Annotated in this window: 69 protein-coding genes, 1 tRNA gene and 1 pseudogene (2 of these 71 cut by a window edge); 58 read left to right on the forward strand and 13 right to left on the reverse strand. The window is 47.0% G+C overall.

The features are described from left to right. From Q0R37_RS00250 to Q0R37_RS00260, 3 genes are all read left to right on the forward strand, one after another. Nucleotides 1–607: the 3' portion of an ABC transporter ATP-binding protein gene (locus Q0R37_RS00250; RefSeq protein WP_294749897.1), read on the forward strand. The gene continues 98 nt to the left of window position 1, outside the view; the window shows 607 of its 705 coding nt (coding positions 99–705); its start codon lies beyond the left edge, outside the window; it ends in the stop codon at nt 605–607. Between the two features lie 4 nt (nt 608–611). Next, complete coding sequence (locus Q0R37_RS00255; protein ID WP_294749899.1) at nt 612–3,341, forward strand: FtsX-like permease family protein; 2,730 nt, start codon at nt 612–614, stop codon at nt 3,339–3,341. Nucleotides 3,342–3,536: 195 nt separating this feature from the next. Further along, the gene (locus Q0R37_RS00260) at nt 3,537–3,995 is read left to right on the forward strand and encodes a leucine-rich repeat domain-containing protein (RefSeq protein ID WP_294749901.1); all 459 of its coding nucleotides are present in this window, start codon (nt 3,537–3,539) and stop codon (nt 3,993–3,995) included. An 88-nt stretch (nt 3,996–4,083) separates the two neighbouring features. On the opposite strand, the gene nadE is transcribed toward Q0R37_RS00260, so the two are convergent. Continuing rightward, a complete protein-coding gene (nadE, locus tag Q0R37_RS00265; RefSeq protein ID WP_294749903.1) occupies nt 4,084–4,833 on the reverse strand; it encodes an NAD(+) synthase in 750 nt (249 codons plus the stop codon). A gap of 58 nt (nt 4,834–4,891) precedes the next feature. After that, complete coding sequence (thrH, locus tag Q0R37_RS00270) at nt 4,892–5,497, reverse strand: bifunctional phosphoserine phosphatase/homoserine phosphotransferase ThrH (protein WP_294749904.1); 606 nt, start codon at nt 5,495–5,497, stop codon at nt 4,892–4,894. 188 nt (nt 5,498–5,685) lie between these two features. Between thrH and Q0R37_RS00275 the strand changes: the two genes are divergently transcribed. After that, the gene (locus Q0R37_RS00275; protein WP_294749906.1) at nt 5,686–6,276 is read left to right on the forward strand and encodes a hypothetical protein; all 591 of its coding nucleotides are present in this window, start codon (nt 5,686–5,688) and stop codon (nt 6,274–6,276) included. Between the two features lie 59 nt (nt 6,277–6,335). Here the strand turns inward: Q0R37_RS00275 and Q0R37_RS00280 are convergent, their stop codons facing one another. Further along, nucleotides 6,336–7,790 carry a penicillin-binding transpeptidase domain-containing protein gene (locus Q0R37_RS00280; RefSeq protein ID WP_294749908.1) on the reverse strand — a complete coding sequence of 485 codons (1,455 nt, stop codon included), beginning with the start codon at nt 7,788–7,790 and terminating at the stop codon, nt 6,336–6,338. Nucleotides 7,791–8,005: 215 nt separating this feature from the next. On the opposite strand from Q0R37_RS00280, the gene Q0R37_RS00285 reads away from it, so the two are divergent. After that, nucleotides 8,006–8,320 (forward strand): TfoX/Sxy family protein, encoded by a 315-nt coding sequence (locus Q0R37_RS00285; protein ID WP_294749909.1) that lies wholly within the window; start codon nt 8,006–8,008, stop codon nt 8,318–8,320. 54 nt (nt 8,321–8,374) lie between these two features. On the opposite strand, the gene Q0R37_RS00290 is transcribed toward Q0R37_RS00285, so the two are convergent. After that, nucleotides 8,375–9,820: a penicillin-binding transpeptidase domain-containing protein gene (locus Q0R37_RS00290; protein ID WP_294749911.1), complete on the reverse strand. Its 1,446-nt coding sequence runs from the start codon at nt 9,818–9,820 to the stop codon at nt 8,375–8,377. Between the two features lie 202 nt (nt 9,821–10,022). On the opposite strand from Q0R37_RS00290, the gene Q0R37_RS00295 reads away from it, so the two are divergent. From Q0R37_RS00295 to Q0R37_RS00305, 3 genes are all read left to right on the forward strand, one after another. Next, nucleotides 10,023–10,496, forward strand: a complete 474-nt coding sequence (locus Q0R37_RS00295; protein ID WP_294749913.1) for a small multi-drug export protein — start codon at nt 10,023–10,025, stop codon at nt 10,494–10,496. Nucleotides 10,497–10,537: 41 nt separating this feature from the next. Next, nucleotides 10,538–11,278: a DUF6678 family protein gene (locus Q0R37_RS00300; protein WP_294749915.1), complete on the forward strand. Its 741-nt coding sequence runs from the start codon at nt 10,538–10,540 to the stop codon at nt 11,276–11,278. 230 nt (nt 11,279–11,508) lie between these two features. Continuing rightward, nucleotides 11,509–12,117 (forward strand): hypothetical protein, encoded by a 609-nt coding sequence (locus tag Q0R37_RS00305; protein WP_294749917.1) that lies wholly within the window; start codon nt 11,509–11,511, stop codon nt 12,115–12,117. 98 nt (nt 12,118–12,215) lie between these two features. Here the strand turns inward: Q0R37_RS00305 and Q0R37_RS00310 are convergent, their stop codons facing one another. Next, complete coding sequence (locus tag Q0R37_RS00310; protein ID WP_294749918.1) at nt 12,216–15,014, reverse strand: glycoside hydrolase family 11 protein; 2,799 nt, start codon at nt 15,012–15,014, stop codon at nt 12,216–12,218. 439 nt (nt 15,015–15,453) lie between these two features. Between Q0R37_RS00310 and Q0R37_RS00315 the strand changes: the two genes are divergently transcribed. From Q0R37_RS00315 to Q0R37_RS00335, 5 genes are all read left to right on the forward strand, one after another. Next, nucleotides 15,454–16,752: a CapA family protein gene (locus Q0R37_RS00315; protein WP_294749921.1), complete on the forward strand. Its 1,299-nt coding sequence runs from the start codon at nt 15,454–15,456 to the stop codon at nt 16,750–16,752. A gap of 108 nt (nt 16,753–16,860) precedes the next feature. Next, entirely contained in the window at nt 16,861–18,171 is a 1,311-nt protein-coding gene (locus Q0R37_RS00320; protein WP_294749923.1) for a hypothetical protein, read from the forward strand. A gap of 121 nt (nt 18,172–18,292) precedes the next feature. Further along, the gene (locus Q0R37_RS00325; protein WP_294749924.1) at nt 18,293–19,372 is read left to right on the forward strand and encodes a hypothetical protein; all 1,080 of its coding nucleotides are present in this window, start codon (nt 18,293–18,295) and stop codon (nt 19,370–19,372) included. A gap of 407 nt (nt 19,373–19,779) precedes the next feature. Then, nucleotides 19,780–21,690, forward strand: a complete 1,911-nt coding sequence (locus Q0R37_RS00330) for an alpha/beta hydrolase-fold protein (RefSeq protein WP_294749926.1) — start codon at nt 19,780–19,782, stop codon at nt 21,688–21,690. Between the two features lie 181 nt (nt 21,691–21,871). Continuing rightward, a complete protein-coding gene (locus tag Q0R37_RS00335; RefSeq protein ID WP_294749928.1) occupies nt 21,872–22,525 on the forward strand; it encodes a hypothetical protein in 654 nt (217 codons plus the stop codon). An 88-nt stretch (nt 22,526–22,613) separates the two neighbouring features. Here Q0R37_RS00335 and Q0R37_RS00340 read toward each other — a convergent pair whose 3' ends face one another. Both Q0R37_RS00340 and Q0R37_RS00345 read right to left on the reverse strand, forming a co-directional pair. Further along, nucleotides 22,614–24,530, reverse strand: coding sequence for a serpin family protein (locus Q0R37_RS00340; RefSeq protein ID WP_294749930.1), 1,917 nt, complete (start codon nt 24,528–24,530; stop codon nt 22,614–22,616). Nucleotides 24,531–24,807: 277 nt separating this feature from the next. After that, complete coding sequence (locus tag Q0R37_RS00345; RefSeq protein ID WP_294749932.1) at nt 24,808–28,125, reverse strand: beta-L-arabinofuranosidase domain-containing protein; 3,318 nt, start codon at nt 28,123–28,125, stop codon at nt 24,808–24,810. A gap of 249 nt (nt 28,126–28,374) precedes the next feature. On the opposite strand from Q0R37_RS00345, the gene Q0R37_RS00350 reads away from it, so the two are divergent. From Q0R37_RS00350 to Q0R37_RS00360, 3 genes and pseudogenes are all read left to right on the forward strand, one after another. After that, nucleotides 28,375–28,638, forward strand: a complete 264-nt coding sequence (locus tag Q0R37_RS00350) for a spore coat associated protein CotJA (protein WP_294749934.1) — start codon at nt 28,375–28,377, stop codon at nt 28,636–28,638. After that, on the forward strand, nt 28,635–28,883 hold the full coding sequence (locus Q0R37_RS00355; RefSeq protein WP_294749936.1) for a spore coat protein CotJB: 249 nt from the start codon (nt 28,635–28,637) through the stop codon (nt 28,881–28,883). The genes Q0R37_RS00350 and Q0R37_RS00355 overlap by 4 nt, the downstream gene beginning before the upstream one ends. 3 nt (nt 28,884–28,886) lie before the next feature. After that, nucleotides 28,887–29,090, forward strand: a pseudogene (locus tag Q0R37_RS00360) (manganese catalase family protein); the annotation flags it as partial. 18 nt (nt 29,091–29,108) lie between these two features. Here the strand turns inward: Q0R37_RS00360 and Q0R37_RS00365 are convergent. The 5 genes from Q0R37_RS00365 to Q0R37_RS00385 are packed head-to-tail and all read right to left on the reverse strand — an operon-like array spanning nt 29,109 to nt 32,522. Continuing rightward, nucleotides 29,109–30,617: a recombinase family protein gene (locus Q0R37_RS00365; RefSeq protein WP_294749939.1), complete on the reverse strand. Its 1,509-nt coding sequence runs from the start codon at nt 30,615–30,617 to the stop codon at nt 29,109–29,111. Between the two features lie 51 nt (nt 30,618–30,668). Beyond that, complete coding sequence (locus Q0R37_RS00370) at nt 30,669–30,827, reverse strand: hypothetical protein (protein ID WP_294749941.1); 159 nt, start codon at nt 30,825–30,827, stop codon at nt 30,669–30,671. Nucleotides 30,828–30,838: 11 nt separating this feature from the next. Then, nucleotides 30,839–31,738, reverse strand: a complete 900-nt coding sequence (locus tag Q0R37_RS00375) for an exonuclease domain-containing protein (RefSeq protein ID WP_294749943.1) — start codon at nt 31,736–31,738, stop codon at nt 30,839–30,841. 23 nt (nt 31,739–31,761) lie between these two features. Next, nucleotides 31,762–32,175 carry an ImmA/IrrE family metallo-endopeptidase gene (locus tag Q0R37_RS00380; protein ID WP_294749945.1) on the reverse strand — a complete coding sequence of 138 codons (414 nt, stop codon included), beginning with the start codon at nt 32,173–32,175 and terminating at the stop codon, nt 31,762–31,764. Further along, nucleotides 32,172–32,522, reverse strand: coding sequence for a helix-turn-helix transcriptional regulator (locus Q0R37_RS00385; protein WP_294749946.1), 351 nt, complete (start codon nt 32,520–32,522; stop codon nt 32,172–32,174). The genes Q0R37_RS00380 and Q0R37_RS00385 overlap by 4 nt, the downstream gene beginning before the upstream one ends. A gap of 223 nt (nt 32,523–32,745) precedes the next feature. Between Q0R37_RS00385 and Q0R37_RS00390 the strand changes: the two genes are divergently transcribed. Together Q0R37_RS00390 and Q0R37_RS00395 are read left to right on the forward strand one after the other, a co-directional pair. After that, the gene (locus Q0R37_RS00390) at nt 32,746–32,961 is read left to right on the forward strand and encodes a helix-turn-helix domain-containing protein (protein ID WP_294749948.1); all 216 of its coding nucleotides are present in this window, start codon (nt 32,746–32,748) and stop codon (nt 32,959–32,961) included. A gap of 72 nt (nt 32,962–33,033) precedes the next feature. Next, nucleotides 33,034–33,228, forward strand: coding sequence for a hypothetical protein (locus tag Q0R37_RS00395; RefSeq protein ID WP_294749950.1), 195 nt, complete (start codon nt 33,034–33,036; stop codon nt 33,226–33,228). On the opposite strand, the gene Q0R37_RS00400 is transcribed toward Q0R37_RS00395, so the two are convergent. Beyond that, complete coding sequence (locus Q0R37_RS00400; protein WP_294749952.1) at nt 33,221–33,547, reverse strand: hypothetical protein; 327 nt, start codon at nt 33,545–33,547, stop codon at nt 33,221–33,223. The genes Q0R37_RS00395 and Q0R37_RS00400 overlap by 8 nt on opposite strands. A 94-nt stretch (nt 33,548–33,641) precedes the next feature. On the opposite strand from Q0R37_RS00400, the gene Q0R37_RS00405 reads away from it, so the two are divergent. From Q0R37_RS00405 to Q0R37_RS00600, 40 genes are all read left to right on the forward strand, one after another. Further along, nucleotides 33,642–33,878, forward strand: a complete 237-nt coding sequence (locus tag Q0R37_RS00405; RefSeq protein WP_294749954.1) for a hypothetical protein — start codon at nt 33,642–33,644, stop codon at nt 33,876–33,878. A 37-nt stretch (nt 33,879–33,915) separates the two neighbouring features. Further along, nucleotides 33,916–34,542 (forward strand): hypothetical protein, encoded by a 627-nt coding sequence (locus Q0R37_RS00410; RefSeq protein ID WP_294749956.1) that lies wholly within the window; start codon nt 33,916–33,918, stop codon nt 34,540–34,542. Continuing rightward, nucleotides 34,539–34,784: a hypothetical protein gene (locus Q0R37_RS00415; RefSeq protein ID WP_294749958.1), complete on the forward strand. Its 246-nt coding sequence runs from the start codon at nt 34,539–34,541 to the stop codon at nt 34,782–34,784. The genes Q0R37_RS00410 and Q0R37_RS00415 overlap by 4 nt, the downstream gene beginning before the upstream one ends. After that, nucleotides 34,781–35,056, forward strand: coding sequence for a hypothetical protein (locus Q0R37_RS00420; RefSeq protein WP_294749960.1), 276 nt, complete (start codon nt 34,781–34,783; stop codon nt 35,054–35,056). The genes Q0R37_RS00415 and Q0R37_RS00420 overlap by 4 nt, the downstream gene beginning before the upstream one ends. A 12-nt stretch (nt 35,057–35,068) precedes the next feature. Beyond that, the gene (locus Q0R37_RS00425; protein WP_294749962.1) at nt 35,069–35,323 is read left to right on the forward strand and encodes a hypothetical protein; all 255 of its coding nucleotides are present in this window, start codon (nt 35,069–35,071) and stop codon (nt 35,321–35,323) included. Continuing rightward, entirely contained in the window at nt 35,313–35,606 is a 294-nt protein-coding gene (locus Q0R37_RS00430; RefSeq protein ID WP_294749964.1) for a hypothetical protein, read from the forward strand. Before Q0R37_RS00425 ends, Q0R37_RS00430 begins: the two co-directional genes overlap by 11 nt. A gap of 26 nt (nt 35,607–35,632) precedes the next feature. Further along, nucleotides 35,633–36,010 carry a hypothetical protein gene (locus tag Q0R37_RS00435; RefSeq protein ID WP_294749966.1) on the forward strand — a complete coding sequence of 126 codons (378 nt, stop codon included), beginning with the start codon at nt 35,633–35,635 and terminating at the stop codon, nt 36,008–36,010. Between the two features lie 11 nt (nt 36,011–36,021). Further along, nucleotides 36,022–37,632: a PcfJ domain-containing protein gene (locus Q0R37_RS00440; RefSeq protein ID WP_294749968.1), complete on the forward strand. Its 1,611-nt coding sequence runs from the start codon at nt 36,022–36,024 to the stop codon at nt 37,630–37,632. 12 nt (nt 37,633–37,644) lie between these two features. Then, entirely contained in the window at nt 37,645–38,853 is a 1,209-nt protein-coding gene (locus Q0R37_RS00445; RefSeq protein ID WP_294749970.1) for a hypothetical protein, read from the forward strand. Then, on the forward strand, nt 38,840–39,025 hold the full coding sequence (locus Q0R37_RS00450) for a hypothetical protein (RefSeq protein WP_294749972.1): 186 nt from the start codon (nt 38,840–38,842) through the stop codon (nt 39,023–39,025). Before Q0R37_RS00445 ends, Q0R37_RS00450 begins: the two co-directional genes overlap by 14 nt. Continuing rightward, nucleotides 39,022–39,216, forward strand: a complete 195-nt coding sequence (locus tag Q0R37_RS00455) for a hypothetical protein (protein WP_294749974.1) — start codon at nt 39,022–39,024, stop codon at nt 39,214–39,216. Before Q0R37_RS00450 ends, Q0R37_RS00455 begins: the two co-directional genes overlap by 4 nt. Before the next feature lie 2 nt (nt 39,217–39,218). Further along, nucleotides 39,219–39,503: a hypothetical protein gene (locus Q0R37_RS00460; protein ID WP_294749976.1), complete on the forward strand. Its 285-nt coding sequence runs from the start codon at nt 39,219–39,221 to the stop codon at nt 39,501–39,503. Next, entirely contained in the window at nt 39,493–39,891 is a 399-nt protein-coding gene (locus tag Q0R37_RS00465; protein ID WP_294749978.1) for a hypothetical protein, read from the forward strand. Before Q0R37_RS00460 ends, Q0R37_RS00465 begins: the two co-directional genes overlap by 11 nt. After that, a complete protein-coding gene (locus Q0R37_RS00470) occupies nt 39,881–40,183 on the forward strand; it encodes a DUF3850 domain-containing protein (RefSeq protein WP_294749980.1) in 303 nt (100 codons plus the stop codon). The genes Q0R37_RS00465 and Q0R37_RS00470 overlap by 11 nt, the downstream gene beginning before the upstream one ends. Further along, nucleotides 40,170–40,361, forward strand: coding sequence for a hypothetical protein (locus Q0R37_RS00475; protein ID WP_294749982.1), 192 nt, complete (start codon nt 40,170–40,172; stop codon nt 40,359–40,361). The genes Q0R37_RS00470 and Q0R37_RS00475 overlap by 14 nt, the downstream gene beginning before the upstream one ends. Continuing rightward, a complete protein-coding gene (locus Q0R37_RS00480; RefSeq protein WP_294749984.1) occupies nt 40,348–40,530 on the forward strand; it encodes a hypothetical protein in 183 nt (60 codons plus the stop codon). The genes Q0R37_RS00475 and Q0R37_RS00480 overlap by 14 nt, the downstream gene beginning before the upstream one ends. A gap of 24 nt (nt 40,531–40,554) precedes the next feature. After that, nucleotides 40,555–40,737, forward strand: a complete 183-nt coding sequence (locus Q0R37_RS00485; RefSeq protein WP_294749987.1) for a hypothetical protein — start codon at nt 40,555–40,557, stop codon at nt 40,735–40,737. Next, nucleotides 40,738–40,971, forward strand: a complete 234-nt coding sequence (locus tag Q0R37_RS00490; RefSeq protein ID WP_294749989.1) for a hypothetical protein — start codon at nt 40,738–40,740, stop codon at nt 40,969–40,971. Further along, nucleotides 40,971–41,120 carry a hypothetical protein gene (locus tag Q0R37_RS00495; protein ID WP_294749991.1) on the forward strand — a complete coding sequence of 50 codons (150 nt, stop codon included), beginning with the start codon at nt 40,971–40,973 and terminating at the stop codon, nt 41,118–41,120. Before Q0R37_RS00490 ends, Q0R37_RS00495 begins: the two co-directional genes overlap by 1 nt. Before the next feature lie 4 nt (nt 41,121–41,124). Beyond that, a complete protein-coding gene (locus tag Q0R37_RS00500; RefSeq protein ID WP_294749993.1) occupies nt 41,125–41,328 on the forward strand; it encodes a hypothetical protein in 204 nt (67 codons plus the stop codon). Between the two features lie 156 nt (nt 41,329–41,484). Beyond that, complete coding sequence (locus tag Q0R37_RS00505) at nt 41,485–42,249, forward strand: hypothetical protein (protein WP_294749995.1); 765 nt, start codon at nt 41,485–41,487, stop codon at nt 42,247–42,249. After that, the gene (locus tag Q0R37_RS00510; protein ID WP_294749997.1) at nt 42,165–42,551 is read left to right on the forward strand and encodes a VRR-NUC domain-containing protein; all 387 of its coding nucleotides are present in this window, start codon (nt 42,165–42,167) and stop codon (nt 42,549–42,551) included. The genes Q0R37_RS00505 and Q0R37_RS00510 overlap by 85 nt, the downstream gene beginning before the upstream one ends. Beyond that, a complete protein-coding gene (locus Q0R37_RS00515) occupies nt 42,548–43,081 on the forward strand; it encodes a hypothetical protein (protein ID WP_294749999.1) in 534 nt (177 codons plus the stop codon). Before Q0R37_RS00510 ends, Q0R37_RS00515 begins: the two co-directional genes overlap by 4 nt. Then, on the forward strand, nt 43,078–43,437 hold the full coding sequence (locus Q0R37_RS00520; RefSeq protein WP_294750001.1) for a hypothetical protein: 360 nt from the start codon (nt 43,078–43,080) through the stop codon (nt 43,435–43,437). Before Q0R37_RS00515 ends, Q0R37_RS00520 begins: the two co-directional genes overlap by 4 nt. A 204-nt stretch (nt 43,438–43,641) precedes the next feature. Continuing rightward, nucleotides 43,642–43,717: transfer RNA gene (locus tag Q0R37_RS00525), tRNA-Met, on the forward strand. A gap of 304 nt (nt 43,718–44,021) precedes the next feature. Further along, nucleotides 44,022–44,501, forward strand: coding sequence for an HNH endonuclease (locus Q0R37_RS00530; RefSeq protein WP_294750004.1), 480 nt, complete (start codon nt 44,022–44,024; stop codon nt 44,499–44,501). A gap of 56 nt (nt 44,502–44,557) precedes the next feature. Continuing rightward, nucleotides 44,558–45,037, forward strand: coding sequence for a phage terminase small subunit P27 family (locus tag Q0R37_RS00535; protein WP_294750006.1), 480 nt, complete (start codon nt 44,558–44,560; stop codon nt 45,035–45,037). Next, nucleotides 45,037–46,764: a terminase TerL endonuclease subunit gene (locus tag Q0R37_RS00540; protein ID WP_294750007.1), complete on the forward strand. Its 1,728-nt coding sequence runs from the start codon at nt 45,037–45,039 to the stop codon at nt 46,762–46,764. Before Q0R37_RS00535 ends, Q0R37_RS00540 begins: the two co-directional genes overlap by 1 nt. 4 nt (nt 46,765–46,768) lie before the next feature. Then, nucleotides 46,769–48,097 (forward strand): phage portal protein, encoded by a 1,329-nt coding sequence (locus Q0R37_RS00545; RefSeq protein ID WP_294750008.1) that lies wholly within the window; start codon nt 46,769–46,771, stop codon nt 48,095–48,097. Next, a complete protein-coding gene (locus Q0R37_RS00550) occupies nt 48,094–48,885 on the forward strand; it encodes a head maturation protease, ClpP-related (RefSeq protein ID WP_294750010.1) in 792 nt (263 codons plus the stop codon). Before Q0R37_RS00545 ends, Q0R37_RS00550 begins: the two co-directional genes overlap by 4 nt. Before the next feature lie 27 nt (nt 48,886–48,912). Further along, on the forward strand, nt 48,913–50,073 hold the full coding sequence (locus Q0R37_RS00555; protein WP_294750013.1) for a phage major capsid protein: 1,161 nt from the start codon (nt 48,913–48,915) through the stop codon (nt 50,071–50,073). 41 nt (nt 50,074–50,114) lie between these two features. Beyond that, nucleotides 50,115–50,342, forward strand: coding sequence for a Rho termination factor N-terminal domain-containing protein (locus Q0R37_RS00560; protein WP_294750015.1), 228 nt, complete (start codon nt 50,115–50,117; stop codon nt 50,340–50,342). 28 nt (nt 50,343–50,370) lie between these two features. Continuing rightward, a complete protein-coding gene (locus Q0R37_RS00565; protein WP_294750017.1) occupies nt 50,371–50,655 on the forward strand; it encodes a head-tail connector protein in 285 nt (94 codons plus the stop codon). Beyond that, on the forward strand, nt 50,645–51,001 hold the full coding sequence (locus Q0R37_RS00570) for a phage head closure protein (protein ID WP_294750018.1): 357 nt from the start codon (nt 50,645–50,647) through the stop codon (nt 50,999–51,001). Before Q0R37_RS00565 ends, Q0R37_RS00570 begins: the two co-directional genes overlap by 11 nt. Continuing rightward, nucleotides 50,943–51,398, forward strand: a complete 456-nt coding sequence (locus Q0R37_RS00575) for a hypothetical protein (protein WP_294750019.1) — start codon at nt 50,943–50,945, stop codon at nt 51,396–51,398. The genes Q0R37_RS00570 and Q0R37_RS00575 overlap by 59 nt, the downstream gene beginning before the upstream one ends. Next, nucleotides 51,398–51,739: a hypothetical protein gene (locus tag Q0R37_RS00580; RefSeq protein ID WP_294750020.1), complete on the forward strand. Its 342-nt coding sequence runs from the start codon at nt 51,398–51,400 to the stop codon at nt 51,737–51,739. The genes Q0R37_RS00575 and Q0R37_RS00580 overlap by 1 nt, the downstream gene beginning before the upstream one ends. Then, nucleotides 51,732–52,553 carry an Ig-like domain-containing protein gene (locus tag Q0R37_RS00585; RefSeq protein WP_294750022.1) on the forward strand — a complete coding sequence of 274 codons (822 nt, stop codon included), beginning with the start codon at nt 51,732–51,734 and terminating at the stop codon, nt 52,551–52,553. Before Q0R37_RS00580 ends, Q0R37_RS00585 begins: the two co-directional genes overlap by 8 nt. After that, nucleotides 52,553–52,756 carry a hypothetical protein gene (locus Q0R37_RS00590; protein WP_294750024.1) on the forward strand — a complete coding sequence of 68 codons (204 nt, stop codon included), beginning with the start codon at nt 52,553–52,555 and terminating at the stop codon, nt 52,754–52,756. Before Q0R37_RS00585 ends, Q0R37_RS00590 begins: the two co-directional genes overlap by 1 nt. Before the next feature lie 47 nt (nt 52,757–52,803). Then, entirely contained in the window at nt 52,804–53,340 is a 537-nt protein-coding gene (locus Q0R37_RS00595; RefSeq protein ID WP_294750026.1) for a hypothetical protein, read from the forward strand. Next, nucleotides 53,330–54,404, forward strand: partial view of a phage tail tape measure protein gene (locus Q0R37_RS00600; RefSeq protein WP_294750028.1) — the 5' portion only. Its footprint extends 2,159 nt past the window's final position; the window shows 1,075 of its 3,234 coding nt (coding positions 1–1,075); its start codon is at nt 53,330–53,332; the stop codon falls past the right edge of the window. The genes Q0R37_RS00595 and Q0R37_RS00600 overlap by 11 nt, the downstream gene beginning before the upstream one ends.

Below are 54,404 nucleotides of genomic sequence, written 5' to 3' on the forward strand. Positions count from 1 at the left end.
GGGCGAATTCTGCATCATCGTCGGTGCATCGGGTGCGGGAAAGACTACCATACTCAATATACTCGGAGGTATGGATACACTTTCAAGCGGAAGCGTATTCCTCGACGGTACGGAGATCTCTTCCCTGAGCAAGAGAAAGCTGACCGCGTACAGACGCTATGATGTGGGATTTGTTTTCCAGTTCTACAATCTTGTGCAGAACCTTACGGCTCTTGAAAATGTTGAGCTTGCTTCTCAGATATGCCGCGACCCCCTTGACGCGAAAAAGGTTCTCGATCAGGTGGGACTTTCGGAGCGTATGAAGAATTTCCCGGCACAGCTCTCTGGCGGTGAGCAGCAGCGTGTGGCTATTGCCCGCGCTCTTGCAAAAAATCCCAAGCTGCTCCTCTGTGACGAGCCTACAGGCGCTCTTGACTACGCTACGGGAAAGGCAGTCCTTAAGCTATTGCAGGACACCTGCCGCGAAAAAGGCATGACGGTAGTGGTCATCACTCACAATCAGGCGCTTACTCCCATGGCTGACCGTATTATAACGGTGAAAAACGGTACTGTTTCAGGCATCCGTCTGAATGAAAAGCCTGCGGATATTTCAGAAATAGAGTGGTGATGCTATGAGATCTGCAATAAAAAAGACTGCGCTTCGTGAGATACGCGGCTCATTCGGACGTTTTTTCGCTATTTTGGCGATAATTGCCCTCGGAGTAGGCTTCTTTTCGGGCGTAAGGATAACTACTCCCGCAATGGTGGATACAATTGACAGATTCCTTGACGAGAATCAGTTTTACGATTACAGGCTCATGTCCGCAATAGGCTGGACCGACGAGGACATCGAGGACTTTGCGGGACAAAGCGGTGTCCGCTGCGCTGAGGGAGCTTATTCCGCGGATTTCCTTGCGTCTGGCGTAAACGAATATGTGGTGAGAGCTCACTCCATCACGGAAAATGTCAACAAGCTCAAGCTCGTCTCGGGAAGAATGCCCGAGAAAAACAGCGAATGTCTTGTTGAAAACGGCAAATACGGGATAGGGCTCCAGCTTACCATAGCGGGAACAAATCCCGATTCAATAAGACAGAGGTTCAAGCATGAGACATTTACGGTTGTCGGCTTGGTCGAGTCGCCTTTGTACATCAACTTTGAAAGAGGTAATTCCTCTCTCGGAAACGGCGAGATAAGGACCTTTGCTTATTTCCCGAAGGACTCCTTCAACTTTGAGGTGTATACCGAGGCTTACCTGCGCTTCGATCAGGATCATACCATTTATTCTGACGAGTATGAGGACTATATGGACGGCAGGGAGGAGCAGTGGAAGGAAATCGCACAGTCCCGTGCTGATATAAGATTCGATAAGCTTTACAGCGAAGCCGAGGAAAAGCTCCGCGACGGCAGAAAAGAGCTGGACGACAAGAAGGCTGAGGGTCAGCAGAAGCTTGATGAGGCGAAGAAAAGCCTCGATGAGGGCAAGGCACAGCTTGACGAGCAGCTTGCTCAGCTTCAGCAGATAAAGGATATCATGCCCGATCAGTATGCTTCGGGTATGGAGCAGTACAACGCGGCTTATGCCGATTACGAAAACGGACTTGCGGAGTACGAGAGCTCCGCTGCCGATTACGAAAAGCAGATAAAGGACGCGGAGGATGAGCTGCAAAAGGGAGAAAATGACCTTGCAAAGCAGAAAAAGCCCGATATATACGTCCTTGACAGAAATACCAATATCGGCTACGCCTGCTTTGAGAGCGATTCCGAGATAGTTGCTCAGGTGGCAAGAGTATTCCCTGTATTCTTTATACTGGTCGCAGCTCTTGTCTGCATGACTACCATGAGCCGAATGGTGGAGGAACAGCGTACTCAGATAGGCGGACTTAAAGCTCTGGGCTATTCGGAAGGCTCTGTTATGGGAAAATATATGTTTTACTCGGGAACGGCTGCGATACTTGGCTGTGTGCTCGGCTACGGCGCGGGTACTTACCTTTTCCCGAAGATAATCTGGAAAACATATACCCTTATGTACCTTGATCTCCCGATGAAGTATCTTTTTGACCGCAAGCTCGCCATCATAGCTCTTGCAGTATCGCTTCTGTGCTCGGTGGGAGTAACATGGTTCAGCTGCCGCATTGAGCTTTCGGAAACTGCGGCTGCACTTATGAGACCAAAGGCACCAAAGCCCGGCAAGCGTGTATTCCTTGAATACATCGGCTTTATATGGAACAGGCTGAAATTCCTTAAAAAAGTATCTATAAGGAATATTTTCAGATACAAAAAGCGTTTGTTTATGATGATACTCGGTATCGGCGGCTGTATGGCACTGCTCCTGACGGGCTTCGGCATAAAGGATTCAATTGCGGGCTTTGCGGATACGCAGTATAGCGAGATACAGGTGGCTGACGCTTCCGCAGTTCTCAGAAAGACCGAGGACGGCATACCCGATGAGCTGAAACAGGTCCTCGATGATAATACCGAGGACTATACCTTCCTGTATACAGGCTCGTGGGACCTGCTTTACGGTAAAAAGGTCAAGAGCGTGACACTGAACGCTGCCGAGGATTTCAGCGGTATGGAAAACTATTTCAGTCTCCATGATATCAGCGGTAAGCCCCTCGAAGCTCCCGCAAAGGGCGAGGCTGTCGTCAGCCACAGTATAGCGGAGCGCTATGGCATAAAAAAAGGCAGCATAATGAGGCTCAGAAACGAAAATATGAAGGAGCTCAGCGTAAAGGTCACGGGAGTCTTTGAAAACCATGTATACAACGTGGTTTTCATGGGAAGAGACACTGTATGTGAACAGCTGGGGGAAGACGTTCCGCTTAACAGCGCGTTTCTCAACTTCAGAAAGGATTCCGACGTCCATGAAGCGCAGGCGGCTATATCAAAGGACAATCACGTTCTTCAGATGCTGGTGTTTGACGATCTCAAGGTAAGGCTCGGCAAAATGATGGGCAGCCTTGACTATATCGTTCTCATCGTTATCATCTGTGCGGCAGGCCTTGCGTTCATCGTGCTCTATAACCTTACGAATATCAATATCACGGAGCGTCAGCGGGAGATCGCGACCATAAAGGTCTTGGGCTTTTTCAGGCGCGAGACCTCGGCATATGTTCTCCGTGAGAACCTTGCGCTGACTGCTATGGGCATCATTGCGGGAGTTGGTCTCGGAATACTGCTCCACAGGTTTGTAATGGCGCAGATAAGGGTGGATCTTGTGGATTTCAGCGTGTCTATAGCGCCTGAGAGCTACCTTTACAGTATTCTGCTGACCTTCCTTTTCACCGTTGCCGTAAACCTGTTCATGCAGATAAAACTTGAGAGGATCAACATGGCTGAATCGCTTAAATCCGTTGAATAACTTAAATGATAACCGAAATTTGCTCTCCCTTCAATCGGGGGAGGGCATTTTTGTGCAATTCACCAAATATAGGGGAATAGTCCTTGCGGAGCATTGACATTTTGTGTTTTTTGTGATATAATAAAAATGAACCTAAAAAAGATAAAAGAGGTTCAAGGGGAAATGTATCGAGGTAATCGATAAGGAGAATAATGAATGAATTACAAGATCAGAAGAGGCGTACTCAAAAAGTACAAAGACGAGAGAAACGTCACCGAGATCTTTGTTCCAGATGATGTAGGCATCATCGGCGAAGGAGCTTTTAACGGCTGTACTAATCTTGTGAGGATCCTTTTACCCGATACCGTTCAGCTTATTGCTGACACGGCATTCAGCGGCTGTGATAACCTGAAATGCATTGCTCTTCCCGAAAGCACTATAAGGTTGGGCTGGTATGCGTTCAAGGGCTGTCATAACCTCAGTGATCTGACTATCCCTTCAACTCTCAAAGAGATAGGAAAACACGCCTTTGCAGGCTGTGACCGTCTTGTGTCGGTCAATGTACTGCATGAAGGCAGGATCTACAAGTTTGTACTCAACTCGGAACTCGATGACGAAAGATGGCAGGAGATAAGACATTCTCTTCGCCGCCTTGACAAAGCAATTGCGGTTTGATAATCCCACACCCCCGTCCGTAATAATGGGCGGGGTGTTTCTTTGTCCCGACGTACAAAAAGCCCGTGCTGCTGCACGGGCTTTGATATTACTTGTTCTGTTCGTATTTGGGCATGAGCTGGAGCTTGTGGAGATTTGCCCTGTGAAGGCGGTCTATCTTCTCCTTTATATCGGGTACGGAGCTGAGGTCGTCCTCGCCGCGGATGTACTTATCCAGCATGGCATATGTAAAGCCGAGATTTTCTTCGTCGGTCTTGCCGCAGAGGCCGTCTATCGGTACTTTATGCACAAGCTCGTTGGGAAGTCCGAGTACCTCGCCTACCTGTAATACCTCGGTTACCGTAAGGTCCGAAAGGGGAGAGAAGTCTCCTGCGGCGTCGCCGTACTTTGTGGAGTAGCCTACCCAGTCCTCGGAAAGGTTGCAGGTATTTACTACTCTGCCGTTGTGGCAGGCCGCTATGGCGTAGAGAGTGGTCATCCTGATACGCGCGGGAGTGTTGACTATTGCCTGATCGGAAGGCTCAACGTGCTTTTTCAGTTCGTTCATGAAAGCCGTTACCGTATCGCCTATGTTGACGGTATAGCTCCTGATACCGAGAGTGTCAACAAGCAGGTGACTGTAGGATATATCAGCCTGTTCGCCCTGAGGCATGAGAACGCCGATAACTCTGTCCCTGCCGAGAGCCTTTGCACATACTGCTGCGGCTACGGAGCTGTCCTTTCCTCCCGATATGCCTATTACGGCATTCGTTGTAGGTGAAGCAGTTTTCTCGAACAGGTCGCGTACCCACTCAACTACTTCATTTGTCACTTTCTCTGCATTGAAACTGTAGCTCATAAAAATACCTCCGCTCTTTATGTTGCGGCAGCGCGGCAATCAGCCGCTGTCAGCCGTTTTATTCTGCCATTGCCTTCTTTATTGCTGCAAGAAGCTCGTCATATGTCTCATATGCGGGAAGCTCGGGGTGATCCTTCTTTATCTGCTCTGTGCTGCGGAAAAGGAAGCCCGCCTTGCTTGCTTCTATCATTCCGAGGTCGTTGTAGCTGTCGCCGCTGGCGATAGTATCATAGCCTATGGACTGGAGAGCCTTTACCGTTGTGAGCTTGGACTTCTCGCAGCGCATCCTGAAGCCTGTTATCTCGCCGTTTTCAGCTACTTCGAGGCTGTTGCAGAAGATAGTCGGCCAGCCCAGCTTCTTCATGAGAGGTGCTGCAAACTGTGTGAACGTATCGCTGATGATTATTACCTGACCAAGCTCGCGGAGAGCGTCAAGGAACTCCTTTGCGCCTTCCATTGGTTCGATCTTTGCTATGGTATCCTGTATCTCTTTGAGTCCGAGACCGTGCTCCTTGAGAACGCCGAGACGCCAGTTCATGAGCTTATCGTAATCGGGCTCGTCACGGGTGGTCTTTTTAAGCTCGGGAATGCCGCTTGCTTCCGAAAAGGCGATCCATATCTCGGGCACAAGAACTCCCTCAAGATCAAGACAAGTTATATACATAATGAATTCCTCCGTTAAAAAATATCTTACTCAACTATTATACAACTTTTTATGATGTTTGTAAAGAAAAAAATAAGAGCAGCGGTGAAAGTATCTGTGTTGACAGCTGATATATTTTATTGTATAATAATTTATGCATGGATACGAAGCCTGTGCTTCGGCAAAATGTCTTGAAAGAGGAAATATAAATGGATAAATACAAGAATAAGTTCCCGATCATTGCTGGATTGATATTTGTGATAACCGCTGTTGCAGCTGTTGCTTATTCATGGCTTAAGGGAATATACAGATATGATCTCAGGCTTTCTTTTTCGGAATATGTAGGGCTGCATTACTCAATGTCGGTACTGTATTTTATTTCGGCGGTAATGATGCTCGTACTGCTGAGCATTTACGCATTTAAACTGAAATTGCCGCTCCTGAAGAAGATCGTTTATACAGTGGTTTTCCTGTGCATTTTCGGAACAGCTTTTTTTCCGTGCAACGGAAAACACAGCATTACCACGACCATACTTCACAATTACTTTGCTATAGGTCTTATGCTGGCGGCAACCGTTTCCTTTGTGCTGTCAGCAATACTCACCAAAAGCAAGGTCCAGCGGATCATCGCTGTTTTGTCTCTGATATATGCGGCTGTATTCGTTGTGATGTTCTTTATCGGTTTCAGACCGCTGTTTCAGACTTTTTTCATCTGGGAAAACCTGTTTATCATCCTTTTGCTTCTCGGACTTCATATGGAGCAATACGGTGAAAAGGCAGAGGTTTCGGATCGGGTATAAATAGCACAGCCCCGAAGCTTTTGAAGGCTTCGGGGCTGAATTTATTTTAATGGACCATATCAGTATGAAAGCACGGTATTGATTATGCCCTGATATAGATAGCCTGTCTGACTTGCGAAGTCAAATCCGAAATCCGCAGGATTTTGCAGCTGCATAACTATTATGTATGAGCCGTCCGAGCCGTAATCGCTGTAGTCCGTGTACTTTACTTTTTCGCCCGAGCGGTCTGCGACATTCCTGAGACAGCCCGTAATATAAAGGAAATCTCCTCTGCCTGTTTCGGCAGTTCCCGTTTTGGCGAAAAATTCATAGTTCTCGGGGACGTATATTCCGAGATTATATGCGACAGCTCTCATACATTCAAGCAGATTCTGTCGGTTCTCCTCGGGGATGCTTGCGATGACCTCATATGGAGCTGTTCCCTTGGCACATTCCTTTGACGGGTCTGCGGTATCGACTATCTGCTGTACCACGAAGGGCTTGACCATATCGCCGAATACGGCTTCTCTGCCCAGTGCGGCAAGATATATGGGACAGGTCTTGACATATGCCTGACCGAATGCGCTTCGGCGCAGGTCGTCAAGGCAGTTTATCTCGATATTGTTCTCGATAGACCCGAAATCACAGCTTATTGGGGCACAGAAATGGAACAGGCTGTTAAGATCGCTGAGTACCGTTTCGGCTCCCAGCGTATCGAAAGCCTTTGCGAAGAATATGTTGCTGGAGTTGACAAAGGCTGAATACAGCGTTCTCTCGGGCACAGGATAGCCGCCGATATCGTGATCCCAGTTCACGATAGTTGCTCCGCTGTCTATCCATTCTCCGTCGTCGTAGAGGCAGGTTATGCCGTTCTTGTCGGCTATGACCTCGGACATTATCTTGAAGCACGAACCCGGTGAGGCATTGGTGAATGCCTTGTTTTCGAGAGCTCCCGACCACAGGGCGTCTCTGTATTCCGCGTCGGAATAGTAAAGCTCGGGGTCATAGGTGGGGTATGATACCTCAGCAAGTATGGAGCCGTCGGTCCTGAGCACCACTATCGAGCCCGACATACCCATATTAGCCATATATGAGCTAAGAGCGGTCTGTACATCGGAATCTATGGTCAGTCTTACGGAGCTTCCCACATCGTGGTCGGCGTTTATATGCGTAGGATTTGCCTTTTTCAGCAGCTCACTCAGTGAGCTGTCGAAGCCGCCTGAGGCTTCGCTTATGATATTGCTGAAGGAGTAGGCGCAGTTTTCACCGTAAAGGCGCTCGTCGTACTCTCCTTTGGCATAGGTGCCGTATGTAACGAGATTTAAATTAGTATCGTAAATGTTTCCCCTGTATACCAGAGCGGTAGTCGTGGTAGTTGTTGTCGTCTCTGATGCAGCAGCAGTGGTCACGGACTTTGACAGGTCTGTGTTGTGATGGACTTCAAATTGTCCGACCTCTGCCGAACAGGACGGAAACGACATTGCTGCGGCAGCTGCTCCGAGCAGCAGCAGAAGCTTTGTTCCCCTGAAAATCATTTTTTTTACCGTCCTCAGAAATATTTGCATTTTCGCACCCTGAAGGATGCGGGAAAGTCATACCTTAATTATACAATTTTTTACATGAAACGTCAATATGTTTCAAAGAATAAAATCGAAAAAATCTGCGAATTTCTGTGGAAAAGTGTACATTACTTGACAAAATATACTGTAAGGATTATAATTGGAATATAAACGTGTAAAGGAGCAGTATCATGGCTTCAGGCAGAGGATATCTTGATTTCGTGCTGGAACAGCTCTCAGAGTTGGAAAATATATCGTACAGGGCAATGATGGGGGAGTACATCATCTATTGTCAGGGAAAAGTCATTGGCGGCATCTACGATGACAGATTCCTTGTTAAGCCGACTGCTTCCGCAAAAAGGCTGATGCCCGATGCGGCTTATGAGCTTCCCTACGAGGGCGCTAAGGAAATGCTTCTCGTTGAGGATATCGACAATAAGGAATTCCTCAGGGAGCTTGTTGAGAGTATGGCAGAGGAGCTGCCCGCGCCGAGAAAAAAGAAGTGAGTATAACAGGTTACGCCCCGAAACGATGCTTCGGGGCGTATAGTCTTTATTATGTTATTTGCCGATAACTCTGTCAAGTATCTGACGGTAAACTCCTGCGGACTGTGATGCGAACTCAAAGCCGTGGTCTGCGGGGTTCTGTATCTCCATTACTACCACATATGAGCCTGTCTCGCCGTAATTGTCGTAGCTGTCCCAGCTCTGTGCGCCATTGTCGTTGTAGTTCTTCACACAGCCCGTAATGTAAAGGAAGTCGCCGAGCCAGCCCTCTGCCGTACCCGTTTTTGCGTAGAAGCTGTAGCCGTCGGGGACGTAAACGCCTATATCAGCGCCAACAGAGCCCATGACGCTCAGGAGATTGTCCCTGCACTCGGGCGGTATGGACGCTATAACATCATTGGCCTTTGAGCCGCTGCCTGTTTTTTTGTTGGGGTCGGAGCTGTCAACTATATCCTTCATTACAAAGGGAGTCACCATATCTCCGAATACTGCCTCTCTGCCGAGAGCTGCAAGGAAAATAGGGCAGGTGAGCACCTTTGCCTGACCGAATGCGCTCCTGCGGAGATCGTCTATGTCCTCTATCTCGATATTGTTGCTGAGGTCGCCGAAATCGCAGTGTATATCGTCGGAATCTTCGGCTCCGAAGTGGAATATGGTCCTGAGGTCGCTGAGAACATTTTCCTCGCCTATCTGCTCAAAGGCTTTTGCAAAGAATATGTTGCTGGAATTGATGAATGCGGAGTTCAGCGAACGGTTGGGGATAGGGTAGCTGTTCTTGTTGGTCTTGTGGTCCCAGTTGACAATGGGGTGATCGTTGCCGAAGTCCCATGTACCGTCGTCGTAGAGAGAGTATATTCCGTATCTGTCAGCAAGGACTTCTGACATTATTTTGAAGCATGAGCCGGGTTCATAGTTGCTGAAAGCCTTGTTTCCCACATCTCCCCATGCAAGATCATCGTTATATTTCTGATCCTCGACAGCGTTGGGATCATATGACGGGTAGCTTACTTGTGCCATTATGGAGCCGTCTGTCCTGAGGACCACGACTGCTCCTCTGAGGTTTATGCTCTCCATATAGCTGTAGATGTCGTTCTGAACATCGCCGTCAATGGTGAGCTTTATGGACTGACAGCTGTCCTCGCCGGAAGGAGCTGTCAGTATCTTATCGAAGGCTGTGTCGTAGCCGTCGGACATTGAAGTGATTATATTTGCAAAGGATACGGCATAATCGCCTGCAAAGCTCCTGCGCTTGCCGTCTTCTGCATCGGTAACAAGGAGATGTCCCTTTGAATCGAAGATGTTTCCCTTTGCTCCCGTGTTTTGCGGAAGAGTTGTTGCGGCAGCTGTTTTTGTTTCGGCTTCTGTAGTTACGGAAGCTGCTGTGGTTGAGACGGATGTTTCGCCTGTGTCAGCCTTGCCGACAGGTGATGAGCCGCATGAAGTTAGAGCGGCAAGGAGAGCTATTGAAGCTGCAAGAGCAGTTGTTCTGTTTGTTTTCATATTATCGTTCCTTAAAGTATATATTTTGTAAAAGACAATTTACGGATATTATAACATATAATATCAGAAAAAGCAACAGGGGCAGCGGTTAACTTCTGAAGAAAAACTTTGAACGACCTTTAGCGAAAAAAGTACTTGACTATTTTGAAAATATATGAGATAATATGGTGTATGTAATTTTTAAATGAAAGCGAGTTTTATTATGTTAAAGTATATTCTTACATTCCTTATTTCCATGGTACCCCTTGTGGAGCTGAGACTCGGCATCCCCTTCGGCGTTCGCATGGGCGTGAAGTGGTATTACGCTGTTATCATCTGTATGATAGGCAATATGATACCCGTTCCGATCATTTTCTTCTTTGCAAGAAAGGTGCTGGAATGGGGAAAGGATAAAAAATATATAGGCAAATTCTTTACATGGTGTCTTGAAAAGGGTCATCACGGCGGTGAAAAGCTCAAGGCAAAGGCAGGAAAGGGTATGTTCTGGGCGCTTCTTCTTTTCGTCGGAATCCCGCTTCCGGGTACAGGCGCGTGGACGGGAACCCTTGCGGCAAGTCTGCTCGATCTTGACTTCAAGAAGAGTATCCTTGCGGTAACGCTGGGAGTGCTCCTTGCGGCTGTTATCATTACGGCGGCAACTCTTCTCGGATTCGCAGCATTCAGCGCCGTAAAATAAGAGTACATATCAGACAGCCATTAAGGAGAGCAGATTTCCTTGTGGCTGTTTTTTATATTGTTATACGAATTTTACAGACTGATCGAAAGGGTGATGATATACTGTATGATACTTTGTGCGAGGTCCTTGATCTGCGAAGCGGCAGAGCTGTTCCGTCAGATACGGCGGACGGGGAACGCAGTCAAAATATTTTTGAAGCCGAATGGAAAGGAAACCTGCGTTTTTTGGCAGTTATGTCGGAGTTCAGACGCGGCTCGGGATGTTATTATGTTCTGAAAGACGGACAGGCTGTATCTCCGATATACCATTTTTCAAAGGCCGATGAAGCTCTGTTCGGAAGAATGCAGCGGCTTATCGACGATATCGAAAACGGAAAATTCCGGAACAAAAAGACGCTGAGGGAGAGGATAGCTTCTTTGGCCGAGGAAAAGGGGCTGACCTCATATATGAATAATACCAAATGGCATGAACTGCTCAATGCGCTCAATGAAGGCATGAGAGATATCGTGCTTCAGTACAAGACGCTGTTTGATGAGCTCCCGCCCGATGACTACTGGGATCTTTACGGCGATGAGGATATCGTACATATGGACCTTGCTCAGATCGAATGGATGAAAATAAAAAGTACGATAACAAATTACAGGCACGTCGGAGCTCTGCTCCCCCCTGAGATAACTGTCTGCCATAAGAAAGAAGAGCTTGTGCAGATACTACGGAAATACAGTATCCCGTATGAATATGATGAAGGTGAGCAGGCTTTTGTGGTTTACGGTTATAAATAACGGATACAGCACTCATATGACATTCGGAATGATATTATATGAACATCATCTATGTGTTTTTGCCTTGTTTGATTTAAAATGGTAAATACGCCGAAATTTATTATGTAACCGTTTTGTAGTTGAAAAATGCCTGCGGTTGTGCTATAGTATAACAGGTCATTAAAATGATATTATGACCTGTTTTCTGCTTCGGCAGAAAACAAAGACATTTATATTTAGGAGCGATAAAAATGAAAAGAAAAATGGTAATTGCTATGGCACTTACAATGATGCTTTGCGGCTGCGGTAAAGCTGACAGCAATTCCGCAAAGGAAAGCACCACTGAAAAAACTACTGCAACAACTGCTTCACAGGAAGAAACAACCGCTTCCGAGACAACAACAGGCGCAGAGGAAACTACGGCCGAAAGCGAAACAACAGAAGCATCAACAGCTGATGGTGAGGACAGCACGGCTTCCGAAGACGAAGGCACAACAGCTTCTCTTCACAACGATCTTTTCGAGGGACTTTACTGCGACAAGACAGACAGAAAAGATACGCTTTCCATTGACTGCACCAACGATGAGCTCTATACTGTGCATATCTCACGCAAGAAGTCTGACAAAGAGGTCATTGAGTGGTACTTTACAGGCGAATTCAACGGCAGACAGGTACTTAATTACGAGAACTGTGTAAAGAGCACCATGACTGTCGGTGAGGACGGCTCTGTTATGAGCGGAACTGAGTACACTGACGGAACAGGCTATATCCAGATCTCTGAGGAAGGCACGGAGACAGGTCTTGTATGGCACGACGATAAGGAAAATGCAGGTGCAAAGAATTTCTTCATAAAACAGTAAGAAAAGCGAAAATAAAAACAAAAAAGTCGGAATATTTTAAATATTCCGACTTTTTTGTTGGTCATGTATTGCTTTAAGCTTAAACTGCCTGTTATGGATTAAAGCAGCGGAAGCTTCTTTACAAGTCCGAGCAGATAACGCTGTATAATCAGAGCATCTCCTGTTGTGATACCCGGTGAATTTTGGTCAACGTCAGCATTTGCCTTGCCCTGTTCTGTGAGAGCATGCTCATCTGTACCGCCTATGCCGTACTTGTTTGGATTTGCAAGAGACTGCATTATGAGTACAGCATCTGCCATATCTATTCCGCCGTCGCAGTTTACATCTCCGAGAAGTGTTGCCTTGATATCGGAGTCGTTTTCTTTTCCGTTGATAGTTACCTTATAGGAGAGATCAACATCGTTGCAAAGGTCGTGAGTGTAATAGCTGCCGAGGGTTTCAGAGAATTTAACGGTATATTCACCTGCGGGAAGAGTATTGAAGTCCTTGCCGCCTGTTTTATTGCCGTTCTTGTCGATTATCGTGCACATGGTATTCGGCTCGACATAAGAAGTATTGGAGAAATCGAAGATCTTTTCCGAGCCGTCGGTACCTGTTGCAGAGAACTTATATCCCTTGACAGAGAGCTCTTCGCCTTCTGTATATGTTGTCTTGGAAGGATAAGAGATGACTTCATTGAATTTGTATGTTACGTGTGTGGAAGCAACAGGGGGGGTTGTTGAAGCTGTTGTGGTCGTAGTAGATGTAGAAGTTGTAGTTGTAGTAGTAGTAGTAGTTGTTGTTGTTGTTGTGGTCGTTGTAGTCGTAGTAGTGGTGGTAGTTGTTGTGGTAGTCGTAGTTGTAGTTACAACAGGCTGTGAAGCGACAACATATTCGTCTATAACACCTGCCCAGAACTCACCGATCTTTTTATAGCCTGTGCCGTTGGGGTGGAGCTGATCGCCGCTGATATCGTTCATGCCGTCGAGACAGCCGTGAACATCGGCAAACTTTACATTCTTGCCCTTGCTTGCGTACTCCTCGGCTACGCTCTTTACTGTATTGTTATAGTTTGCGATCTTCTGAGTATTTCCGCCGTAAGCTGTGTGCTCGGGAACGGAAGCAAGGAATATCATTCCGTCGGAAGGCATATCCGCAAGCATATAATCCAGCATAGCACGAAGGTCAGACGCACAGGCGTCCATTGAACGGTTAGCTGTCAGATCGTTGGTACCGATCATGAGGAGGATTATATCGGGCTGAGCCTGCTTAACGGCATTGCCGTTCTTGAGCTCGTTGTAGAGACTTCCCTTGCCGCCCTGCTGCTGTCCCCAGCCCGGAACTTCCTTGATCTGATATCCGCTGAAGCCTGCATGGTTGTCATCGTAAGTGATGCCGTTTGCAGAAGCACTGTCTCTGCCGTTGGGACCTACCATGTCGATCTTGTAGCCCAGCTTTGTGAGAGCGCTGTAGAGATACTTTCTGTATCCGCCCTGCTCGCCGTCGCCGTTGGTGATAGAGTCGCCGACAGGCATGATCTTTATGGTCTTGCTCTTGTCGATATTGCCTGAGCCGCTGCCGTTCTCATTTTCGTTTCCCTGCTGTCCTGTGCCTGACGATGTACCTACAGTACCCTGACCTGTTACAACAGATGAAGCCTTGCCCGACTTGGATACCTGAACTGTGTCAACATAGAAATCGCACAGGTCGCCCGAGCTTTCGGGAGTCTCGATGTAAAGCGTCATATCGCCGGAATTGGACGGGATAGTGAACTTTGTGTTCTCAAGCTTTGTCCACTCGCCGCTCTTTGCGGTGCAGTCAGCGATCTGTGTATAAGCGGCGCCGTTTCCGTCGCCCTGCTGGAGTGACATCTGTATGGTTACATTGCTGCCCGTTGTCTGAAGGACAGCTGCACTGAAGCTGTATGTCTCGCCCGGAACGAAAGCACTTGAATCCAGCGGGATAGCACAGCCGTTCCACTCATTGGCTCTGTCTGTAACATAGAGTGACTTGGAACCGTCGTAGAAGTTCTTGCTGTTTGTTTCAACAGAAGCGTTGCCTCTTCCTGCCCAGTCGCCTGTGCCGCTCTCAAAGTCGTTTGTGAAGTAGTCACCGTTTTCGTCGGGGTCTACGACCTTCTCGGGTATATTAGGATCAGGGTAGGGATCGTTGTCAAGGCCGTTCTCGTATACTCTCACGCTCTTTACGTTGGCCTGACCGTTTGAGCGGTAGCCTTCGATATTCAGCGATACCTCGTAAAGAGTACCCGACATATCAAGTCCTGCCTTTGACCATGCGTCAAAGTGCTTGGATACGTCAATTGTGCCCTTCATATAGTTTGTGGTATTATTCTGTGAACCGCTCATCTGGCGGATGCTCCAGTACTGCGGGAATGTTGCGGTACCGTCGAGAGAAGGCTGATTGTAGCGCATCGTCTTGCATATATCATATGTATTGCCGTTCAGCGATACCTGTCCTTTTCTCTCTGCACCGTTTCCGGGCGGACGCCAGTCGCCCCAGCCTTCAACGATGTAGTACTCCATGAGAGGGTTCCTTGTCCATCCGTAAACGCACATATAAGAGTTTCCTCTTGGTGTGTACTCAACATCATAGGTCAGTACGATGTCGGAGCCTATCTGCTTGTAATTCTGCTTCTTGCTGTCGTAGTTCTTGCCCATACGAGCCAGGAAGTTTTCAATTCCGCTCCATGAACAGGTGAAGGAACCTGCGCCTGGGTTCATTGAAGCCTGACCTGTGTAGTTCTGATTCCACATTTCGTAGTCATATCCGCCGATATTGCCTCTGTCCTGCTGATCGGCAGCCTGAACGAAGGTAGCGGGAGCAGACGGGACACTGAATGTAAGCATTGCTGCACTCAGACCTGCACTGACAAGCCTTTTGAAAATACTCTTGTTCATTTTGATCATTCCTCACTTTCTGAAAGGTGATAATTCATATCCTTTTCGACCGTGTAAAAGCTAAAAGAGCGGTATTATCCCTTATGCACTTTCTTTTCCACGATTCTTATATTTATTTTATTATATTTGTATCAAAAAAGCAAGTCAAATCTTGCGGACACAGCTTTTTCCGGTCATTTTCGTATGCAGGGGAAGAACGCTTTGTTTCGGTAGATGCGGCATATCGTGAAAATGGGCTGCCGTTCTCCGCTCGGGATCGGTTGATTTTTGCGGTAGAACTGGCAGTTTATCAATTATTGCGTATTATCTTTTAACCTCATTTTTTTGACCTTAAAACTCTTGTATTTTTGCATAATTAGCGATATAATATTTATATGTACGCAATATACATATGCGTATTAAGGGTTTGGAAATGGAAAAATATTAAGGAGAGAAAAATATGTTAAAGATATCGGGCTGCGGAGATATTCTTATCGCTGATCGTCTTCCTGAGGGGAAATACAAGGGTTTTGAGGAGATCAGGTCGCTTCTCATGTCTCATGATGTGAGATTCGGAAACCTTGAAACGACTATACACAGAAATGAGGGCTATCCATCGCTTTTTCCTGGCGGCGGCTACTCGATGGCCGATCCCGACGTCCTTGATGATGTCAGGGAGTACGGATTCAATCTTCTGAGTATCGCAAATAACCATATGCTTGATTTTTCACATAAGGGTCTGGAAGCTACACTTGGATACCTCAGAGAGAAAAAGCTTGCTTTTGCTGGAGCGGGAATGAACCTTGCCGAGGCTTCAGCTCCGTGCTACATAGAGACAAGAAACGGCAGGGCAGCTTTGATCGCAGTAACGAGCAGCTTCCACGATTCGGATGCTGCGGGCAATCAGAGCGTGGATATGAACGGACGCCCCGGCGTCAATCCGCTCAGACACACGGAGGTATTGCAGGTGACCCCCGACCTTATTAAGGCTGTGCAGCGTATAGCCTTATGCTCGGGAATCAATGACTACAGAGATTTCGGCGCAAAAAACGGTTATGTTATGCAGAGCAAGAACATCAAGCTGAGAGATGTGCGCTTTACTGAGGGCGACGAGATAAAAAAGCTGTCAAATGTCCTTGAAAAGGACCTCGACAGGGTCGTTAGCCGCATCAATGAAGCAAAATCACAGGCTGACTGCGTTATCGTTTCCGTTCACGGCCATCAGCTGAAGGGAACGGACAATTATGCCGACGACTTTATCGTTGAATTCTGTCAGGCTGCCGCAGATGCAGGAGCTAATATCGTTTTCTGCCACGGCGCACACGTTATCAGAGGCATAGAAAAGCGCGGAGACAGTGTGATCTTTTACGGTCTCGGCGACTTCGTGCTTAAAAATGAGCTTGAAAGGAAGCTTCCCGCCGATTTCTATGAGAAGTACTCTATCCCTTATGAGTATTACGGCTCTGTGGGACTGGCTATGGATATCAGGAGCAACGGTCAGACAAGAGGACTCTGCGCTACCAAGGAAGCGTGGGAAAGCTTTATCCCGAGCATAGAATTCGATACGGAGGAGAAGAAGGTAACTTCGGTAAAACTTTATCCTATCACTCTGCACTTCGAGCTCCCGAGGAGCAGACGCGGCTGGCCCGAGCTGTCAGGCAGCAAGGAGATACTTGAAGAGCTTGAAAAAATATCCGCTGATTATGATACACATATCAGCGCAGATACGGACAAAGATTACGGCATCATAGTGCAATAAAATAGCAAATAAATTAATTTAAAAATATATTTTTTATAAAGTACTTGAAATTTGGCGTTTTATGGTATATAATAATTATTAATAAATTATTACGGAGAGGAAGATATAATGAGTTTAGACGGCTTATTTAAGCGCACGTTATATTGGACGAATGATCTGCTCCATGGCGGAAAGATCTGGAATATCCGGAAGGATATCGCCTCTGTTTTATCCGATTCCGAAAGCGGAAAGAAAAAACAGGATGAGAAGCTGAAGGAGCTCCTTGACTGGGCGACCAAGAACTCAGCTTTTTATTCCGCTTATGCCGGAAAGTCCCTGCACGAATTTCCTGTCGTGAACAAATTGATCCTCGTTGAGAACCACGATGCCAACAGTGTACCGAAGGAAAAGATCCCGTGGCAGGAAGGGGATATCTTCATTCAGAAAACCAGCGGCAGTACGGGAGTCCCCTTTGCGGTCCCGCAGGATACGCGCAAGAGACAGAGACGTATCGGCGCGTTAAAGTACTTCAACGATACTGTGGGCTTCAAGTCTCACGAAAAGCTGGGACAGTGCCGTATCTGGACAAAATGGCACACCAAGTCGAAGAAGCAGATATTCTGGGAAAACATCTATCCTGTTCAGGTGGGCAATCTTGACGATTCAAAAATGGCAGAGCTTGTGGAAACGATAAAGAGCAAAAAGCTTTTCGCTTTAAGAGCCTATGCCAGCTGGTACGATTTTCTCCTCGATTATCTGAAACGCGGAAAATGTACAAAGGATGACCTTAAATCACTGAAGGTCTGTCTGTCTATTTCCGAGGGACTCAATCCTGCCACCAAAGAGGGCATGATGGAGCTCGCGGGCATACCTATCGTTGAGACCTATGCCGACGAGGAAGCGGGAACACTCGCTCACCAGAGACTCAATGGGACAAATTTTTACCTTAATCATGCCGACTATGTGTTTGAATGCCTGAAAATGGATTCGGACGAGCCTGCCGAATACGGCGAGCTCGGAAGGATAGTTCTTACCGACCTGTATAACTATTCTTTCCCGATGATAAGATATGATACGGGAGATACGGCAATATTCCACGAAGGTACAAAGGAGAGCAACGGCTGGCCTTACATCGAAAAGCTTTTCGGCAGAAAGATGGACATGGTATTTGACTCCAACGATCAGCCTGTTCATCCCATGAATTTCGGAAGAACACTTAAGAATTTCGATACCATCCGTCAGTGGCAGTTCGTTCAGAATGATCAGTACAAATATACGATCAAGCTTGAGGTCACCGATGAGTCTCAGCTGGAAAAGGTCGTAAGCGAACTGAAGGGGATTCTCGGCGAGAAAGCTGATATCGGCGTTGAGCTTGTCAATGAGATCCCTCTTCTGACCTCGGGCAAGAGAAAGCCTGTCGTCTGCGAATGGAAGCACTGACGTTTTCGGTGTACTGTATTGTAAAATGCGGATAGACCAAAATAATTCGCTGTATTGCGGGGAGCGTATTTTGGTAATGGTTTGATTATCAATAAAAAATAAAATTATGGGAGAAATAATAATGATTAAAATGTTAGTAACAGGCGCTTGCGGAGTTACATCAAGATCTGTAGTGCGTTCTTTGAACAAGAGTGAGTTCTTTAAAAACAAAATCGAATTTATAGGAACAGATATATGTAATCTGAAATATGCTCCTTATGAGGGACTTTACAAGAGGGTATACTATGTTCCTCCTTTCAACTCGCCTGATTATCGCGGTATCATGCAGCGTATAATTGACGAGAACGAGATAGAATGTGCTATAGTTATCCCCGAGCCCGAGGCTCTTTACTGGTCAAAAAATCCTTTTGATGTAAAGTTTATGAGGATACCTCCTGTTTTCGGCGAAGAGGTCATAAGCAAGAAGAGACTCTACGAGAACCTTACGGGTACAGGTCTTACTCCTAAGTTCCAGGTCCTCAGCAATGATGAGCTCCTCAATGCTCCCGATAAGATCAAGCTTGAATACCCCATGTGGATACGCGATTATTCAGAGGGTACAACATCGGGCAAGGGCGCATACCTTGCTCATGACTACAAACACCTTTGTGCATGGGTAGAGATAAACGAAAATATTGATACATTTATGCTTGCCGAGTTCCTGCCGGGACGCAATCTTGCCTGCTTCCTTTCTTATAATAAAGGCGAGCTGGTACAGTACGGCGTTGCAGAGAGAGTCGATTACCTTATGGGCAAGGTAGCCGTATCGGGAATAACAGGAAATACCTCTTACGGAAGACTTCTCAATGATAAGAACGTGTTTGATATATCACTTAAGGGCGTCAACAAGATACTCGAAAAGACAGGCGAGGAAATGAACGGTCTTGTTGTTGTGGATCTTAAGGAGGATGCCGACGGAAAACCGATGATAACAGAGATAAATCTGCGCCATGTTGCTTTCACATCGACTTTTGCAAATGCCGGTCTCAATTTCTCGGAAGCACAGCTTCTATGTATGCTCGGAAGAGAAAACGAAATACCTGTAAAGGGCACTAAGGTATTTCCCGAGAATAACGCAATGCTGCGTGATGTTGATGGACTTCCGATCTATATTGAGAATTTCCGTATGCCCAAGATCGGCGATGCTTTTCAGGTAGACTGATAAAGCTGAACTGAAACAACTGTTAATAATACGTCCGAATGAGGTTTTTGACTCCGTTCGGACGTTGCTTTGTTAAAGCTACAGAAGGATATGATATATGCATGAAATGTCATATCCACAGCTTTGCATTTAAAAGTATAAAATTAATCCTGTATTACAATTTGTTGAATATTCAGCTGATGGCATAGAGTTCTGTGTTTGCTGATGTTATATCAGAATCACGGATTTATGCGAAAAACTCGGGGGTTTATATTAATTTTTTTATATTTCTTCATTGAATTTTAAAAAAATATATATTACATACTGTTGACATTCGCAGAGTTTTGTGATATAATCAATGCAAATGTTGGATCATCATGCAAGGATATCAACAAATTATAAAAACATTTAAAGGAGTGGATGAGAAAATGAAACTGAAAAAATTCACAGCAGCATTATTGTCTGTGGCTATGCTCTTCTGCATTCTTCCCTCGGAATGCCTTGAGTCACGCGTACAGGCAGAAGGTAAGATCACTTATAAGATCGCAACATACGGAAAGAATCCGAGCGCTGACTGCGGCTGCATACTGGAACCGGATGTTCCGGGTACATACCCCGCAGCTATTTTCCAACACGGAGACCTTTCCTATTCCGTTGTAGCAGCAAATGTAAGAGATGCAATGACTGACTGGGTAAATAAAGGACTTATAGAGCCGATGATAGTCGTTACACCTTATGTTATCCAGAACGGCGGCTATAACAGCCATGAGGACTTTACCAAGTATCAGCTTCCAAAAGTAGTTGAAAGAATGGAAGACGGTACTTTTGAGAAGCTTATCAGCAGTAAGATCGACAAATCCAAGAAGTTTGCCCTTGCAGGCTGGTCACTGGGCGGTGCCGTTACTGCCTACGGCGGAAGCAAGTACAGGGAGAAGTTCCCTTACCTCGGAATAATCAGTCCTTCACCTTTCGGTCTGTATCCCGGAAGCGTTTGGAAGAGCTGGATGCTCAATGACGACGATACAAAGGATTATAAGTTCAATACAGACGATGATCGCTTCTTCTTTATGGCAGCAGGTGAGCAGGAGCCCGATTATATCTCGGTAAGAGATGTATACTATACCGAATTCGGTGAAAAAGAAAATGCTACAAAGCTGACATGGAAGAGCGGTACTCATTCATGGGAATATTTCGGAAAGAGCCTTTTCTACTTCGTTTATATGCTGCAGCATGACGGCAAGGAGCCGACTGATGATGAGTTAGCTCTTGCATTCGGTAAAGCACCTGAAAGAACCGTAGTAAGACCGGGTGATGTTGTGACTAAACCTGAATTAACAGGTACAGTTAAGTTCGGTGGCCAGGAAAAATGCGGTTTCTCACTTAAAGCTAATGTAAGCAACAGCAACGCTGCAAATTCAACTCCGACAGCAAATTATCGTATACCTTATTCTTATCACTGGTTCAGAGACGATAAAGAGATCGCTTATCAGAGAGAAGATCACTATATCCTTACAGCTGAAGATGTCGGCCATAAGATCACCTGCAATGTTAGCAGCAGCATAGGAAAATATTCGGGAGTTATCTCTGCAACTACAGGTCTTATACAGAAAGCTGATGGTCCTGCAGCTCCTACGGGACTTACGGCAGTTAACTGCACAAACGGACAGGCTAACGGCGCTATAAAGAATGTTACTACCGCAATGGAGTATAAGAATGTTAATGCTTCAGGCTATACTTCGTGTAAGAGTACGGAAATAACAGGTCTTGCAAAGGGTACTTATTACGTAAGATTTAAGGAGACCGACACAAATAAGAGCGGTGCACCTGCAACGCTCAATATCACTGATAACGGCGGCACTTCTGTAGTGACTACAACAGCAAAGACTACTACAACGACTACAGCTTCAAAAACGACCACAAAGACTACAACTACAACAGCTAAGCCTACTACAACTACAACAAAAAAGACTACGACTACAACAAAGGCTACTACTACGACCAAGCCTACAACAACTACCACGAAGGCAACTACCACGAAGGCAACTACCACAACAATGAAGGCTACAACTACAACAACTTCTGCAACTACCACAAAGCTTGAAAAGACTATCCCGGGAGATACAAACCTGGATACAAATGTAGATATGGCTGATGCTGTACTCATTATGCAGTGCCTTGCAAATCCTAATAAATACGGTGTGAACGGAACAGCAAGCACCCATATCACACCACAGGGACTTGCTAACGCAGATGTTGAAGCAGGCGACGGTGTTACACCTAAGGATGCTCTTAAAATAGGTGATTATCTTGCAAAGAAGATCCCGGCATTTGATGAGTGATCGGAGAAGTATATAAATACTGCTCGGGGAAGAAGCTTCCTTAAGAAAGCTTCTTCCCCATAACTTTTTATTGAGGGTCTGAATCGCATTTTTTAGCTGATAACATAGCAATTAACGGGTTGACTTGCTGCTGATGCTGTGATATAATCATTCAGTAAAAAATTATGAAAAGAGAGAAAACATGAAAAAAAGAATCATTATGTCAATTATGGGAGTCATGATCGGTGCTGTCAGCGTCGCTGTTTTCAAAATGGCTGCTTTCGGAGTAGATCCCTTTCAGTCCTTCATGAGCGGTATAAGCAAGCTCATACCTATCAGCTTCGGTACTCTGTATGTCATTGTCAACGCAGTCCTGCTGACGTTCAGTCTGATATTTGACAGGCATTACATCGGTATCGCAACATTTATCAATCTCTTCCTTTTAGGCTATGTAACGGAGTACTCCTACAAGCTGCTGAGATGGATGATACCCGAACCCTCCATGCCGCTGCGGGTTGTGTTCCTGATAGCGGGAATAGTTATCATATGCATCGGTTCTTCGCTGTACATAACCGCTGATCTCGGAGTTTCGACTTATGATGCGGTAGCGCTGATAATGGCCAGCAAGTGGAAGATCGGCAAATTCAAGTTCATACGTATATGTACGGATGTGTGCTGTGTAGTGCTCGGTTCGGTGATGTTCATAGCAGGCGGCGGTAAATTAAGTGAGATACCGACTATTGCAGGCATCGGTACGATAATAACAGCATTTTTTATGGGACCGCTTATCGAGTTTTTCAGCGAACATTTTGCAAGGAAGCTTCTGAATGATAAGGAAGAAAAAAGCAGTACATAAATAAAAAGTGACCGAAGTCACGGTCACTTGCATTGAAACGCAGCCCCGAGGCAGTTCATCATACTGCTTCGGGGCTTTTCACATTTTTTTACCTTTGATTTTCGTCGAGCTGAGTAGCTGCGCCTATGAATACAGGTACATTGTTCTTATCAACGATCATGTATATGAAAGGTCTGTCAAGGGTGATATATATTTTTTCCTTCTGAGGAGGTGCAGCGTTGCCCATCATCATTACATATGTAACGGCAGCTGCCTTTGTGCCCTTCTCGGTCACTTCTATCCTTGTCTTGTGGAACACGTCGCCGATATAAAGCGGACCGTTTACGGATTCGCTTATTTTTGTAAAGTCAGCATTTGATGTGAATGCCTCGCTCATGCCCATATCACTGAGGATATCCTTTAGGGACTTCGAGTAATTATACCTGAATTTCGGTATCATTACGTTAAGCTCGATAGTATCTGGGTCAACATATTCTTTGAGACCTTCTGCTAGCTTTTCACCGTCAAGCTCCCTGACATACTCAACTATGTCCTTATCCCTGGGAAGTATTCCCACAAAGCTGTAATCGCCGCCTGCGTACGGCTTCTTGAAAGCGTCTGCGTCGCCGAGGTCAAAGTACATGGTCTCTACGCTGTCCATTCTCTGTATCTTATGAACATTGCCGTCAAGGTCGGTGAATTCTCCGTCATCGCTGTATTTGTAAGGCTTTTGCCACTCAGCCTCAAAATAAATGGTATTGATAAGCATCATCAGGTCTTCGGGCTTGAAAGCGCCCGGACTGAGAAGTGTGGGTATCATGCCTTTTGTATTTTTATCCACCCAGCCGTTGACGTCGTTTACGGTGCTGTCGTCAAATGCAGTCTTGTATACAGCTGAATCGTAGTACTTCCTGTCTGCTTCAAGGAAGTCCTTTTTCACATCAAATGCGGGATCGTTCTTTATCCATATCGAGTTGGCAACATAGATCTTTTCCTTTTGTTCGTCGGGGAGATGTGCCATATAATATGCCATATACTCGTTTATATCTTCCAGTGAAAGCCCGTTTCCGAGAACCTTTTCCATTTCATCCCTTGTATTGCCGTCGGCTCCGTTTGCAGTCATTGCAAGTGCAGTTGAGACCGAAAGGGGAGATATGAGCAGATTTTCCTCACCGTTCTTTGTAGGGTCAAAGCATTTTTTCAGCAGCTCAACTCCGAACTTCATTTCTGCCTTTGCAAAAGCTTCATCGGTCGCTTTGCCTTCTTCTGCAAGAACATCTAAGGTATTGTCAAGTCTTACGCTTCCGATATCAGCGTTTCCGTAGAAAGTATCAGCGGCGCCGAGGAGATAATCTGTCACTCTTGCAAGGTCGTCGGCATCTATCTCATCATTCTTGTTTATGTCGGCGTTGAGGAACATATCATTTGTGAGCTCCTTATCCGAATTGTCCGCAAGGTACTTTCTGTAGGCGATAAGGTCGAATGAATCGACAACTCCGTCGTCGTTGATGTCGCCGTAGAAATGAACGCTGGGTGACTTGACATAAACTATTTCATCTATCAGATATTCACGTTCCCTGCTTGAGAAATTTTCATCGACTTCATTCTCTGCTTCGCGGAGCGACTGATACTCTCTCGGACATCTTATTTTCAGAGTAACGATGGTACCCTCGCTTAATTCGTCTATCATTGCTTTGTTTCTTTCAATTTTCTTCTTTTCTGCGGCGTCGGCTCCATCGTCAGCTGTTAGCGGTACGACTAAATGCAGTATCCGTGACGGATACCATGTGGAATATACGCCGCCGACCTTTGGAATAGCTTCAATGCGGAATTCTCCGTCAAAATCGTAAGCATTGTATATACATATGTTCTTCAGCTCATACTCATACGTTTGCTGCTGTGTTGTCTGAGCACTTGCGCTGAATATGTCAGGGCTGCTCTTTGGAAGATAGCCTGCGGTGCCGAAAGCGAGCGCAAGACTCATGATGCCTGCTGTGATCTTAGTAATTTTTTTCATGTTTCCCATAATACATTACTCCTCTCGTTTTTTAGTGAAGTCATGAGTTAAATCCCATATTTTCAGTATATCACCCTGTTTTTTGACTGTCAATCCAAAGCAGACAGCTGAGCTCAAAAACGGCATTAAGACTAATTTGTGCAGAATTTTTATGTGATAATGCATAAAATGATATTATAATTTTCATAATTAAAAACGCTGTATTTTAACAAAAAATGCATTTGTTAAAAGATTACTATGCAACAGAAAAGCTCCGCGGATACGGAGCTTTTCTAAGTCTGTTCTGTTACTCAAATGAGGAGATCATGTGGAGAAGATACTGCTGTATACGCAGTGCGTCGCCTGTGGTAAGTCCCTTGCTGCCCGTATCGACATCGGCGTTTGCGTATCCCTGCTGTGTCAAAGCGTCCTTGTCAGTGCCGCCTATACCGTATTTGTTAGGATTTGCAAGTGCCTGCATTATCAGCACGGCGTCAGACATATCTATCTCACCGTCACAGTTTGCGTCACCGGGATTTGTCGGCTGTGGTGAGGCTGTTGCTGTTACGGTAGGCAGAGGATAGCTTTCAAGCTCGCGGATAATGATATAATTAATGTTTATAGCCTTATCCTGTGAAACGATATCGAGTTTCAGCTTGCCCTGACTGTTCGGAGACGCTTCAGCCTTTGAAACTGTTTTTCCGTCAGTGATGCAGTCCTTCATGATACACTCAGCATTGTCTGTATCATAGTTCGTATATACAGACGGAGATGCCGAGCAGTTCCATGGGTCGCTGAAGCACATCTCAACGGAATACTTTCCCGGACGGAGAGTGAAAAGATAAGAGATGCGGCGATCAATATTGTTTTCGTACTGATTTTTGGTATAGCGGAAGGTCGCTGTTTTGTCCCTGCCGTCTGCGGTATTGTATTCATCGCACCATGTATTCGCAGTGTAAAGTCCTGAGCTCTTTGAACTGCCGCTGTACTGATCTGTGGGATCGTCCACAAGTCCCCATTCAGCGCCCGTTACTTCGTCATAGCCGTATATCTGTTCGGTCACGCTGTTGTAACAGCCGAGCTTGTCCGAACCTGTTACGGTATAAGGATCGTGGTCGCCGCAGTCAACGAAGTAGGCTATGCTGCTGTCGTACTGATAGAGAGGTCTTGCAGCTGTCATGTAGATGAAATCGCATACCTTTGCGGAGTCCTCGTCGTTGTCCGATGAGAAGCCGACTGTTACAACATCATATTCGCTGCCGTCAGAAGTTATGTGCTCCGAATATTTCTCAATAATATCGGGCGGGAGCATGATATTGACAGCGTAAACATCTTCCGTACCTGTATAGTTAAGAGTATTGCTGTAAAGGATGGTATCTCCGACAGTTATGCGTATAGTCTTATTATTGTCGGACTTGCGGAACTTTACGGTAAGATAATTGTAGTCAGCTTCCTTGTCTATTGCCATGCGGTATGTGAAATAGCCGCCGCTTTTTGCGTAACGGTAGGTGCTGTCGTCGGTCACGCCCTGAGTATTTGACTCCTGCATATTGTGAAGATCATCATTTTCATACTGTCCGTAGCCTGGCTGAACGGTATCGGTAACTGTCTTTTCGCAGCGAGGCGGACGTTCGACGGAAGTATTGTCACTGCTGAAATTCCAGTAGATGCCGTACCTCTGCTCATACTGCCTGTAATGAGGTGAGAAGGTAAGGGACTGATCCGTATCCTTGAGTGTGAACTTCATGGATGAGCCGTCTCTCACAAGATGCTTGTCTATGTTCGCCATGAATGTGCTTACGGACGATCTGTTGTCCGATATATGTATGGTCTCGGACGGAGTTACCTTGTCCTTGGGGATAGTTACCCACATTCCCGTGGAGCTTGTAACCATATTCTGCCTGCCGAGCTCCGCACTGAGGACTACAGGACCGTATTTGAAGCCGTATACGTTTTTGTTGTCGGGGAGGGGATATGCTTTGACAGCTTCGGGTATGGTAAGCTCTATGACGTCTCCTGTTTTGAAGTCGCCCGTTACCTGAGCATAGCCGTTTACGGTCTTGTAGGAGTAATCCTCGCCGCCGACCTTTACCTTCATTTTTCCTGCTGTCCAGTCGGGGATACGGAAGCGGAACTCTGCCGCGCCGCTGCCGTTGATGGTGAATTTTGCCGTATCCGATTCGGGAATGGAGCTCTCCTGTGTTATCTTCATGTTCCTGTCTGCCCAGTTGAGTACCGAGCTCTGATACATATTGACGTAAAGCGTGTCATCGCTGTGCATATATAGGGTATCTCCAAGCTTTGTGAAGCTCTCCATACCGCTTCCCGTACAGCACCAGAAGTGGTCAAACTCGGAGCTGTATACCTTGAAATATCCCGTTGCCATCGGCTGGAAGTAGGTGGTCATTCCCGTTTCGGGATTCTGCGAGGAAAGAATGGAGTTATAGTAAGTATTCTCGTAGAAGTCCATATATTTGCTGTCGCCTGTTATCCTGAAAAGCTCGCGGCTTAGCTTAAGCATATTGTAGGAGTTGCAGGTCTCGCAGTTGCAGTTTGTGCGCTCCTTGTCAAGGACATCGTCCATGCCGAAGTGTTCCCATTCGCTGTTGCCGCCTGTTATGTAGGTATGATGAGTTACCACCATATCCCAGAAAGCCTCCGCGTATTGCAGATAGCGTGAAGCATCGACCTTTTCGCCGTTCACGGTCTTGCCGTCGAGAGCGATATAGCGCTTCAGAGCACCGAGAAATTTAGGGATAGTTGTATTGGCGTGTTTGTTGTTGAGTACATTTGCGCCGCCCTTGAGCACAGCCTCATGAAGATTGGTCTCATCGAAATAGTGAGCTGCCGCTGCGTGTTCGTCCTTGCCTGTTATCATGTAAAGGTCGTATAGGCAGTCGTTCATGCCGCCGTATTCAATGGAAAGGACGGTATTATGCTTTCTGCTGTCCCATGTTCTGCATCGGCTGTATACCCAGTCTCCGAGAGCCGAGCCCAGTTCCTTTGCGGGCTCATAGCCTGTGGCATTGTAGATGTCAACTATTCCCGCAATGAGCTTGTGCATGGTATACCACGGTACCCACGCTTCGTTGATGATGTTTGATTTGCCTGCTTCGATATTGTCGAACTGCACCTCAACACTTGTTCCGTTTGGATGAGCAGCTGCCCATACAAAGCCTGCCTTTCCCTTTGAGTTCTTCTGACACTCGCGCAGTCCGTCCACAAGGGCATACATCTTCGAGCTTATCTCCTTGCGCTGTGAGTCGTTCAGCTCGGAGTGAAGATAAGCCTGTGCAAGCGCTGTGAGGTAGTGTCCTACGGCGTGGCCTGCGATATTTGTGTTTTCCCAGCCGCCGTAGCGCTTTGCGCCTTTGGTGCTGAGTCCTGCATTTTCGCGGAAGCCTGAAAGAAGTCTGTCATTGTCAAATGAGAGAAGATATTTCAGCTCCTTTTCAAATGCGTTCGTGCAGTATCCGTCAGTCATCGTGACGTCTGCAAGGCTGAAGCTCATGATGTCGGTATTATCCGCTGCTGAAGCTCCGAGAGCGGGAAAGCTTGCCGTAGTACAAGCCATAACAGCGGATAATCCAAATGATGTCAGACGAGACATGAATTTTGGTCTCATATGGATTCCTCCTTAAATTTTAATATCCAATAATATTCTATATTATATTTTCCCTTACAGCAACCCATAAAATAACGCAAAAGGTTGAAAATATTACGGAACATATCCTATAGTGCAGAAACCGATACATTTTCCGAGGGTTGAACTTGTCGTGTCCGCTGCTGTAACCTCGGCGTACAAAATATCATAATATATAACGTGCGGAGGCCGTCTGCACACGTTCTCCGCGCAGGAAAGGAGGACACATCAATGAAACTCGATCTTTTTGACGATATGGAAGGTCTGTTTTTCCGTGAGCGTGAAAGCTCTGCCAACACGGCGGATATGAGACCTTATTTGCAGAATAACGGGAACGGCGGAGTTTCACGCTTTCCCGAAAAAACTCCTCTCGCTATGGCGTATGTGCCATTTCAGCAGTGGGGAGAGACCTACGGCGATGATGAGGCTCTGAGCAGGGGAACACTTTTCCCCGAGCTTGATCTTCCGTTTTCGGGAGGAGGCGACAGCAGATGAATGAGCAGAAAACACTTCTCGGCAAGATAAAAAAGTATGATTTTACTCTCAAGGAGCTTGATCTGTATCTTGACACTCACCCCAACTGCCGCCGTGCGCTTGCCATGTTCCGAAAGTACAGAGATCTTCGCAGCAAGGCTCTTGATGAATATACAAGGAAATTCGGTCCGCTCACTCCCGAGCAGGTCATAAGTGATGAACGCTGGACATGGGTCGATGATCCGTGGCCGTGGGAAAGGAGATAAATTATGTGGCAATATGAGAAAAAATTACAGTATCCTGTTAATATAAAAACTCCGAACGCCAAGCTTGCAAAGATAATCATATCACAGCTCGGAGGTCCTGACGGCGAGCTTTCAGCTTCGCTGCGCTATCTCAATCAGCGTTACGCAATGCCCTACGGCGAAGTGAAGGGACTCCTTACCGATATCGGAACTGAGGAATCCGCACATTAATGATGTAAATGATAACTATAATAGTTCAATATCCAGTGTGAAGGGGACATTTTTCCATTTGCCTCGGATATCAGTTTCCCTGTGATATGTTATATCTTTAATCACACAGCGGAGCAGGTGGTTCTTATCTGCTACACTTACGGTATCATCTTCCAGGGCTCGAACTGCTTTCATGAGAGCGATATATCTCTGCTTATAGTCGACCTCTTGTACTTCCTCTGACTTAGACTTCTCAATAGCTTCAAGGAGCTCGGAGCGCCTTTGAGCTAAAGCTGCATTACGCTTTGTGAAGATTTCTGAAGTATATACTCCTTGCTCAAGGAATTCGTAAAGGCGTTCCTGCTGTGTTTCTAAAGAATTAAGTTCTTTTTCAAGAGCAGCGGCTACGGCCTTATGCACTCCCGAGGGCTTTTGTGGCTTGTCGATAAGTTCTTTTATATCAGCTGCAAAGCCTTTTAAAGCCTTGATAACTTCGTCAACAACTTCCTGATATATCGCCGACCTATTATTGCAGTATTTTTGATTTGTGCATAAAAGGCGATCTTCGCAGCGTGGCTGAGGACGGTATGTCATGGCCCTGCCGCAAGTGCAGTGCATGATACCTGCGAAAGCGTTGTTAAGTTTCATCTTAGGCTTCGTCTTCGGCAGTTTCCCAAAGCGTTCCTGCGCTGCATCGAAAACTTCCTCTGATATGATAGCCTCGTGCTTGCCTTCTACGAGTATCCAGTCTTCGGTCTTAGCGTGTGGGCGTGACGTGACAAGCTCTCCGTCTTCGTACTTCTTGACGTTCTTTCGCCAGTTCCACCGTATCTTTCCAATATAGACGGGATTTCTCAGCATATCCCTGATGCTTGCCGAACTCCACAGCTCCGACTTCCTCGGCTTGATATGCATCTCGTTCAGCTTATGTGCTATCGTCGTAGTGCCTACGTTTCCTGTAGTCCACAGCTCGAACATCAGGCGCACCACATCAGCTTCACCGTTAGGAGCAAGTGTGAAAGTCTTTCCGTCCTTTATCTTGTCGTAGCCGTAAGGAGAGCCGCTGCCGATATAGTTTCCTGCCTGCACAGACGCGATCCTGCCGCGCATCATGATCTCCTTGACATACTCGAGGTAGTCGTTTCCGCGCATGAGCTCCATTTCAAAGAACTTCCTGTCGAACTTATCCGCAAGGTCATACGTCTTTGTCGGTGTGATAATAAGCGTCTCGGTATAGCGGAAAGCTCTGATAACAGTACCGCAGTCTGACAGATCGCCACGGCTCAGACGCTGGGGCTCGATAACAAGTACACCCGTGATATCCTCGGCCTGAATACGGTCGAGGACTTTTTTCATTTCAGGGCGGTCCTGAATAGTTTCACCCGAGACGATCTCACGGTATATCAGCTCCTCGGGGATAGTTCCGCCGAGCTTGGCAGCCGCATAGTCCTGAATCATCTTATAGTGCTTGGCAAGGACTTCCTCGACAGTCTCGTGCTCTCCGTCGGCTCGGGACTTGCGGAGATAAACAAGATACTTCGACATAAGCTTCTCCTTTCTATAGATATCCCCTGCACGGAGCAGGGGATTATTTTATTATTCTTCTTTTTTCTGTTCTTTTTCTTTCAGCTCAACAAGTTTTCTGATATTTGATGATATTTCATCGCACTTTGCTGATATATGTGTAACTGAAATGATAAGAATTATTGCAATAATTGCCACAAGTACAAGAGCGATTATCATTGGCTTATCCATAATTGACCTCCTTAGCTTTCAAGCATTTCGTAAAATACATTTTCGGGGATGATAGCAATGTCATTCCCTTTTAACATAAGGCTTTCCGCTTTTTTCTGCTTGGTACTTTTTCCGTCCTTTATAGTCTTGCAGTAGTCATTGTTACCAAGGATAAGAAAATTAGTATCCTTGGTGACGTTGTCACCGACGATCCCACCTATATCAACTACAGCCTGCATAGCTTCGCGGCGCGTCATTTTTTCAAGCGTGCCTGTAAACACGCAGGTCATTCCAAAAAGAATGTGAGTGACGTCAAACGAGGAGTTCTGCGCTGAAATATCGCTTGCTTTTAGTCCCTTATAGCCAAAAGCCTTTTTAAAATCTTCAATGCTACCGTATTTATCAATGGCGACTTCACGCAATTTTTCAAACACTGCCTTTGTTGCAATACAGTCATGAGAAGCTCGATGTTCTTTATCAGCTATGATACCGAATAGCTTACGCATATCTTTCAGCCTGTGATGTTTTTCATCAGGAAAAAGCTTACGTGCAATTCGCATACAGTCTATATAATCATTATTCATTTCCTGTCCGAAGTATCTTTTCAAATCTTCCTGTATGAAATTGATGTCAAACTTAACATTATATCCAACTATCATATCATCACCAAGAAAATCGAGAAAAGCCTTGACAGCCTCCTGCGGAGCAGGTGCATCAATAAGCATGGCGTCCGTAATGCCTGTAAGCTCAGTAATGAATTCAGGGAGTTCTTCGTCGAGCTTTACGAAAGTCTCAAAAGTATCGATTATTTCTCCGTTTCGGACTTTTAAAGCTCCAATTTCAATCATAGAGTCCCACTCGACCGAAAAACCTGTAGTTTCGGTGTCGAGCATGACATACTCTGACGGGAAGTCAATAATACTGTTTACCATAAGCATATCCCCCTTTGAATGAATTATAAAATTTCTTTATCGAAATGTATCCAAAGAGCCTTTTTGACGAGTTCCTCAGGTACATCGAAATACTCTGCAAGCTGCCATATCTCGACAAGCCCGAGCTCGAAAGCTCGGAGCATATCATCTTTTGGCAAAAGATTTTCGCAAGCCCACTTGTCAGCTGAGTATTCGTGCTTGCTTATCAGATCAAGCTTACTGTGTCGATTATAGAAAGCTCCCCTAACGCAATGACCTATCTCATGAGCGAGCTTGCGTTTTTCCTCAGCTACGCTATGGATAAGACTATAATCGAGACCAATAAAGCAATTGAGATCGCTGTCCATTACGGAGACAGAATGAGTCTTCGGGAGAGCTGCGGAATATATATCGATATTCTCGCTTGCGGCGATATCATACAGCTCCTCAATTCTCATTTCTTGTCCTTCTGCTCCTTTATGTATTTTGCAAATCGCTTTACCTCGTCATACATTTCGTCGGTGACTCCTTCAGAGCCGTCGAACAGAGCAAATTTTATATCATCATCTGACGGAACAGGTGATTGAACTGCTTTATTATCATCATTATCATTTCCCATTAGTACAGCAGTTGTAGTATTTAGAGCTTTGGCGAATTTTATTACCATAGATTGAGAAACATCGCGTTCTCCAGACTCTATTTTTGCTATAGTTGAACGCGATTTATATCCAACAGCATGAGCAAGTTCGTCCTGTGTCATGCCTTTTTCATTACGGATTTTATTAATTCTTTCACCGAATGTCAAACGAATCACCTCCTATTTATATTATAATCATTATAGCATGATGTTGTTGAACTGTCAACAAAAATTGACGAATAAACGTGACACAATGTCAACAAAAATTTCCTCTCTTGATTATGCAAAACAGAGAAAGAAAAAAACATTGTCAACCGCTGTTGACAAATAGCCAACACGGTGGTATACTGTAGATGTTGGCAGAAAGTCACGAATAGAAAGAGGTGAGACAATGACAGATACTCAGCTTCTTATCAAGTATATCGAAGAATGCGGCACAAGCACAAGTGCAGTTGCGGAAGAACTCGGCATAACACGGCAAGGATTATGGAAGAAACTTAAAAATATAACTGAATTCAAACAGTCGGAGATAGAAAAGATAACTCGCATTCTTAAACTTGACTCGGAGGCACAGAGACTTATTTTTTTTACACTCGGTGTTGACTAAAAGTCACACTTAGCTGTAAAGTAAGCAACTGTACAACCACCCACAAACCACAACGAAGGAAGGAGTGAGAACATGGAGCAGGAGAAAAAGAAAAGCCCCGATAAAAGGGACGGGGCAAAGAAAGCAAAGGCATATGAGAACTTAGCAGTGTTTTTATTAATTCTTGGTATAATTTGTGCTGTGCTTAAAGAGCATGAATTATATCAAGACTTTGCAATTGGTGGCATCCTGCTTGATCTCATTGCAGTAAGCAAAAAAATTAATTGAACTGATTGATAAGAAAATCAATTATAGCTTGAAAAATCGGAGCCCATTTTTTGGAGATCTCGGGCAGATTTGTCATGTAGGTAATCATGAACGTAAGCAGCATACATATTTCTGCTTTGGTCATGCCTTCCTTTACCTTTGGAGCGCCCTCCGGCATCTGAGAGCAAAGTTCCTGAAGCTTAGCGATAACAGAGAATGGCAGTTCTCTATTATCGTTCTGAAGTTTCTTGATCAAATCCTTTGCTTCGAGTTCAAGTTCAGCTACCGAAAGGTTTGAAAGCTCATCAATCGTAAAGTTTTGAAGTTCATCTATTTTCATTATTTCACCTCCTCTCGCCTACATTATACCACAAGGCGGAGCAGGTGGCAAGAAGACAACCCGCACGAACATAAGCATAGAAAGAGGTGATAGTATGAGAAAGAACGATTTCAGGAATATGCAGGAGACCGAGACCGAGAAGGAGCGCGTGGTCAAGTACGACTCGTATGCAGACGGAAAGATACGCGCACATATCACGGTTCATATTCCGAAGCGCACTCCCGAGGAGCAGGAAGCCTATGAGAAACGTGTTCGCGCAGAGCTCCGTCGTTTCTATCATAGTGTCACCGCACAGGGGCTTGACTGGGACAAGATCACGGCTGAAAAGTGACTTGTGCAGTCGACTGCACGAAAGGAGAAGAGACCGTATGAAACTGACCGAATACGACGAGAGCATGATCGTGAGCAATATCACTCACGCCAAGGATAAGAAAAAGCAGCTGAGTATCGAGGCAGAGCTGAACGCTATAAGCAAGGGCGATGTAAAGGAAATCCTCAAGAAGCATGGCGTCAGCCTGAAAATATTCAATGGCGGCCGTCATGAGAAAAAACACATCGAGGACAAGCTTGCCGAGGAAGCTTCCAAGGCTGAGACGCCTGCGGAGCAGGAAGACATCGAGGAGCTGAACATCCTGACTGATGTGCAGGATATCCTGTCAAAGGAAGAGGAACTCTCGGAGAACGAAATAAAGATCCCGTACAAGAAGCCCGAGATCATCGAGCCGCCTCTGCCGAAAAGCAGCGAGTCCGTGGAAAATGCTGCCGATAGTACCGACTGTGAGCAGGCTTCTGCCGACGACTTTCTTATCATCGGCCCGAATATCTTAGAGGACGACCAGATCATCTACTCCGTCACGTCTAAGATATATGAGCTTGTTAAGGAACGCAAAGCGCACCAGGAACGCATCGACAAGATAGATGCAATACTCAGGAAGTACAGTTATTTCTCAGCTGATATCAGCAATTACATAGAAAGCGAGGGTGTCGAACTATGACCGAAGAGCAGGAAAAGCAGATGTACAGCGAAAAGGCAGCTTTTGTCAGGGACAAGCTCCTGCCGCTGCTGCAAGCTATAGACAGTAACATCGAGGGGGCAAGCCACCATGTACTCAGCAGACGGCCGTATGACCTCGAGTATATCCTGATAAGCTGGAGCAATGCAGAAAGCCAGCGGATATATGTCACGGGTGACAGTCTCCTTGCTATATCAAGGGACGTATTGAGGTCACTGCGATGAAGCTGAGGATCAAGGATATTGCTTTCGAGAGCTTCAGCAACGGAAACGCGAAGCTCATAACGCCCGAGTATACTAACCTGTATAAGAACGCCGTCGAAGCGTGGAACATATTCGTGCAGACAGCTCTTCGGCCGTATGAGCAGCAGCTTCGTGACGAACTTGAAGGGAATGGCTTCAACAGGTGGACAGGCGAACGCAAGCTCTATCCGACGGAGTCGGAGCTGAAAGCATATGATGAAGCGGCAAGAAGAAAAGAACCGTATGACATATAAGGAGCTGATATCGTGGGTAAGAAAATATTTTACGACGACGCTCTGAAACTCGGCGGTCTCGCTCATAATAACGACATCCACGCTCCGCAGAATAAGTACGGCTACAAGATCAACGTCAATCATCCTCAGATAAAGCCGCTTTACGAAAAATTCAAACATCATATAAATGCGAAAATCCTGTCGGACACGGAACGCTTGCGGTTTGAAGCCCTCATATTCAAGATGATCGAAAAGAATAATCGAAAAGAGGTGGAAAATGAGAACTGAGATACTTACGTATATACTTAAGTACGCGATCATAGCTGCCGCTGTCGTCGGCATCATCGGAGTACCGACCGAATATCTTATCGGATATCTTCGTGAGCGAAAAGCATACCGTAAAGCTCATGAGGATATCGAGCTGAATATCCGAGTATGGACAAGCATAGCTGCAAGCTGCGATCCTGTCGAGGACGCATACGACAAAGGCTATGCGATAGCTCGGCTCGTGATATATCATCACGAGCTTGAAGAACTCAAAAATAACCGAAAAAGAGACTTGTGCAGTTGACTGCACGCCGATAAGGAGATAAGGATATGAACAGAGAAAAGTATTTTGATATAAAAAACGTCAAAGGGCAAGCACAAAAAATAGTAGCTGAAGGCGTAGCAAATGCGCTTCAGTACTGCTGTGATAAAGAGCCTGAATTCGAGCAGGCCATTGAGCAGAGCGGCAAAAGCTTTACCGACTGTCTCAACGAAATCGTAAAAGATGTTGGACCGTCTAAGCCTGGGCTGTCCGACTTCGAGACATATAACAGAGCCGTGAAGTTCTACTTTTCGACTGCAAAGATATGGTACACAATGAACATTGACCTAAGTGGCGATAACGGAGCAACAAAGTCGCCTATCACCATGACCGAGAACAAGAAGGACACCCTGAGCATATCCCTCGATGATCTTCTCGACTTCTGAGGAGGCACAGTATGAGCGAATTTGTCAACGTCGATGCATACCTCGACGAGATCAAAGGATATATGCCACACTACGTATTTTACCGCCGGGGCTATGGAGTTCCTGTGCTTGCAGGCTACGGCGATTACTATGAGAGTGAGAAGAACAGCAAGCTCACGGACTGCTACTGCACAGCCTGCAATACTCGTTATGAAGACGGTATCAATAAGCCTTCTGCGTACAAGCATAAAGATATTGGCAAGTGTGCCAACTGCGGAGCCATAGTCGAGCGGCGTGCTATGGGACGTGGCCGGTCCACACTCAGAGAAGTGAGAAACTTCGCTGTATTTGAAGGCGCAGGGGACCTTGTCCGTATAAAGTGTATCAAAGCAGAGCTGACATTTCAGGGGGACGACCTTGAACCGAACTACGATTGGTGGGAAGTGGCACGATATCAGCTTGAACCCCATAAAGCTATACAGTTCAGAACTGTATGGAACATACGTGAGCGTAAGTGGGAATGGGAACCAAGAAAAAGCAAGCCCTCAGAACCATACTTTTCTTCAAGCTGGGGATATTATTGTGACAACAGCTATACTCTCGTGAACGCCGACGCTATCAGTAACAGCTTCCTGAAATATATTGACAGAGAATGGCCCGACAGAGAGCACCTGCCTGCGTTCTACATAAAGTGGCTCTGCTGCTATGCCGAGCACCCGCAGTTAGAATACTTCGTCAAAGGCGGATTGTATAATCTCGCTGGGAATATTGTCAGAGGGCATATAGGGTGCGGAGTTCGCTTCAACTGGAAAAGCAATGACCTGAAAAAGATACTCAGAGTATCGAAGCCCGAGCTTGAATACCTTCAGGAGAGCGACGGCAATATTTACGCAGACTATGTCAGATTCAGAAACCGCGTATTCAGCAGTAAGAATCCCACGGAAACTATAAGCTATCACAGAAACTTTCATAATTCTGTTGAGCTCATTCAGTCGGTGAAGCTTATCACGGGCTTGCTTCCGAAAAAGATCATGGACTACGCTCTCAGGAAGCAGAACAGGCAGGGAGTATACTACTTCATGACTTTATGGAAGGACTATCTCGATAACTGCGATAGTCTCGAATATGACTTGCACAATGAAGCTATCATCATGCCGAAGAACCTATGGCTGGAGCATGACAAGGTGATGAAGCTCGCAAAGGTTCGTGAGGACGAGCTTCTCAGCAGGAAGATGAAGGAGCTCGCTGAGACACGTCGCGATATGGAAGTCACGGACATGGAACTCGGGCTATTTATCAGACAGCCATACACTGCTGGGGAAATTATTGCCGAGGGAAAAGCACTCGATCACTGCGTCGGCGGATACGCGGAGCGCCACGCCAACGGTGCTACGACTATCATGTTCCTGAGACAGATATCAAAGCCGTCAGTGCCTTACTACACTATGGAGGTCAGCAACGATTTTACTATCAAGCAGTGCTACGGCTATCAGAACAACAGGCACTCGGAGAAAACACTGGATATATGCATTTTCGAGCAAAGATATCAGGAATATCTCGACGCAGTCAAGAAACAGCGTCGAAAAGACGAGCAGAGAGCCAAGAGGAAAAAGAGACAGCAGAAAGCAAAAGCTGCTGCATAACAGGAGGATATCATGAACGAAATTATTACAGCAGAAGCAGGGGAGAGCGCTCTCCCTGCCTCGGCCAGAGCTATACAGATAACGGAGCGCATCAGAGCCAACGGCAGGACCGCAGTCAATGCGGTCTGTGCTATTGGTGAGGATCTCCGCACTATGAAGATAGACGGGCTCTACACTGAGCTCGGATATGAGGACTTTGAAAGCTACGCAGAGAAGGAGTTTGACCTTAAACGCCGACAGGCATATCAATACATAAGCGTATATGAAAAGCTCGGAAAGGAGTTTGTGCAGTCAAATGCACAGCTCGGCATTACGAAACTTGCGCTCCTCGCTACTGCGAACCCCGAGGACCGTGCTGAGGTCATGGAGTCCGGGGACGTCGGTGGAATGACTACCCGGGAACTCGAAGAGCTTCTCGAAAAGTACAAGCAGCAGGGCGAGCAGCTCTCGCTCCTGCAAGAGGAGAACACCAAGCTCGAAGCAAAGGTGGAGGAGTTTGAAAACGCTCCAAAGGACGTTCAAGTTGCTACAAAGGAGATTCCCGTTCCGGATAAAGAGACAGAGGAGAAGCTGAAAAAGAAAACGCAGGAGCTTATATCTGCGAACGCAGACAAAGAATCTGCGGAGAAAAAGCTGCGAGCCGTGGAAGCGGAGCTCGATATGACAAAAGGTTCATATGCAAGGCTTCAAGCAGAAATACAGAAAGAAGTTAGTGAGAAGGTCAAAAAAGAGCTCGATAGTGAAAAAGAAAAGGCAGCTAAGGAAAAGAAAAAGGCAGAGAAGGAGCTGAAACAGAAAGAGACTGAGCTTCAGAACGCGAGAGCCATGAAAGAACAGGCGGAGCAGGAGAAGAAAGCGCTCGAAAAGAAGATATCAGAACTGGAACAGGCAGTGCAGAAGCCGCCTGAGAACGCCGACAAGAGCAATTTCAAGGTGCTGCTCTCCACAGTCTATCGTGATATGCTCGGACTTGTGGAATTTATAAAGGATACTGAGGACATTGAGGAGCGTAAGCAGTATTTCCAGAAAGCGCTCGAAATCCTTCATATCTGTGAGGATAGTATCAAGAAGATAGATTTTCCGGTGGAGATACCGAAGCAGCCCCTGACGTCTCGCGGCGTTGTCGATATATCATCGAAAGAGTTTGCAACTTCTATTAAGTCTGTATCCAACAATGATGACGATGAAGACGACGAGGAGGAAGACGATGAAGATGAATGAACAAATTCCTAAACCGTGCAAGTGCGGAAATACCATGATCGGTACAACACATGAATTTTTCTTTGGCAGAACGATGTATAGAGTATCATGCTTGATATGTGGTGAGCAGGGAGAAAGAGCTGATACGCCAGAGAAAGCTATCGAAGTGTGGAATGAAAGGGGAAAGCGATGAATGATTATGAAGTCGTTCCCCGCCCGAAGTCTCGGAAAGCATTAACAAAAATCCCCGGGGCGAGTGCTCAGCTCGTAAAAGATATTTACGACGCCATCGCCGCAGGCGTATCCTACGGCGTATATATGGGTATGAAGCAAGATAAGTTGGAAGAGGCGTACTATAAGAAGTACGGCAAGAGGAGGCGGTGAACGTGACAAGATTGCAGGAAATAGATTTACTTCTTGATAAAAATACAGAGCTTATCACGAGCTATACAAAGCGTATCGCCGAGCTTATCGGCTCGGTCAGGGTGTTGGAAAAAGAACGGGACAAGCTCACAAAGAAGAACAAGAGTGAAAAAACAGTCTACTGCAAGGACTGCGTGTACCTTAGCCGTTTCGACTGTCCTTTAGCGTTCATCGAGAAAAGAACGCTTGAGTTCGCAGCTGTTCCACCGAACTTCTACTGTGCGAAGGGGAAAACTCATGAACCGTAACGATCTTGCCAAGAGGCCGCTCGTAGAGCTGCTCCACGATATCAATATGAGCGTCGAAGAATGTCTCTATCAGGTGATGTCGAAATGTACAGCTGAACAGAAGAGTTCACGCTGTAAGAAAATGAAATGCTGCTATGACTGCTTGGCCGCATGGCTCAATGAAGGAGGAAGAAAAATGTATATCGACAACGAATGGCTCGAAGAGCCCGAAGTAAATGCGAAGTTCAAGAAGCTCAATACCGAGCTTGCCGAAACAAAGGGTGAGCTCATTCGTGCAAAGGCCCTTCTCGCTCAGCTCAGAGCCTATTATGGAGCGACACCCGGCTGGGATATGTACGAGGATGATGTGATAGCTCTGATAGGGAAGGTGAACAAGCATGATCCATGAACTGAAAATAATGCCCGAGTACTTCGAGGCTGTAGCAAGCGGACGGAAAACCTTTGAAGTCAGAAGATGTGACCGCCTATATACTGACGGTGACACTCTGAGACTAAAAGAGTATAACGGCCATTGTTTCACAGGCAGAGAACTCTCCGTACTTGTGACCTATATACTCCGTGACCGTAACTACTGCAAGGACGGCTTCTGTATTATCGGATTTGTCCCGATCATACCAGGTGAAAGGCTAAGCATAAGATCAATACCTGTCGACGGAGGTCCTGAAAATGACTGTGAATGAAGTATATGCCGTAGTTATGGCATTGGATACGAAAATAAATGCATTACAGGAAGAAAACGAACGCCTGTATAAGAAGGTGCATACTCTCGAAGCTGTAGTCGAATCGAGATTGCTGAAAGATGTACCCAATGCAGGAACGGTTCACCTTAACTGGGAGCAGGGATATGGAAATGACTGACACAGATATGCTGCACATGGCAGCTATGGAAAAAGAGAATATGGAGCTGTGGAAGCTCCTGCGTGAGACGCTGCCTGTTCTCAGAGCTGCATTTTTCGCAAATCACAGCGAAGCGAACAGAGCGAACGAGCTTTACGATAAAATAACAAAGACAGTTGGCAAAGAATAGACTGATCGAAAGGAGGTACAGGCTATGACAGCGGTCAAAATATTTGCAGAGGTATTCAAATGGTACAGCGAAGAGTGCAACAAAGCGGAGGACTGCGCTGACTGTATGTTCTGTGTCCCACGTAAGGATTGCTTTACCGACGGTGACATCGAAAGGCTGATAAAAATAGCAGAAAAGTATGATACATTGCACAGAGAGGAGAAATAAATGAAAATCTTAATAAAAGGCGATGAAGGCGCGATCAAAAAAGCCACAGGTCGCTCCAAGACATTCAAGTGTATGACCTGCGGATGCGTATTCGAGGCAGAAGAGGGCGAATACGAAGAGTCAGAAAGATACTGGGAGATAACTTCGTCGAAATGTCCTCAGTGCGGCGGTTTTTCAAAAGTTCACATTCTTGCACCGAACGAGCTGGAGCTGATAAAGGCAGGTGAAAATTAATGCTTGCAATAATCATAGGAGCAGTCTGCGGACTGACCTGCTTTGTCCTCGGCGTAGCCGTCGGTCACGCACTCGCTGAGGAAGAAATACAGGAAGCAAGAAAGGAAATAGGCGCAGAGCCTTCCGGCGACGATACCGAAAGAAGGTGATATCATGAAGAACTGCTTTTACTGCGGCAGCAAAAAGTTCAAGTATCTGAGAGATGCTGAGCTGAAAGTGACGGTCAAGTGCGAGAAATGTGGTGCAGAAGTCAGGACTCCTTATCTGACAGAGGACTCTGCGCGAGGCTACTGGAATATGAAGCAGGCATCACTCGAACGTGCTGCGGGAATCAAAAAGGAAGCGGCTGCCTCGTAAGCAGCCGCACACCTATACTATTATAATAGTAAAAAGCAAGTGCCTGATGCTGGCACATCAGAACTTGTAATCTATCTTAAACTTACGACCAAGCCGACAGGGGGAAAGAAAATGAGATGCGTATACCGGGAAACGAGATATGAATGTGGAGATTATTTGGAAGTTAACATATATCCCACTTACAGGAAAAATATTTCACGAAAAAGAAAAAGCAAGCCGACATCAGAAACTCAGCAGAAGCTAAACGAGATATACTCCCGGAATCATCTTATCAGACTTGCGAATGCGAACTTTACAGATCATGATCTCAAGATAGAGCTCACGTATACTTCTGAACACAATCCCGAAGATGATGAAACAGCAGTGAGAGAGCTCAGGAATTTCCTCCGCAGGGTGAAGAGATATCGTGAGAGGTACAACCTCTCCGAGTTGAAGTACATAGCTGTCACCGAGAGAGGAAGTCTGAAAGGCAGATATCATCATCACCTTATCATGAGTGATATGCCCCTCTTCGATCTCGTCAAGCTATGGGGAAAGGGCATAGTCGGCAGTGATATCCTGATATGGGACGAGAACGGCATCGCTAACCTCGTGGAGTATATGCTTAAGCAGAACAAGAGGTATATGCGCTCACGCAATCTTATTGATCCGCCTGCTAAGAAAAGAGACGGACGCTTCTCCCAGCGCAGGGTGAAAGAGCTTGCCCGTGATACTGATGATCGTCAGGAGTTTGAGAAGCTTTACGAAGGTTACTTCCTGTCGAAGGCTGAGGTCGTACATAACGATGATAACGGCGGCGTATATATCTACGCCCGATACTACAAGAAGGAGGCGGCATGGTGCAGGCAGAAGAGATCGAGCAGACAACGCTCTTCCGATGGGCGGAGTTCGCAGAAGCGAAGTACCCCGAGCTCGGGCTGATGTATCATATCCCGAACGAGGGTAAGAGGAGCGCTGTCACAGGAGCACGGCTGAAAGCGCAGGGACTGAAATCGGGAGTTCCCGACGTATGTCTCCCGACAGCTCACGGCGGATACATAGGACTGTACATCGAAATGAAGGTCAGGCCGAACAAGCCAACCGAAAATCAAAAGCAATGGCTGAGGGCTCTGCGCGGAGCAGGACACTTCACAGCTGTCGCATACACATGGGAGGAAGCTAAGGACCTGATAGAAGAATACCTCAGGCTGCCTCTGACAATACCGAAAGGAGAAAACAAATGAAAATCAACAGATTATGGTCCCTGCTGAAACAGAGGAAAGCTATCACGATTATGCAGGGAGAATCAGCTCAATGGGTGGGAGACGGATTCTCTTGCTATCCCGTGTATAATCTTCCACCACTGAAAGAGAGAGTAATGCAGACGCTTCTCGATGTCAACGATGATACATGGGATAAGTTTGCATTTTACGAAGATTCGCATGTGAATTTTACAGAGGAGGACATCCTTGAAGCGCAGGTGGACCTCGAACCGCTTACCGTCGCGCTCCATTATCACGGTATGGACGTAATGCCACTTGTTGGTGGTGGAAAGATATATTACATACAGACCAAGTATCTTAAACCGTTTGAGAATACACTGCTGCTCTCGTATGCTTATCGAAAAGAAGCAGGTGGAGTTATCGCGGTAAACGAGGGTCTGTTGCTTAGTGCTATCATAGCACCTGTTGATATGAGCAAAGATAAGGTCTTCGAGGAAACACTCTACAAGCTGTACGACCTCACCAAGCGAGAAGGCGGTGGGGCTGAATGACTCCTGAACAGTATCTCATGCAGGTGAAGGACATCGACCTTCGTATACGTTCCCTCAGAGGAGAGCTGAAAGATGCCGAGAAAGAGCACGACGAGGAATATGTAGAGCAGCTCCGCAAGTGCATCAGGAAGGATATCGAGCACTACAAGGAGCTTAAGCTGAGAATACGTGAAGAAATTCAGCAGATCGGTGACAACAAGCTCGGGACATTGCTCACGGAGTACTATGTCCGCGGCAGAAGCTGGGAACAAGTCGGCGAAACTATAGGCATCAAAGATCCGAAATGGGTGAGGACACGGCTGCGAGAAAAGGCTCTGAAGCTCTTCGCAGCTTGCTTCCCGAAATATTTTTTATAAATCACCCTCACGCACCACTTTTCCACCTTGAAAGTAAGTCTTGTGCGTGGTACAGTAAAACTAAGAAGGCAGGCGGACTCTTTCATGAACTCGGGCAACCTTACCGAGCAGCTCTTCAACGGTATGCGGATCTGCTCGGCAGCCTCCGCCTTGCTTTCGGTATCTCTTTTCGGAGTTCCCTGCGGAAGCAGCCGCTTCCGCGTATGGCAGAGTAGAGCATCGGTAGCTCGCGAGGCTCATAACCTCGAGGCAGTTGGTTCAATTCCAACCTCTGCAACCAGCTAACAGCAGATGCATAATGTTAGTCCTTTACAAGGGGTGCGAAATACCACCAATGCAGCGTTTCAAGTCCGCGGCATAAATGCAGAAATCGCATAACAGCTATTGCAACTCGGCTCGTTCCACGGCGAGAGCATCCAGGCGAGGGGAGTTCGTACTTATATGGATCAAGTACGTGTCAGTGCAAGTCTGACTTTCTGCACCACGGCGGAAACGCCTTCCAATTATCGAGCCCCGTTCGGACAACGGATCTCACATCCTTTTCGCCGCAGAGTAAGGAATGGCTCTGCGGCAACCCCGTAAAAATGATTTCAAAGATATGCCCGCGCTGCGGCAAAAAAGTCCCGACAGGCACAGCCTGCGGCTGCTGCAAGCGTGACAGAGTTAATCCGCTCGGCGATTATAATGCAGACGTTAAAGCATTTTACTTGTCAAAAGAGTGGGAAAAAGCAAGAAACAAGTGCATTTCAGCCTGTTTCGGGCTCGATTTGATAAGCGTTTTTTGCGAGCAAAAAATAGAATATGGATTCACGGTACATCATATCGTACCGCTGATAAACGACTACCGACTGCGATTACAGCAAAGTAATCTGATATACCTAACAGAGGCCCACCATAGAGCCGTTCATCGCCTGTATGAGGCGGAATATCAGGAGACTGTCGAGGCGTTGAAAACATTTTCCGAACTCGCTCGGGAGGCACTCACTGCCCCGGGGGGTATGTTGAAAACTTTCGACCTTCTGAGAACGAACCGCTGCGGTAGTTTTCTTTTCACAAAATTGTAAATAAAAATTTTTCCTAAGCCTGTGCAGTCAACTGCACGGCAGAAAGTGAGGAGAGTATGGGAAGAGCCCGACTTCCACTCTCTGAGCAGAAAGGCGATCTCACCAAGGAGCGCAGAGCGAGACTCGAGGCAGAGCAGGACCTTGTCCGCACTCCCAAGAAGTATATCCTCAGAGCTCCGACATGGCTCAGCAAGCGAGCACGCAAGGAGTATCGCCGACTGATCGAGAGTATGGCAGAGATGGATATGCTCGGCGACCTCGACGCCAACAACTTAGCCGCCTACTGCAACGCCTGGGACAAGTATCTGCTCGCTGAGGAAGAGATAAAGGAGAAGGGACTTCTTATAGAGGCACCTAAGAACTCCAAGGCTCCGTATCAGGTGAATCCTGCCGTCTACGTGCAGAGCAAGAACGCGAAAGAGATGCGTGAGTTCGGTAGACAGTGTGGTTTATCTATCGACAGCCGTTTGAAGTTTGCGGCGGCGAAGCTTCCTGAGATCGAGGCAGGCATCGAAGAGGAGTTCGGTGATATCTGATGACTGTCAGAGAGGAGCTCGAAAGATATGCTGCCGAATGCTTAGACGGTTCGCGGGTGAGCTGCCGAAAGCACAAGTGGGCTTGTCAGCGCTTCCTGGCAGATCTCAAAAAGCTTGATACCGAAGACGACTATCCCTACTACTGGGACGAAGAGCAGGCGAGAGCCATTGTCAAGTGGTTTCATTACCTCCGCCACAGCAAGGGCATCCTCGCAGGTAAGAGCATAGAGCTTATAGCTCCGCAGCGCTTTACTCTCTGCCAGCTTTACGGCTGGCGGAGAAAGTCTGACGGTCTCAGGCGCTTCACCAAGTATTTCAAGGAGGAAGCCCGAAAGAACGCCAAGTCTCAGGAGCTCGGCGGTGTCGCGCTCTATGAGATGGCCTGCGGAAGCACCCGAAACGAGGAGCACTACGAGGGCTACTGTGCGGGAACTAAGAGAGAGCAGTCGAAGATCATCGTGGAAGAATGCAAGCATATGCTCAAGCGAAGCCCGCTTGCACGAAAATTCAACTGCACTGCGAACAGAGTCACGCATCGGAAGACAGGCTCGTTCATCGTGGCCCTCAGCAAGCAGGACGGACAGAGTGGCGACGGTACAAACCCTGCATTTCTCATACTTGACGAGTACCACCAGCACCCGACGACTGAGTTCTACGATCTCGGCCTCGGTTCAAATACCAAGGAGCCGCTGCTGCTTATCATCACGACCGCGGGCAAGGATCTGAACTGTCCATGCTATCAGCAGGAGTATATGTACTGCAGCGATGTCCTTGATCCCGATAAGCCCGAGATCGTCAACGACGAGTATCTCATAGATATCTTTGAGGCTGATCCCGATATCGAGCTCAACGACAAGACCTATGATATGCTTGTGGAGATGGCTAATCCTGTCAGATCATCATATGCGGCAGGCCGCAAGCTAATGCACGACGACTATGTCATTGCAAAGGAGATCCCCGAAAAGCTAATATCCTTCCTGACGAAGGTCCTGAACATATGGGTACAAGCCAAGATCAACGGATATATGAACATGGCGAAATGGAATCGCTGCAAGGTCAGCAAGCTTCCCGTGGATATCCGAGGGCTGCCCGTATACGTGGGCTTCGATATGTCGGCAAAGATAGACCTTACCTCGGTAAGCTTCATCGTTCCTTATAAGGACGGCGAGACAGTGAAGTATATCCTGTTCTCGCACAGCTTCATACCGAACCGTGAGAAGCTCGCGGAGAGGTGCAGAGTTGACAAGATGCCATATGACGCATGGGAGCGGAACGGCTGGCTGACGGTAACGGATACCGAGATCGTCGATCAGAATGCAGTAATGAACTACGTCAAAGGCTTCTGCAGCTCGCAGGGCTTAGTGATTCAGTCTCTCTGCTTCGATCCCGCCAATGCAGGCAAGCTTATGCTGGAACTCAGTGACGAGGGATACGACGTAGTGGAAGTATATCAGTCTCATAAGTCCCTGAATGAAAGTACAGCAGGTTTCCGCGAGCAGGTATACTGTCAGAATGTATTATTTCTTAATAATCCTCTGCTGAACTATGCTATAGGAAACGCCGTGATCAGAACGAATAACGGATTGATAAAAGTAGACAAGGACGCGACAAAGCGCCGAGTAGACCCTGTAGATGCTACTCTCTGCGCTTTCAAGCTTGCCTTATATCATATATTCGCCACCGTCTCGATAGATGTAGACGAGTGGCTCGAGAGCGAAAGTTGGTGAGAAAATGTCGCTTTTCAAGCGCAGAAAAAAGATAGCCGACGAAGTGGAGAACACCACGGAGCAGGCAACAGAGGAAACGACTGCCGACACGGAGCAGGCAACAGAGGAAACGACTGCCGACACGGAGCAGGAACAGCCTGCGGGAGTAGTCACTATACAACAGCTCAATGAATTCTTTAACAAGCAGGGCTTTTCAAGCGCCCTTGCGAAAAATAATCTTAACGCGGCTACATACTACGCCTGTATGCTTATCCGCTGCAATGCTCTCGCAAAAGTCCCCTTCAAGGTCTACGAGCGCGACGGTGACGGAGCAAAGGAAGCAAAGCATCATCTGAACAAGCTTCTGAAGCTGCGGCCCAACCGCTTCATGACAGCTCACGATTTCCTGTGGGCTTCGGAATTTCAGCGTCTGAGTACAGGAAACACCTTTTGGGTATACAGTTTCCGCCGCGGAAAGATCGAGGAGATATATCTTCTCGACAGTAACTACGTAGAGATCATCGTCGACAATGCAGGCATACTCAGCTCGCCTAATTCAGTCTATTACCTCTATACTGACCCGCGAAGCAGCAGGCAGTCTATATATACCTCCGACAGGATAGTTCATCATAAGTACTTCTCGACTGACGGTATCAAGGGGAATTCAATTCAGAAATATCTCGTCGATACCCTGAGTCAGGAAAAATACGCACAGCAAGTCGTAAACGAGAAGTACAGTCATGGCCTACAGGACCCTATCATCGTCACCTATACAGGCGACCTCGATAAGGTCCGCTCGGCACAGATCAAGAAAAAGTTCTCTAACCTCGCAGGTGCTCAGAATGCAGGTTCGGTAATTCCGATACCTATGGACTTCGGAGTACAGCAGCTGGAGACAAAGCTTGTCAACTCTCAGTTCTTCGAGCTCAACGGCTTGACTACAAGGCATATCGCTAATGCTTTCGGCGTAAAGAGTTTTCAGCTCAACGACCTTGAAAAGAGCACCTACAGCAACATTGAGCAGCAGAACAGAGCGTTTTACTCGGACACAATGCAGAATGTCCTGACGACTTACGAGCAGGAAGCGACGTATAAGCTCCTCAGCTCGGAGGAACAGGAAAAGCTTTTTATTCAGGCAAATGCTGACGTATACCTCAGAGCTGACATCGAGACCCGATATAAAGCATACAGTGAAGGCATACGCGGCGGCTTCCTGCAGATAGCAGAAGCCCGAAAGCGTGAAAATCTGCCGTTCGTCCCCGGTACGGATATGCTTATTTTCGGAAACGGTGCGGCTATTCCACTGGATATGCTTGGCAAGCAGTATGACAGAGGAGGAGGTGAGAAAAAATGAAAAAGTATCAGTTTACACAGAAAGACAAGACAGGTGCAATCAAGGACTGCGGCTATATGATCTATGACAGTGCAGACGATGAGAGTGCAGAGCTTCGCTTTTACGGTGATATCTGCTCAGCTACATGGATCAGCAAGTGGTTCGAGGAAGACAAAGCTCCGCAGGACGTAGTGGATTTTCTCGCCGAGCTCAATGCTGAGGGTGGCAACCACAAGAAGCTGAACGTATACGTCAACAGCGGCGGCGGCGACGTCTTCGGCGGACTTGCTATATACAGCATACTCGCTCGATATCCGGGGGAGAAGGTCGCTCATATCGACGGTATCGCGGCAAGCATCGCGGGAATAATCCCCTTCGCCTGCGATAAGGTTGTAGCTCCGAAGTACGCTCAGCTCATGCTTCATAAGCCGTGGAGCGGCTGCTGGGGCAACGCTAACGACTTCAAAAAAGCAATCGAGGCGCTCAATACCTGCGAGCAGTCGATCATCAACGTATATAAAGCTCACGCCGTCAATGGTACAACTGAGGATAAGATCAGGAGCATGATAGACCGCGAGACGTGGCTGACAGCAGAGCAGGCGGCAGAGTACTTCGATATCGAGCTCCTCGATACAGAGCCTGTTGCTGCTTGCATTTCCGACAGCTATAAGATGTACAAGCACACCCCCGAGGCTCTCATGAAAGAGCCGAAACAGCCCGAGTCTCCCGAACCGAAGGAAGACGAGGCCGTAAATAATCAGAAGAGAAAGCTGCAGATGTCTCTCGACGTCCTGAGGCTACTCAAATAAAAAATAACAGAAAGAAGGAAAATGACTATGTCGAAAATTGAAGAGATGCAGGCAAAGCTTGCAATTCTTATCAACACAGCTCAGGACTACCTCGATAAGGACGATCTCGAGAACGCCGACAAGGTACAGAAGCAGGCTCAGGAGCTTGCCGATAAGATCGAGAAGCAGAAGGCTCTTGATAAGCTCTCTGCGAACATCGAAGTTCCTCAGCCTACATCCACCGAAAGCACAGCAAAGAACGACGCTGCTCAGACCAAGGAGAACGCTTCTTTTATCCGTGCAGCTCTTAAGAAACTTTCGGGAACAAAGCTCACCGAGGCAGAGGACGCGCTCCTCCTGCCGTCTACTACTTATCCTAACGGAGCTAACGGCGAGGGCTATATCCTTCCTCAGGATATTCGCACAAAGATACACGAAAAGCTCCGCCAGTTCAAGAGCCTCAGAGAGGTTTGCGGATATATCAAGACAACTGCTTTAACAGGCAGCTATCCTATTGAGAATATCGATTCTATCAATGGCCTAGTAGACTTCACTGACGGTACTGACGGTCAGGACGCTACCGACTTCAGCTTCGGTACTGTCGGCTGGTCACTGAAAGAAAAGGGTGCATTCATTAAGGTATCAAATACGCTTCTTGCACTTACTGATAACGACCTTATCGCCTACATCGTAAGAGTATTCGCTAAGAAGGCGGTTATCACCGAAAATGCTATGGCGAAGGCAAAGCTTGAAGCAAACAAAACGGCTAAGTCTCTCAGCGGCTGGGCAGCTCTTAAGGAGTCAATCAATACCGATCTTGATCCCGCTGCACTTTATAACACAAGGATCGTAACAAATCAGGATGGCTTCAATGTGCTGGACAAGGCGCTTGACCTTAACGGTAGACCTGTACTTCAGCCAGATCCGACACAGCCTACACGTAAGCTGTTCATGGGATTCCCTGTCATGGTATACTCGAACGCTATGCTTGCAAGCGACACTACTAACAACGTCGCACCTGTATACTACGGTGATATCGAGGACGGTGTTCAGTTCGTAGATCTCGATAATATCTCATTCGCATCCTCCAAGGAAGCAGGCTTCATGAGCAATACAACTATCTGCCGTCTTATCGAGTGGGTAGATGTAGTGCAGGCTGATGCTTCCGACAAGTGCTACTGCTTCGGCAAGCTGAGCCTGGGGGAATAACGAGCGAGACTCCCGAGGAAACAACTGAGGAAAATCCAACCGTGGAAGAACCGACTACCGAATTCGCTGCCGCTGATACGAACAGCGACAACGATCTCTCACAGGCAGAGCTTGAAGCACTTACGGTAGCTCAGTTGAGGAGTCTCGCAGCAGAACTCGAGATCACACTTACAGCAACAACAAAGGCTGAAATAATCGCCGAAATACTTGCCGCGCAGTCCGCGGCCCCTGAACAGCAGACAGAACCCGAACAGCAGCCGGGCGGCTAAGCTCTGAATCGTCGGAAAGGAGGACCTTATGGAGCTTGAATTTATAAAGACCTTCCTGAAGGTTGACTTCGACGACGACGACAGGATCATCGCTCTTATGGCTGACGTCGCGGAGCAGTATATCACAGCCGCGGTCGGCTCATGCAACTACGAGGACGCGAGGGTAAGAATACTTGCCCTCGTGATAATCACAGAGCTTTACGAAAAGCGCAGCTACTCCGTAGAAAAGGCAGGAGCGAAAGCGCAGTATACTATACGCTCTATCATAGCGCAGCTGCAGGCGGAGCAGGAGATGATGGAAGATGATGCTTGATACCGATGTCGGAAAACTTGACAAGAGGATAACCATTCAGAAGCAGGCAGATGAAGACGAGTTTGACACGATCGGAAATCAGCTCCCCGGCTGGACCGACTATCACTCTTGCTGGGCGTCGGTAACAGGAGCTTCCGACAAGGAAAGCCATGACGCCAAAGAGCCCCGCGAGGAAGCAGTCAAGAATTTCAAGATCCGCTACTGCAAGAAGCTCGAAGACATGACAACAGACCGCTATCGAATCAAGTACAGAGGCCATTACTACAACATTCAGGGCATTGACAACCTTGCGGAGGCTGACTCTCTGCTTATCATCAGAGCTCAGAGGGAGGAAGATCATGAATGAGATCATCACTCCCGACGAGTTCGTCGAGGCTCTTGCTGAGGCGACCAGAACCATGACCGAGGAGGTCGTGGAAGAGATGGAAAACGGGCTTGTCGATATCGCTAACAATGCGGTCGAGGAGCTCAAGCGTCTCTCTCCCGTCTATAAGGGGAGCAGCAAGAAACTGAAAAAAGGCGATTACCGCAAAAAATGGCGCTGTATCGTCGAAAAAGAGCGCGGTGTCACGAGAGTGACGATTTACAACGCGAAAGGTGGTCTCACGCATCTGCTCGAGAACGGTCACGTCGTCAGAAATGGTACTAAAAGAGTGGTCGGAAATGCCGACCCTATACCGCATATCTCGATAGTCAATGAGCACGCCGAAAAAGAACTTGACAAGCTGATGGAGGGACTGTAATGGAACTTGACGAGATCCGCGACAGACTCTTGTCGCTTGGTTTGCCGGTAGCATATCTGCGCTTTAAGAAAGCTCAGAAGCTGCCGTTCATCGTATATTATGAGTCCGACACCGAAATAACAGGTGCCGACAACTATAACCTTTATCGCGACGTTGAAATCACGATAGAGCTTTACACAGAGGACAAGGATCCTCAGCTGGAGCGCAGGCTTGAAAATCTTTTCCGCGAGGTAGAGATCGACAAGGAAGGCGACACAGCTCTCGAGGACGAGGAAATGCTGCTTGCAGCATTCTCGTTCAGAACTATCCAATACATAAGGGAGGATAAGAATAATGCCTGATAGCACAGTGAATAAGAAGGAGATAGACCGTATCGCACTCGGATCAGTAGACGTATATGTCACCGAGTGGACAGGTACATCAATAGAGGATATCCCCACAGACGATGTCCTCGAGGTCGAAAGCAATCTTATCGGCCGCACGAAGGACGGCGGAGAATTCGAGTATCAGACGACCTGGTACAACGTCAAGTCAGACGACGGCAAGGCCGCACGTAATGACCTTACCGACGATAACGGCTATATGAGCTATGGTATGATAACATGGAACGGAAATACCATTGAAAAGATCGTATCAACTGCCTCAGTAACAACGGCAGGCGCAGGAAGCTCAGCGAAGCGCCGTACTCTTATAGGTGGCGTCGCAAATGACAACGGAAAGACATATCTTTTCCGCGCAGTACACAAGGACAAGGTCAAGGGCGATGTTCGCTACACGATGATCGGCAAGAATATCAACGGCTTCGCAGCATCATATAAGCCCGGACAGCCTTCGACTATAACGCCGAGAATACAGGCAGAGCCTTTCAGTGACGGACATCTTCTCATTATCGACGAAGATAATGCAGCAGGAGTATATCTGAGCACCAAAGCTGCTACTGTTGCAGTAGGCTCTACGGTAGCACTTACGGCATCAACACTTCCTGCAGGGGAGACAGTAACATGGTCTTCCGACAATACGAGTGAAGCGACGGTGAGTGACGGTACAGTCACAGGCGTGGCGGCAGGAACAGTAGCGATAACAGCGTCGATCACAAGTGGCGGCAGCACATACACTGATACCTGCATCGTTACAGTTACGGGAGCTGGTGCCTGATGTATGAGGTAACAGTATACTGGGAGGACCTGCAGGACGAGAACTACGCTTACAATGCAGGAGACACCTATCCGCGCAGGGGGCTTAAACCTACGGCAGAAAGAGTCAAGGAGCTGTCAGGTTCTGCGAATCTCCGCGGCATTCCTCTTATCAGAGAGGTCAAGAAAAAGCGAAAAGAGACTCAGACCGAAGCTGAGTCATGACAGAGGCGGGCTTCGGCTCGCCTCTAATCATATACGGAGGTATCTCAATGATATTCGACTATCAGCTTATCAAGACCAAGCAGAAGCTGACAATGAGAGAACCTACAGTCAGAGAGTGCGACGGCATACTCAGTCCCGTGACGACTGACAAGCTCATTGAAGCGGCAACAGATTTTTTGTCGAAAAACCTCGAAAATATTACGGTGCGTGACAAGATATCAGGTAATGATATCCTTGCACTGAGGATAAGACTAAGTACATGGCTCAGGCAGCTGAAAGAAAACCCTGCTTATAAGACCCCGCCTGTGCAGTCAACTGCACAGACTGAAATACCATATCAATGCACCACGACACATATCAAGGCAGTCGCTGACTACACAGGAATGAGCTTCTCTCAGGTATGGGAGCTGCCTATCACTGAATACTGGATACTGTATCGTGATGCGGTGATATGGTACTACAGTCGCACCGAAGAGGGCATCGACAAGCTGAACCATGCAAAGGTTATATCAGCAACAGAGCCCGACCGAGAGAAGCTTAGCAGCTGCCCTGCTATCATAAGGAGGCGAAATAATGGCGAGTAAAAAGATAAAGGGCATTACTATACAATACGAAGGTGATACGACCAAGCTTGAAACAGCACTATCGAGCGTTGAGAAAAAAGGCAGAAATGCCCGTGCTGAGATGTCCGAGGTCAATAAGGCTCTGAAAGAAGCTCCCGACTCCGTTCTGCTGTGGCAGCAGAAGCAAAAGCTTCTCAACGATGCTCTTGACAGTTCCAAGGACAAGCTGAAGCTCCTCGAAGATGCTCAGGAGCAGGTAACGGAACAGTTCAAGAAAGGCGATATCGGCGAAGAACAGTACAGGGCCTTTGAGCGAGAGCTTGAAAAAGCCCGTGCCGAGACTGAAAAGCTCGGCAATGAGGCAGAAGATGCAGGCAAGCACGTCGAAGAGCTCGGCAGCGAAGCAGGAAAAACCTCGGGTGATCTCGATAAGATGGGGGACAGTGCTGAGCAGTCCTCCGAGGGCTTCACCGTCCTGAAAGGTGCTGTCGCCAACCTTGCCGCCGAGGGCTTCGAGAAGCTCATGAGTGCAGCTAAGGACGCATGGGAAGAGATAGACACAGGCTATGATACTATCATCAAGAAGACAAGAGCTACAGGCACTCAGCTCGAAGAGCTCCAAAGCGTAGCCGACAGTGTATTCACTTCCATGCCTGTCGAGATGAACGACGTAGGTGCTGCCGTAGGCGAGATTAATACGAGATATGCTGCGACGGGCAAAGAGCTCGAAAGCCTGACTGAATATTTCCTGAAATACGCCGAGGTAAACGATAAGGACGTCTCGGGAAGTGTCCGCAATGTCGCAGGCATCATGAAAGCATTTCAGGAGGATACGAAGAATACAGGCAAGGTACTTGACACATTCACTGACGTGGGTCAGCGCACGGGCAAGGATCTTAACAACCTTGAATCTGAACTTCTGAGCAACTCAGCGACCTTTAAGGAGCTGGGACTTGATATCAGGCAGTCAGCGGAGCTCCTCGGACAGTTCGAGGCTAACGGCATAGATACATCGACAGCTCTTGCGGGGCTGAAAAAAGCACAGCAGGAAGCAACGGCAGAAGGCAAGGCTATGACCGATGCCC

Origin of the sequence: uncultured Ruminococcus sp. (assembly GCF_946415235.1) — a bacterium.
GTDB lineage: Bacteria > Bacillota > Clostridia > Oscillospirales > Ruminococcaceae > Ruminococcus.

Excerpts from the sequence above, each read along its gene's own strand:
- Q0R37_RS00255 (WP_294749899.1), top strand. The coding sequence starts at position 612 with ATGAGATCTGCAATAAAAAAGACTGCGCTTCGTGAGATACGCGGCTCA.
- Q0R37_RS00260 (WP_294749901.1), top strand. The coding sequence starts at position 3,537 with ATGAATTACAAGATCAGAAGAGGCGTACTCAAAAAGTACAAAGACGAG.
- nadE (WP_294749903.1), bottom strand. The coding sequence starts at position 4,833 with ATGAGCTACAGTTTCAATGCAGAGAAAGTGACAAATGAAGTAGTTGAG.
- thrH (WP_294749904.1), bottom strand. The coding sequence starts at position 5,497 with ATGTATATAACTTGTCTTGATCTTGAGGGAGTTCTTGTGCCCGAGATA.
- Q0R37_RS00275 (WP_294749906.1), top strand. The coding sequence starts at position 5,686 with ATGGATAAATACAAGAATAAGTTCCCGATCATTGCTGGATTGATATTT.
- Q0R37_RS00280 (WP_294749908.1), bottom strand. The coding sequence starts at position 7,790 with ATGATTTTCAGGGGAACAAAGCTTCTGCTGCTGCTCGGAGCAGCTGCC.
- Q0R37_RS00285 (WP_294749909.1), top strand. The coding sequence starts at position 8,006 with ATGGCTTCAGGCAGAGGATATCTTGATTTCGTGCTGGAACAGCTCTCA.
- Q0R37_RS00290 (WP_294749911.1), bottom strand. The coding sequence starts at position 9,820 with ATGAAAACAAACAGAACAACTGCTCTTGCAGCTTCAATAGCTCTCCTT.
- Q0R37_RS00295 (WP_294749913.1), top strand. The coding sequence starts at position 10,023 with ATGTTAAAGTATATTCTTACATTCCTTATTTCCATGGTACCCCTTGTG.
- Q0R37_RS00305 (WP_294749917.1), top strand. The coding sequence starts at position 11,509 with ATGAAAAGAAAAATGGTAATTGCTATGGCACTTACAATGATGCTTTGC.
- Q0R37_RS00310 (WP_294749918.1), bottom strand. The coding sequence starts at position 15,014 with ATGAACAAGAGTATTTTCAAAAGGCTTGTCAGTGCAGGTCTGAGTGCA.
- Q0R37_RS00315 (WP_294749921.1), top strand. The coding sequence starts at position 15,454 with ATGTTAAAGATATCGGGCTGCGGAGATATTCTTATCGCTGATCGTCTT.
- Q0R37_RS00320 (WP_294749923.1), top strand. The coding sequence starts at position 16,861 with ATGAGTTTAGACGGCTTATTTAAGCGCACGTTATATTGGACGAATGAT.
- Q0R37_RS00325 (WP_294749924.1), top strand. The coding sequence starts at position 18,293 with ATGATTAAAATGTTAGTAACAGGCGCTTGCGGAGTTACATCAAGATCT.
- Q0R37_RS00330 (WP_294749926.1), top strand. The coding sequence starts at position 19,780 with ATGAAACTGAAAAAATTCACAGCAGCATTATTGTCTGTGGCTATGCTC.
- Q0R37_RS00335 (WP_294749928.1), top strand. The coding sequence starts at position 21,872 with ATGAAAAAAAGAATCATTATGTCAATTATGGGAGTCATGATCGGTGCT.
- Q0R37_RS00340 (WP_294749930.1), bottom strand. The coding sequence starts at position 24,530 with ATGGGAAACATGAAAAAAATTACTAAGATCACAGCAGGCATCATGAGT.
- Q0R37_RS00345 (WP_294749932.1), bottom strand. The coding sequence starts at position 28,125 with ATGAGACCAAAATTCATGTCTCGTCTGACATCATTTGGATTATCCGCT.
- Q0R37_RS00350 (WP_294749934.1), top strand. The coding sequence starts at position 28,375 with ATGAAACTCGATCTTTTTGACGATATGGAAGGTCTGTTTTTCCGTGAG.
- Q0R37_RS00355 (WP_294749936.1), top strand. The coding sequence starts at position 28,635 with ATGAATGAGCAGAAAACACTTCTCGGCAAGATAAAAAAGTATGATTTT.
- Q0R37_RS00365 (WP_294749939.1), bottom strand. The coding sequence starts at position 30,617 with ATGTCGAAGTATCTTGTTTATCTCCGCAAGTCCCGAGCCGACGGAGAG.
- Q0R37_RS00370 (WP_294749941.1), bottom strand. The coding sequence starts at position 30,827 with ATGGATAAGCCAATGATAATCGCTCTTGTACTTGTGGCAATTATTGCA.
- Q0R37_RS00375 (WP_294749943.1), bottom strand. The coding sequence starts at position 31,738 with ATGGTAAACAGTATTATTGACTTCCCGTCAGAGTATGTCATGCTCGAC.
- Q0R37_RS00380 (WP_294749945.1), bottom strand. The coding sequence starts at position 32,175 with ATGAGAATTGAGGAGCTGTATGATATCGCCGCAAGCGAGAATATCGAT.
- Q0R37_RS00390 (WP_294749948.1), top strand. The coding sequence starts at position 32,746 with ATGACAGATACTCAGCTTCTTATCAAGTATATCGAAGAATGCGGCACA.
- Q0R37_RS00395 (WP_294749950.1), top strand. The coding sequence starts at position 33,034 with ATGGAGCAGGAGAAAAAGAAAAGCCCCGATAAAAGGGACGGGGCAAAG.
- Q0R37_RS00400 (WP_294749952.1), bottom strand. The coding sequence starts at position 33,547 with ATGAAAATAGATGAACTTCAAAACTTTACGATTGATGAGCTTTCAAAC.
- Q0R37_RS00405 (WP_294749954.1), top strand. The coding sequence starts at position 33,642 with ATGAGAAAGAACGATTTCAGGAATATGCAGGAGACCGAGACCGAGAAG.
- Q0R37_RS00410 (WP_294749956.1), top strand. The coding sequence starts at position 33,916 with ATGAAACTGACCGAATACGACGAGAGCATGATCGTGAGCAATATCACT.
- Q0R37_RS00415 (WP_294749958.1), top strand. The coding sequence starts at position 34,539 with ATGACCGAAGAGCAGGAAAAGCAGATGTACAGCGAAAAGGCAGCTTTT.
- Q0R37_RS00420 (WP_294749960.1), top strand. The coding sequence starts at position 34,781 with ATGAAGCTGAGGATCAAGGATATTGCTTTCGAGAGCTTCAGCAACGGA.
- Q0R37_RS00430 (WP_294749964.1), top strand. The coding sequence starts at position 35,313 with ATGAGAACTGAGATACTTACGTATATACTTAAGTACGCGATCATAGCT.
- Q0R37_RS00435 (WP_294749966.1), top strand. The coding sequence starts at position 35,633 with ATGAACAGAGAAAAGTATTTTGATATAAAAAACGTCAAAGGGCAAGCA.
- Q0R37_RS00440 (WP_294749968.1), top strand. The coding sequence starts at position 36,022 with ATGAGCGAATTTGTCAACGTCGATGCATACCTCGACGAGATCAAAGGA.
- Q0R37_RS00445 (WP_294749970.1), top strand. The coding sequence starts at position 37,645 with ATGAACGAAATTATTACAGCAGAAGCAGGGGAGAGCGCTCTCCCTGCC.
- Q0R37_RS00450 (WP_294749972.1), top strand. The coding sequence starts at position 38,840 with ATGAAGATGAATGAACAAATTCCTAAACCGTGCAAGTGCGGAAATACC.
- Q0R37_RS00455 (WP_294749974.1), top strand. The coding sequence starts at position 39,022 with ATGAATGATTATGAAGTCGTTCCCCGCCCGAAGTCTCGGAAAGCATTA.
- Q0R37_RS00465 (WP_294749978.1), top strand. The coding sequence starts at position 39,493 with ATGAACCGTAACGATCTTGCCAAGAGGCCGCTCGTAGAGCTGCTCCAC.
- Q0R37_RS00470 (WP_294749980.1), top strand. The coding sequence starts at position 39,881 with ATGATCCATGAACTGAAAATAATGCCCGAGTACTTCGAGGCTGTAGCA.
- Q0R37_RS00475 (WP_294749982.1), top strand. The coding sequence starts at position 40,170 with ATGACTGTGAATGAAGTATATGCCGTAGTTATGGCATTGGATACGAAA.
- Q0R37_RS00480 (WP_294749984.1), top strand. The coding sequence starts at position 40,348 with ATGGAAATGACTGACACAGATATGCTGCACATGGCAGCTATGGAAAAA.
- Q0R37_RS00485 (WP_294749987.1), top strand. The coding sequence starts at position 40,555 with ATGACAGCGGTCAAAATATTTGCAGAGGTATTCAAATGGTACAGCGAA.
- Q0R37_RS00490 (WP_294749989.1), top strand. The coding sequence starts at position 40,738 with ATGAAAATCTTAATAAAAGGCGATGAAGGCGCGATCAAAAAAGCCACA.
- Q0R37_RS00495 (WP_294749991.1), top strand. The coding sequence starts at position 40,971 with ATGCTTGCAATAATCATAGGAGCAGTCTGCGGACTGACCTGCTTTGTC.
- Q0R37_RS00500 (WP_294749993.1), top strand. The coding sequence starts at position 41,125 with ATGAAGAACTGCTTTTACTGCGGCAGCAAAAAGTTCAAGTATCTGAGA.
- Q0R37_RS00510 (WP_294749997.1), top strand. The coding sequence starts at position 42,165 with ATGGTGCAGGCAGAAGAGATCGAGCAGACAACGCTCTTCCGATGGGCG.
- Q0R37_RS00515 (WP_294749999.1), top strand. The coding sequence starts at position 42,548 with ATGAAAATCAACAGATTATGGTCCCTGCTGAAACAGAGGAAAGCTATC.
- Q0R37_RS00520 (WP_294750001.1), top strand. The coding sequence starts at position 43,078 with ATGACTCCTGAACAGTATCTCATGCAGGTGAAGGACATCGACCTTCGT.
- Q0R37_RS00530 (WP_294750004.1), top strand. The coding sequence starts at position 44,022 with ATGATTTCAAAGATATGCCCGCGCTGCGGCAAAAAAGTCCCGACAGGC.
- Q0R37_RS00535 (WP_294750006.1), top strand. The coding sequence starts at position 44,558 with ATGGGAAGAGCCCGACTTCCACTCTCTGAGCAGAAAGGCGATCTCACC.
- Q0R37_RS00540 (WP_294750007.1), top strand. The coding sequence starts at position 45,037 with ATGACTGTCAGAGAGGAGCTCGAAAGATATGCTGCCGAATGCTTAGAC.
- Q0R37_RS00545 (WP_294750008.1), top strand. The coding sequence starts at position 46,769 with ATGTCGCTTTTCAAGCGCAGAAAAAAGATAGCCGACGAAGTGGAGAAC.
- Q0R37_RS00550 (WP_294750010.1), top strand. The coding sequence starts at position 48,094 with ATGAAAAAGTATCAGTTTACACAGAAAGACAAGACAGGTGCAATCAAG.
- Q0R37_RS00555 (WP_294750013.1), top strand. The coding sequence starts at position 48,913 with ATGTCGAAAATTGAAGAGATGCAGGCAAAGCTTGCAATTCTTATCAAC.
- Q0R37_RS00565 (WP_294750017.1), top strand. The coding sequence starts at position 50,371 with ATGGAGCTTGAATTTATAAAGACCTTCCTGAAGGTTGACTTCGACGAC.
- Q0R37_RS00570 (WP_294750018.1), top strand. The coding sequence starts at position 50,645 with ATGATGCTTGATACCGATGTCGGAAAACTTGACAAGAGGATAACCATT.
- Q0R37_RS00580 (WP_294750020.1), top strand. The coding sequence starts at position 51,398 with ATGGAACTTGACGAGATCCGCGACAGACTCTTGTCGCTTGGTTTGCCG.
- Q0R37_RS00585 (WP_294750022.1), top strand. The coding sequence starts at position 51,732 with ATGCCTGATAGCACAGTGAATAAGAAGGAGATAGACCGTATCGCACTC.
- Q0R37_RS00590 (WP_294750024.1), top strand. The coding sequence starts at position 52,553 with ATGTATGAGGTAACAGTATACTGGGAGGACCTGCAGGACGAGAACTAC.
- Q0R37_RS00595 (WP_294750026.1), top strand. The coding sequence starts at position 52,804 with ATGATATTCGACTATCAGCTTATCAAGACCAAGCAGAAGCTGACAATG.